Annotated in this window: 53 protein-coding genes and 1 tRNA gene (1 of these 54 running past the window's edge); 36 read left to right on the top strand and 18 right to left on the bottom strand. The window is 63.8% G+C overall.

Annotated elements, in window-relative coordinates:
- Window positions 1-639, bottom strand: partial view of an LPS export ABC transporter permease LptF gene (gene lptF, locus ACEN8I_RS20905; protein WP_413330545.1) — the 5' portion only. Its footprint begins 489 nt before the window's first position; 639 of the gene's 1,128 nt are visible here — the first part of the coding sequence; the start codon lies at window positions 637-639; its stop codon lies off the left edge, out of view.
- A 66-nt stretch (window positions 640-705) separates the two neighbouring features.
- Here lptF and ACEN8I_RS20900 point away from each other — a divergent pair, with 66 nt between their 5' ends.
- The 5 genes from ACEN8I_RS20900 to ACEN8I_RS20880 all read left to right on the top strand — a co-directional run bounded on the left by ACEN8I_RS20900 (window position 706) and on the right by ACEN8I_RS20880 (window position 5,013).
- The gene (locus ACEN8I_RS20900; protein WP_413330544.1) at window positions 706-2,226 is read left to right on the top strand and encodes a leucyl aminopeptidase; all 1,521 of its coding nucleotides are present in this window, start codon (window positions 706-708) and stop codon (window positions 2,224-2,226) included.
- A complete protein-coding gene (locus ACEN8I_RS20895; protein ID WP_413330543.1) occupies window positions 2,223-2,660 on the top strand; it encodes a DNA polymerase III subunit chi in 438 nt (145 codons plus the stop codon). Before ACEN8I_RS20900 ends, ACEN8I_RS20895 begins: the two co-directional genes overlap by 4 nt.
- Complete coding sequence (locus ACEN8I_RS20890) at window positions 2,657-3,010, top strand: hypothetical protein (RefSeq protein WP_413330542.1); 354 nt, start codon at window positions 2,657-2,659, stop codon at window positions 3,008-3,010. Before ACEN8I_RS20895 ends, ACEN8I_RS20890 begins: the two co-directional genes overlap by 4 nt.
- Window positions 3,011-3,245: 235 nt before the next feature.
- Window positions 3,246-4,376: a branched-chain amino acid ABC transporter substrate-binding protein gene (locus ACEN8I_RS20885; protein ID WP_074575116.1), complete on the top strand. Its 1,131-nt coding sequence runs from the start codon at window positions 3,246-3,248 to the stop codon at window positions 4,374-4,376.
- A 193-nt stretch (window positions 4,377-4,569) separates the two neighbouring features.
- Window positions 4,570-5,013, top strand: a complete 444-nt coding sequence (locus ACEN8I_RS20880; protein WP_413330541.1) for a hypothetical protein — start codon at window positions 4,570-4,572, stop codon at window positions 5,011-5,013.
- Window positions 5,014-5,093: 80 nt separating this feature from the next.
- Here ACEN8I_RS20880 and ACEN8I_RS20875 read toward each other — a convergent pair.
- The 4 genes from ACEN8I_RS20875 to ACEN8I_RS20860 all read right to left on the bottom strand — a co-directional run bounded on the left by ACEN8I_RS20875 (window position 5,094) and on the right by ACEN8I_RS20860 (window position 7,003).
- Window positions 5,094-5,183 (bottom strand) — tRNA-Ser (locus ACEN8I_RS20875).
- A 66-nt stretch (window positions 5,184-5,249) separates the two neighbouring features.
- Window positions 5,250-5,624: a DUF2237 family protein gene (locus ACEN8I_RS20870; protein ID WP_413330540.1), complete on the bottom strand. Its 375-nt coding sequence runs from the start codon at window positions 5,622-5,624 to the stop codon at window positions 5,250-5,252.
- Between the two features lie 25 nt (window positions 5,625-5,649).
- Window positions 5,650-6,567, bottom strand: coding sequence for an SPFH domain-containing protein (locus tag ACEN8I_RS20865; protein ID WP_413330539.1), 918 nt, complete (start codon window positions 6,565-6,567; stop codon window positions 5,650-5,652).
- Between the two features lie 10 nt (window positions 6,568-6,577).
- Window positions 6,578-7,003, bottom strand: coding sequence for an NfeD family protein (locus ACEN8I_RS20860; RefSeq protein WP_413330538.1), 426 nt, complete (start codon window positions 7,001-7,003; stop codon window positions 6,578-6,580).
- A gap of 200 nt (window positions 7,004-7,203) precedes the next feature.
- On the opposite strand from ACEN8I_RS20860, the gene ACEN8I_RS20855 reads away from it, so the two are divergent.
- Complete coding sequence (locus ACEN8I_RS20855; RefSeq protein ID WP_413330537.1) at window positions 7,204-9,492, top strand: Orn/Lys/Arg decarboxylase N-terminal domain-containing protein; 2,289 nt, start codon at window positions 7,204-7,206, stop codon at window positions 9,490-9,492.
- Window positions 9,493-9,516: 24 nt separating this feature from the next.
- On the opposite strand, the gene ACEN8I_RS20850 is transcribed toward ACEN8I_RS20855, so the two are convergent.
- Window positions 9,517-10,410, bottom strand: coding sequence for a DNA ligase (locus ACEN8I_RS20850; protein ID WP_413330536.1), 894 nt, complete (start codon window positions 10,408-10,410; stop codon window positions 9,517-9,519).
- A gap of 189 nt (window positions 10,411-10,599) precedes the next feature.
- On the opposite strand from ACEN8I_RS20850, the gene ACEN8I_RS20845 reads away from it, so the two are divergent.
- Window positions 10,600-10,947, top strand: a complete 348-nt coding sequence (locus ACEN8I_RS20845; protein ID WP_413330535.1) for a GFA family protein — start codon at window positions 10,600-10,602, stop codon at window positions 10,945-10,947.
- A gap of 73 nt (window positions 10,948-11,020) precedes the next feature.
- Window positions 11,021-11,761, top strand: a complete 741-nt coding sequence (locus ACEN8I_RS20840; RefSeq protein ID WP_413330534.1) for a GNAT family N-acetyltransferase — start codon at window positions 11,021-11,023, stop codon at window positions 11,759-11,761.
- Between the two features lies 1 nt (window position 11,762).
- Here the strand turns inward: ACEN8I_RS20840 and fabI are convergent, their stop codons facing one another.
- On the bottom strand, window positions 11,763-12,572 hold the full coding sequence (gene fabI / locus ACEN8I_RS20835; RefSeq protein WP_413330533.1) for an enoyl-ACP reductase FabI: 810 nt from the start codon (window positions 12,570-12,572) through the stop codon (window positions 11,763-11,765).
- A 96-nt stretch (window positions 12,573-12,668) separates the two neighbouring features.
- Between fabI and ACEN8I_RS20830 the strand changes: the two genes are divergently transcribed.
- From ACEN8I_RS20830 to ACEN8I_RS20775, 12 genes are all read left to right on the top strand, one after another.
- Window positions 12,669-14,495, top strand: coding sequence for an extracellular solute-binding protein (locus ACEN8I_RS20830; RefSeq protein WP_413330532.1), 1,827 nt, complete (start codon window positions 12,669-12,671; stop codon window positions 14,493-14,495).
- Between the two features lie 10 nt (window positions 14,496-14,505).
- Window positions 14,506-15,540: a microcin C ABC transporter permease YejB gene (locus tag ACEN8I_RS20825; protein ID WP_413330531.1), complete on the top strand. Its 1,035-nt coding sequence runs from the start codon at window positions 14,506-14,508 to the stop codon at window positions 15,538-15,540.
- A 2-nt stretch (window positions 15,541-15,542) separates the two neighbouring features.
- On the top strand, window positions 15,543-16,610 hold the full coding sequence (locus tag ACEN8I_RS20820; RefSeq protein ID WP_413330530.1) for an ABC transporter permease: 1,068 nt from the start codon (window positions 15,543-15,545) through the stop codon (window positions 16,608-16,610).
- Window positions 16,607-18,247 carry an ABC transporter ATP-binding protein gene (locus tag ACEN8I_RS20815; RefSeq protein WP_413330529.1) on the top strand — a complete coding sequence of 547 codons (1,641 nt, stop codon included), beginning with the start codon at window positions 16,607-16,609 and terminating at the stop codon, window positions 18,245-18,247. Before ACEN8I_RS20820 ends, ACEN8I_RS20815 begins: the two co-directional genes overlap by 4 nt.
- Before the next feature lie 376 nt (window positions 18,248-18,623).
- Window positions 18,624-19,211 carry a ribosome maturation factor RimP gene (gene rimP, locus ACEN8I_RS20810; protein WP_413330528.1) on the top strand — a complete coding sequence of 196 codons (588 nt, stop codon included), beginning with the start codon at window positions 18,624-18,626 and terminating at the stop codon, window positions 19,209-19,211.
- Window positions 19,212-19,244: 33 nt separating this feature from the next.
- The gene (gene nusA, locus ACEN8I_RS20805; RefSeq protein WP_413330527.1) at window positions 19,245-20,771 is read left to right on the top strand and encodes a transcription termination factor NusA; all 1,527 of its coding nucleotides are present in this window, start codon (window positions 19,245-19,247) and stop codon (window positions 20,769-20,771) included.
- A gap of 28 nt (window positions 20,772-20,799) precedes the next feature.
- Window positions 20,800-23,700, top strand: coding sequence for a translation initiation factor IF-2 (infB, locus tag ACEN8I_RS20800; RefSeq protein ID WP_413330526.1), 2,901 nt, complete (start codon window positions 20,800-20,802; stop codon window positions 23,698-23,700).
- A gap of 69 nt (window positions 23,701-23,769) precedes the next feature.
- Window positions 23,770-24,138 (top strand): 30S ribosome-binding factor RbfA, encoded by a 369-nt coding sequence (gene rbfA, locus ACEN8I_RS20795; protein ID WP_007865402.1) that lies wholly within the window; start codon window positions 23,770-23,772, stop codon window positions 24,136-24,138.
- A gap of 90 nt (window positions 24,139-24,228) precedes the next feature.
- Window positions 24,229-25,269, top strand: a complete 1,041-nt coding sequence (gene truB / locus ACEN8I_RS20790) for a tRNA pseudouridine(55) synthase TruB (RefSeq protein WP_413330525.1) — start codon at window positions 24,229-24,231, stop codon at window positions 25,267-25,269.
- A 47-nt stretch (window positions 25,270-25,316) separates the two neighbouring features.
- Window positions 25,317-27,143 (top strand): translational GTPase TypA, encoded by a 1,827-nt coding sequence (gene typA, locus ACEN8I_RS20785; protein WP_413330524.1) that lies wholly within the window; start codon window positions 25,317-25,319, stop codon window positions 27,141-27,143.
- Window positions 27,144-27,336: 193 nt separating this feature from the next.
- Window positions 27,337-28,212, top strand: a complete 876-nt coding sequence (locus ACEN8I_RS20780; protein WP_413330523.1) for a DMT family transporter — start codon at window positions 27,337-27,339, stop codon at window positions 28,210-28,212.
- A complete protein-coding gene (locus ACEN8I_RS20775) occupies window positions 28,209-29,336 on the top strand; it encodes an enoyl-CoA hydratase/isomerase family protein (RefSeq protein ID WP_413330522.1) in 1,128 nt (375 codons plus the stop codon). Before ACEN8I_RS20780 ends, ACEN8I_RS20775 begins: the two co-directional genes overlap by 4 nt.
- An 11-nt stretch (window positions 29,337-29,347) precedes the next feature.
- Here ACEN8I_RS20775 and ACEN8I_RS20770 read toward each other — a convergent pair whose 3' ends face one another.
- The 4 genes from ACEN8I_RS20770 to smpB all read right to left on the bottom strand — a co-directional run bounded on the left by ACEN8I_RS20770 (window position 29,348) and on the right by smpB (window position 31,825).
- Window positions 29,348-30,181, bottom strand: coding sequence for an anti-sigma factor family protein (locus ACEN8I_RS20770; RefSeq protein ID WP_413330521.1), 834 nt, complete (start codon window positions 30,179-30,181; stop codon window positions 29,348-29,350).
- 12 nt (window positions 30,182-30,193) lie between these two features.
- Complete coding sequence (locus tag ACEN8I_RS20765) at window positions 30,194-30,718, bottom strand: sigma-70 family RNA polymerase sigma factor (protein WP_413330520.1); 525 nt, start codon at window positions 30,716-30,718, stop codon at window positions 30,194-30,196.
- A 75-nt stretch (window positions 30,719-30,793) separates the two neighbouring features.
- Window positions 30,794-31,168 carry a hypothetical protein gene (locus tag ACEN8I_RS20760; protein ID WP_413330519.1) on the bottom strand — a complete coding sequence of 125 codons (375 nt, stop codon included), beginning with the start codon at window positions 31,166-31,168 and terminating at the stop codon, window positions 30,794-30,796.
- A gap of 123 nt (window positions 31,169-31,291) precedes the next feature.
- Window positions 31,292-31,825, bottom strand: a complete 534-nt coding sequence (smpB, locus tag ACEN8I_RS20755) for an SsrA-binding protein SmpB (RefSeq protein WP_413330518.1) — start codon at window positions 31,823-31,825, stop codon at window positions 31,292-31,294.
- Window positions 31,826-31,904: 79 nt separating this feature from the next.
- Here smpB and ACEN8I_RS20750 point away from each other — a divergent pair, with 79 nt between their 5' ends.
- Window positions 31,905-32,351 carry a type II toxin-antitoxin system RatA family toxin gene (locus ACEN8I_RS20750; RefSeq protein ID WP_413330517.1) on the top strand — a complete coding sequence of 149 codons (447 nt, stop codon included), beginning with the start codon at window positions 31,905-31,907 and terminating at the stop codon, window positions 32,349-32,351.
- Entirely contained in the window at window positions 32,338-32,694 is a 357-nt protein-coding gene (locus ACEN8I_RS20745; protein WP_413330516.1) for an RnfH family protein, read from the top strand. Before ACEN8I_RS20750 ends, ACEN8I_RS20745 begins: the two co-directional genes overlap by 14 nt.
- Window positions 32,695-32,762: 68 nt before the next feature.
- Here the strand turns inward: ACEN8I_RS20745 and ACEN8I_RS20740 are convergent, their stop codons facing one another.
- A complete protein-coding gene (locus tag ACEN8I_RS20740) occupies window positions 32,763-33,302 on the bottom strand; it encodes a DUF4124 domain-containing protein (protein ID WP_413330515.1) in 540 nt (179 codons plus the stop codon).
- A 189-nt stretch (window positions 33,303-33,491) separates the two neighbouring features.
- Here ACEN8I_RS20740 and guaB point away from each other — a divergent pair, with 189 nt between their 5' ends.
- The 6 genes from guaB (at window position 33,492) to tadA (ending at window position 39,624) form a co-directional block, all read left to right on the top strand.
- Window positions 33,492-34,961 (top strand): IMP dehydrogenase, encoded by a 1,470-nt coding sequence (guaB, locus tag ACEN8I_RS20735; protein ID WP_413330514.1) that lies wholly within the window; start codon window positions 33,492-33,494, stop codon window positions 34,959-34,961.
- 67 nt (window positions 34,962-35,028) lie between these two features.
- On the top strand, window positions 35,029-36,648 hold the full coding sequence (gene guaA, locus ACEN8I_RS20730) for a glutamine-hydrolyzing GMP synthase (protein ID WP_413330513.1): 1,620 nt from the start codon (window positions 35,029-35,031) through the stop codon (window positions 36,646-36,648).
- An 11-nt stretch (window positions 36,649-36,659) separates the two neighbouring features.
- On the top strand, window positions 36,660-37,244 hold the full coding sequence (locus tag ACEN8I_RS20725) for a 2'-5' RNA ligase family protein (RefSeq protein ID WP_413330512.1): 585 nt from the start codon (window positions 36,660-36,662) through the stop codon (window positions 37,242-37,244).
- A 64-nt stretch (window positions 37,245-37,308) separates the two neighbouring features.
- Window positions 37,309-37,947, top strand: a complete 639-nt coding sequence (locus ACEN8I_RS20720; RefSeq protein WP_413330511.1) for an FMN-binding negative transcriptional regulator — start codon at window positions 37,309-37,311, stop codon at window positions 37,945-37,947.
- Window position 37,948: 1 nt separating this feature from the next.
- Window positions 37,949-38,176: a hypothetical protein gene (locus ACEN8I_RS20715; protein WP_413330510.1), complete on the top strand. Its 228-nt coding sequence runs from the start codon at window positions 37,949-37,951 to the stop codon at window positions 38,174-38,176.
- Window positions 38,177-38,223: 47 nt separating this feature from the next.
- Window positions 38,224-39,624, top strand: coding sequence for a tRNA adenosine(34) deaminase TadA (gene tadA / locus ACEN8I_RS20710; RefSeq protein ID WP_413330509.1), 1,401 nt, complete (start codon window positions 38,224-38,226; stop codon window positions 39,622-39,624).
- Here tadA and ACEN8I_RS20705 read toward each other — a convergent pair.
- Window positions 39,608-40,216 (bottom strand): trimeric intracellular cation channel family protein, encoded by a 609-nt coding sequence (locus ACEN8I_RS20705; protein WP_413330508.1) that lies wholly within the window; start codon window positions 40,214-40,216, stop codon window positions 39,608-39,610. The two genes, tadA and ACEN8I_RS20705, sit on opposite strands and share 17 nt — an antisense overlap.
- Before the next feature lie 69 nt (window positions 40,217-40,285).
- On the opposite strand from ACEN8I_RS20705, the gene ACEN8I_RS20700 reads away from it, so the two are divergent.
- A complete protein-coding gene (locus tag ACEN8I_RS20700; RefSeq protein WP_413330507.1) occupies window positions 40,286-41,209 on the top strand; it encodes an LD-carboxypeptidase in 924 nt (307 codons plus the stop codon).
- Between the two features lie 141 nt (window positions 41,210-41,350).
- Here ACEN8I_RS20700 and ACEN8I_RS20695 read toward each other — a convergent pair whose 3' ends face one another.
- Window positions 41,351-41,656, bottom strand: a complete 306-nt coding sequence (locus ACEN8I_RS20695) for a hypothetical protein (RefSeq protein ID WP_007865471.1) — start codon at window positions 41,654-41,656, stop codon at window positions 41,351-41,353.
- A 354-nt stretch (window positions 41,657-42,010) separates the two neighbouring features.
- Between ACEN8I_RS20695 and ACEN8I_RS20690 the strand changes: the two genes are divergently transcribed.
- The 3 genes from ACEN8I_RS20690 (at window position 42,011) to ACEN8I_RS20680 (ending at window position 47,112) form a co-directional block, all read left to right on the top strand.
- Window positions 42,011-43,438 (top strand): aldehyde dehydrogenase family protein, encoded by a 1,428-nt coding sequence (locus ACEN8I_RS20690; protein WP_413330506.1) that lies wholly within the window; start codon window positions 42,011-42,013, stop codon window positions 43,436-43,438.
- A 125-nt stretch (window positions 43,439-43,563) separates the two neighbouring features.
- Window positions 43,564-44,499: an FHA domain-containing protein gene (locus ACEN8I_RS20685; RefSeq protein WP_413330505.1), complete on the top strand. Its 936-nt coding sequence runs from the start codon at window positions 43,564-43,566 to the stop codon at window positions 44,497-44,499.
- Window positions 44,500-44,598: 99 nt separating this feature from the next.
- Entirely contained in the window at window positions 44,599-47,112 is a 2,514-nt protein-coding gene (locus ACEN8I_RS20680) for a penicillin acylase family protein (protein ID WP_413330504.1), read from the top strand.
- 21 nt (window positions 47,113-47,133) lie between these two features.
- On the opposite strand, the gene ACEN8I_RS20675 is transcribed toward ACEN8I_RS20680, so the two are convergent.
- Both ACEN8I_RS20675 and ACEN8I_RS20670 read right to left on the bottom strand, forming a co-directional pair.
- Window positions 47,134-49,308: a catalase gene (locus tag ACEN8I_RS20675; RefSeq protein WP_413330503.1), complete on the bottom strand. Its 2,175-nt coding sequence runs from the start codon at window positions 49,306-49,308 to the stop codon at window positions 47,134-47,136.
- Window positions 49,309-49,416: 108 nt separating this feature from the next.
- Complete coding sequence (locus tag ACEN8I_RS20670) at window positions 49,417-49,719, bottom strand: hypothetical protein (RefSeq protein ID WP_413330502.1); 303 nt, start codon at window positions 49,717-49,719, stop codon at window positions 49,417-49,419.
- A 328-nt stretch (window positions 49,720-50,047) separates the two neighbouring features.
- Here ACEN8I_RS20670 and ACEN8I_RS20665 point away from each other — a divergent pair, with 328 nt between their 5' ends.
- The 3 genes from ACEN8I_RS20665 to ACEN8I_RS20655 are packed head-to-tail and all read left to right on the top strand — an operon-like array spanning window position 50,048 to window position 51,091.
- A complete protein-coding gene (locus ACEN8I_RS20665; RefSeq protein ID WP_413330501.1) occupies window positions 50,048-50,482 on the top strand; it encodes a response regulator in 435 nt (144 codons plus the stop codon).
- 31 nt (window positions 50,483-50,513) lie between these two features.
- Entirely contained in the window at window positions 50,514-50,849 is a 336-nt protein-coding gene (locus ACEN8I_RS20660; RefSeq protein WP_413330500.1) for a hypothetical protein, read from the top strand.
- 32 nt (window positions 50,850-50,881) lie between these two features.
- Window positions 50,882-51,091, top strand: coding sequence for a hypothetical protein (locus ACEN8I_RS20655; RefSeq protein WP_139200861.1), 210 nt, complete (start codon window positions 50,882-50,884; stop codon window positions 51,089-51,091).
- A gap of 22 nt (window positions 51,092-51,113) precedes the next feature.
- Here ACEN8I_RS20655 and ACEN8I_RS20650 read toward each other — a convergent pair whose 3' ends face one another.
- Window positions 51,114-52,025: a hypothetical protein gene (locus ACEN8I_RS20650; RefSeq protein WP_413330499.1), complete on the bottom strand. Its 912-nt coding sequence runs from the start codon at window positions 52,023-52,025 to the stop codon at window positions 51,114-51,116.
- Between the two features lie 90 nt (window positions 52,026-52,115).
- Window positions 52,116-52,844, bottom strand: a complete 729-nt coding sequence (locus ACEN8I_RS20645; RefSeq protein ID WP_413330498.1) for a hypothetical protein — start codon at window positions 52,842-52,844, stop codon at window positions 52,116-52,118.
- Window positions 52,845-53,139: 295 nt separating this feature from the next.
- On the opposite strand from ACEN8I_RS20645, the gene ACEN8I_RS20640 reads away from it, so the two are divergent.
- Window positions 53,140-55,670, top strand: a 2,531-nt coding sequence (locus ACEN8I_RS20640; protein WP_413330497.1) for a HAMP domain-containing protein, incomplete at its 3' end; no start/stop codon positions are given.

The following is a 55,670-nucleotide window of genomic DNA, read 5'->3' as shown; positions in this document are numbered from 1 at the left end:
GTTTTCCAGGCGCTGGCCGTTTTCGAGCATGAGGAACTGGGCGTCGTTCAATACTTCGATGCGGCCGGAACGCGCGGTGGTGATGGAGCTCTTGCCTTTTTCCGTGGCGGCGATGAACACATTGTTGCTGGCCCGCGCGCCCGCCAGCTCGCGGTCTATGAAGAACACCCGGTTGCCGCTGGAGGATTCCTGGAACTGGCCGGGGGCGATGCGGTCGATGTCGCCGCGCTGCTCATAGCGGCTTTGCATGTCCTTGGTCTGCTGGTTGGTCCAGGGCCAGACGAACAGCGCCATCAGCGTGATCACCAGCAGCACCGGCCAGGCGAAGCGAAACAGCGGCCGCAAAAAGCCGGCCAGGCCTTGGCCGCTGGTGAACCACACCACCATTTCGCTGTCGCGGTACATGCGCGACAGGGTGCTGACCATGGCAATGAAGAGCGACAGCGTGAGAATGGTCGGCAGGCGGCCCAGGGCGGAGTAGGCCATGAAGAGCATGACGTCCTGCGGATTGATGAAACCGCGCGAGGCCTGGCCCAGCGTGCGGATCAGCACAATGGTCATCACGATGGTGACCAGCACCACCAGCGTGGCCCCGAAACTGCGCGCCAGCTCTTTGCGAATCGAAGATTGGAATAACATTGACTGAAATATCTGCGTTTGTTTTATTTTTTGTTTTACTTTGGTTTACCCACCAGACCCTGAATTATGGACTTTGAACTCAAAACACTGACTCGCGCCCGCATTTGCAGTGAAAAAACCGACGCACTGCTTGTGCTGGTCCCCCAGGGCCGGGAGGCCGGCAGCGACCCGCTTTCGGCGCTCACGGCGCTGGCCATCAAGTCCGGGGACTTCGAAGCCAAGCCGGGCAAGCTGCTGGCCGCCTATCGCGCGCCCGGCATTGCCGCCACGCGCCTGGTGCTGGCGGGGGTGGGCGATGCCAGTCCCAAAAATATCCGCACGGCCGTAACCGCGGCCCTGGGCGCCGTGAAGAACGGCAACGCGCAACGCCTGGTGCTGTGCCTGGATTTGCTGGACGGGCTGCAGGCGGAGGCCGTGCGCGCCGCCGTGACGGCCTGCAGCGAGGCGGCTTACGTCTACACCACCACCAAATCCAAGGCCAGCCCTTCGAAGCTGCAGCGCGTGCTGCTGGCCGTGGGCGACGCCGCGAACGCCAAGGCGGCCAAGGCCGGGCTGGACAAGGGCGTGGCGCTGGTCAAAGGCCTGGAGTTCGCCAAGGAATGGGCCAACCGGCCTTCCAACCACGCCACGCCAACCTTGCTGGCCGGCGCCGCCAGGGAGCTGGGCAAGCTGCGCAACATCAAGGTCGAGGTGCTGGGCCCCAAAGAGGTCGCCAAACTGGGCATGGGCTCCTTCATGGCCGTGGCCCAGGGCACTGCCGAGCCGCTGCGCTTCATCGTGCTGCGCTACGACGGCGCGGCCAAGTCCGCGGCGCCTGTGGTACTGGTCGGCAAAGGCATTACTTTTGACACCGGCGGCATTTCCATCAAACCCGCCGCCGAGATGGACGAAATGAAGTTCGACATGTGCGGCGCCGCGAGCGTGCTGGGCACCTTCCGGGCACTGGCCGAATTGCAACCGGCGCTCAATGTGGTGGGCCTGATCCCGGCCTGCGAAAACATGCCGGGCGGCCGCGCCATCAAGCCGGGCGACGTGGTCACCAGCATGAGCGGCCAGACCATCGAAATCCTGAACACCGACGCCGAGGGCCGTCTGGTGCTCTGCGACGCCCTGACTTACGCCGAGCGCTTCAAGCCCAGGGCGGTAGTCGACATCGCCACGCTGACCGGCGCCTGCGTGATTGCGCTGGGCGGCGTGCGCAGCGGGTTGTTTTCCACCGACGATGCCCTGGCCGAGGCGCTGGCGCAGGCCGGTGAGTCGTCCATGGATCTGTGCTGGCGGATGCCGCTGGACGAGGACTACGCCGAAGGCCTGAAGACCAATTTTGCCGACGTCGCCAATGTGGCCGGCAGGGCCGGCGGCGCGATCACGGCCGCCAAGTTCCTCCAGCGCTTTGCGGCCAGCTTCCCCTGGGCGCACCTGGACATCGCCGGCACCGCCTGGAAAGGCGGCGCCGCGAAGGGAGCCACCGGCCGGCCGGTGCCGCTGCTGCTGGACTACCTGCTCGGCCAGGCGGCTGCGGCCAAGGCGCCCGCCAAACCCAAGGTATCGGGTAAACCCAAGGCCGCCACCAAAACACGGGCATGACCGAAATCGCTTTTCACTTCAACGTGCCCGACAAGCTGGCCTACAGCTGCCGGTTGCTACGAAAGGCTTACCTCAGCGGCGCGAGCGTGATGGTGACGGGCGAGCCTGCGATGCTGGCCGAGTTGGACCAGCTGATGTGGGGTTTTTCGCCGGCCGAGTTTGTGCCGCACTGCCGGGCCGGTTCGGCGCAAACCACCCTCGCGGCCTCGCCCGTGGTGCTGGCGGAATCGCTGCTGGACTGCCCGCATTACGGCGTGCTGGTCAACCTGGGGCAGGGCATTCCGTCCGAGTTCGAGCGCTTTGAACGTTTTATCGAAGTGGTGGCGCGTGAGGATGAAGACCGCCTCGCCGCGCGAAGCCGCTGGAAGCATTACACCGACAGGGGGTATGCGATGAAACGGCATGACCTGGCCACGGCCGGGGAGGGTGCATGAACCGTCCGCCGCCCGCGCCGCCGCGCTTTGTGCCGACGTTGACGGAAGTCGTGCGGCCCGTCGCCGCGCCCATGCCGGCTCCAGGCCCGGCCGTAGCGGCAGGCGCCTCGCCGGCACCGCCTGCCACCCTGGCGGCTTCGCCGGACCTGCAGGAACAGATGGTGCAGCGCGTGTTGCAGCGTGTGGACCTGATGCTGGATCGGCGTTTGCGCGAGGTGGTGGGCCAGCTCATCCTTGAGCAAACGCAAAGCCTGGCGCCGCGCCTTCGCGAGGAAATCGAGGACGTCGTTCGCCAGTCCGTGAGCCAGGCTTTTGCGAATGAAACCACGCCGCCGACGGCCGGCAGATAGGTCGCCCTGGTGACTGTTTGGGCCCGCGTGTTTTGTACGTGCGGCACCATCGCGGGCGCTGTTGAAACACCCTCTCACATAAGCCGGCCTGCTCCCCGGGTAAACCCCCTTATCAGAATTTAACCTAGGGACGTTGCTATGGTGCGGGCCCGGAAATTGCGTTATGTTCGGCCCCGTTGAGTAAAAAAATTCGTTCTCAACCTTTAACGGTAATTTCCTAATCGGAGTGTTTTTTATGCAAATGAAATTAAAACTGACAGTAGTGGCCGCCCTCGCTGCGGTGGCAGGTTTTGCTTCTGCCCAAGACGCAGTCGTCAAAATCGGTCACGTGGCGCCGCTGTCCGGCTCGCAGGCCCATTACGGCAAAGACAATGAGAACGGCGTGCGCATGGCCATCGAAGACCTGAACGCGCAAAACGTGGTCATCGGCGGCAAAAAGGTCAAGTTTGAAATTGTTGCTGAAGATGATGCTGCTGATCCAAAACAGGGCACCGCAGCCGCACAAAAACTGTGCGACTCCAAAGTCGCTGGCGTGGTCGGCCACCTGAATTCCGGCACGACGATTCCCGCGTCCAAGGTCTACAACGACTGCGGCATTCCCCACGTCACGGGCGCTGCAACCAACCCCAACCTGACCAAGCCAGGCTACAAAACCACCTACCGCATCATTGCCAACGACAACGCCCTGGGCGCTGGCTTGGCTTTCTATGCTGCCGACGCACTGAAACTCAAGAAAGTCGCCATCATCGACGACCGTACGGCTTACGGCCAAGGCGTTGCTGAAGTGTTCAAGAAGACGGCCCTGGCAAAAGGCATGACCGTCGTTGACGAGCAGTTCACGACCGACAAAGCCACCGACTTCATGGCCATCCTGACCGCGGTCAAGGCCAAGGCTCCTGACGCCATCTTCTTCGGCGGCATGGACCCACAAGGCGGCCCCATGCTGCGCCAGATGGAACAGCTTGGCATGAGCAACGTCAAGTACTTCGGCGGTGACGGCATCTGCACGGCCGAACTGGCCAAGCTGGCAGCCGGCGCCAAGACCATCGGCAACGTGGTCTGCGCTGAAGGCGGCGCTTCCCTGGCAAAAATGCCTGGCGGCGAAGCCTGGAAAAAGCGTTACGACGCCAAGTACCCCAACCAGTTCCAGGTTTACAGCCCGTACACCTATGACGCGACTTTCGTCCTGGTTGACGCCATGAAGCGCGCCGGTTCCTGGGATCCAAAGGTTTACACCCCTGAGCTGATCAAGACCAACTTCAAGGGCGTGACCACCACGATCTCTTTTGAACCCAATGGCGAACTGAAGAACCCCGCCATCACCCTGTACGTCTACAAGGACGGCAAGAAGTCCGCTCTGAACTGATCGTTCACCGCGAACAAAAAAAGCCACCGCAAGGTGGCTTTTTTTTGCCCATTTTCTGTGCTCCCCGCCGCTGCAGGCGGGGCGGGAATCGTCGAAACATTGTTCGCCAAAAGACAATGTCCCCAAGTTGCTTGCGCTTGCCCGCCCAGAATGTTCCCAGGCAGGTTGTTGAACTTCCGGCAGGAAAGAGCCGGTGGCGACCCGCCTGACACGCTTTCATTGGGTCAACATTCTTCCTGGAGACATAAAAATGGCTAAACCGCAAGCACACCTGGAAAACCAGGCCGCATCCAGCGTCATGGGCACCGCGGCCGACGAGGTCGTGGTACTCACCGACATCCTGGGGCGCAAACTGAAAATCAAGCCTCTCGACATCCTCTACGAGAGCCAGCTCACCCGTATGTTCGGCACCGAGGCGGCCAACCTGCCTTACATGATGGGTTTTGTGTATCCCGCCGCTTCAGTGTGCGAAATCGATGGGATGGCGTATCCGCGTCCCACCAGCCAGCAGGAAGTGGACGAGGCGATCCAGCGTCTTGGCCGTGAGGGTTTTGCCGCATTCCTGCAGCACATGCAGTCGGAAATGGAAAAGCTCAAGCAGGTTGCCGAAAGCGGCGCGGAGCCAAAACCGGAATAGACCCGGGCTCCGCGGCTGAGCCGGTATCTGGCGAAGCCAAATGAAAAACGGGGCGCAAGGCCCCGTTTTCATTGATTCACTGGCGGAAGAGGCGGGATTCGAACCCGCGGTAGGTTTAACCCTACGCACGCTTTCCAGGCGTGTGACTTAAACCACTCATCCACCCTTCCGCGAAGCCTTTGATTATAGCAGTGCCTCGGCCTGCCAGGCTGAAAAACGCGCTACAAATGCGAGTTCTAATGGACGGCACCCTGGAAGCGATGCTTTTCCAGCTGGGCCATGGTCACGAATTCCAGCGCCTTGCTGTGGGTGGATTCCAGCACGACGGGCGGCGCCTGGCCGGCCTCCAGTGCCTCCCGCCAGCGATTGGCGCACAGGCACCAGCGGTCACCCGGCTTGAGCCCGGCAAAACGATGGGCCGGCCGTGGTGTGCTCAGGTCATTGCCGCGCAAGGCAGAAAACGCCAGGAATTCGGCGGTCACCCGCACGCAGACAAGGTGGGAGCCGAGGTCCGAGGCGTCCGTGTTGCAGCAGCCGTCGCGGAAATAGCCGGTGAGCGGGTCGTAGGAGCAGGGCACCAGGTCCGTGCCCAGGACGTTTTTTTCGGTCATGGCGTGTGTCTCCGGCAGGCCTGTGTCAGGCCTTGTTGGCCTGCACCATTTTCATGGCCGAGCCGATCAGGGCGCCGACCTCGGTCATGTTGCTGGGCACGATCAGCGTGGTGGTGGCGTCCTTGGCGACCTTGGAATAGGCGTCCACCGCCTGCTGGGCGACCTTGAGCTGCACGGCCTGCTCGCCGCCGGGCTGGCGAATGGCGGCCGCCACCATCTCGATGGCCTTGGCATTGGCGTCGGCAACGGCCATGATGGCCGCCGCTTCGCCCTGGGCGTTGTTGATGGCGGCCAGTTTTTCGCCTTCGGAGCGGGCGATAAAAGCCTCGCGCTCACCGGTGGCGATGTTGATCTGTTCCTGGCGGCGGCCTTCCGACGCCGCGATCAGCGCGCGTTTTTCCCGCTCGGCGGTGATCTGCGACTGCATGGCGTGCAGGATTTCCTTGGGCGGCGTCAAGTCCTTGATTTCATAGCGCAGGACTTTCACGCCCCAGTTCAGCGCTGCTTCATCAATGGCAGCAACGACCTGCGCGTTGATGATGTCGCGCTCCTCAAAGGTTTTGTCGAGCTCCAGCTTGCCGATGACGGAGCGCAGCGAGGTCTGGGCCAGCTGCGTGACGGCCACGATGTAGTTGGACGAGCCGTAGCTGGCGCGCATCGGGTCGGTCACCTGGAAGTACAGGATGCCATCCACCTGCAGCTGGGTGTTGTCGCGCGTGATGCAGACCTGGCTGGGCACGTCCAGCGGGATTTCCTTGAGGCTGTGCTTGTAGGCGACGCGGTCGACAAAGGGAATCAGCCAGTTCAGGCCGGGGGTCAGGGTTCCCGCATATTTCCCGAGGCGCTCCTTGACCCAGGCATTTTGCTGGGGCACAACCTTGATGGCGCGGATGACAAAGATCATCGCGACGATAAAAACGACAAGTGCTACATAAGACGACATGGTGATTCCCTCAGATTTTTTCTACGACCAGTTTGCTGCCAATGACTTCCCGGATACGGTGCAGGCCCGCGGAGGGCACTGAGCCAGCCGCCTGCACGACCGCCCATTGCGCGCCGCGGTAGCGCACCAGCGCCGTGCCGTCAGCTTGCCAGTCGTCGACCTGCACGGTTTCGCCGATATCCATATTGACGTCCGGATTGGTCCCGGGCGGCAGGGCTTCGGGGCCCCGGCTCCGGACAAGATGGGCAATGCCGACGGTGGCCGAACCCACCACGGCCGCGGTGATGAGCTGCACGGACGTTGAGGCGCCCAGGTGGGCGGAAACGGCCGCGGCCGCCAGCCCTATGGCCACCATCAGCAGGTAAAACGTTCCCGTCGCCAGTTCCACCGCAACCGCAACGCCGGCCAGCAGCCACCAGATCGTCGATTCACTCATGCTTCCTCCTTTTGTCGGTCATCCGCTACATTTTGGGGCAATTAGACCCCAAGACAAGCGTAGCGCAACAATATGTCCTTACACTTCGCTGCTTGGAAAAAGCTTCCCTCCCGCCGCTCGGGCTCAACCTGTCTATGCCTTTTGAGCGTTCCCCATGCCCTCCGACAGGTTCAGGGCACCCTTGAACTGCTCTCCCCGCCATGAAATTCCGCTTTCCCATCGTCATCATTGACGAAGATTTCCGTTCCGAAAACACCTCCGGCCTGGGTATCCGCGCGCTGGCGCAGGCCATCGAGAGCGAAGGCTTCGAGGTGCTGGGCGTCACCAGTTACGGCGACCTCTCGCAGTTCGCCCAGCAGCAAAGCCGGGCCAGCGCCTTTATCCTGTCGATTGACGACGAGGAGTTCTCGCCGGGCCCCGACCTCGATCCCGCCGTGCTGAACCTGCGCACCTTCATCGAGGAGGTGCGCCGCAAGAACCTGGACGTGCCGATTTACGTCTATGGCGAGACCAAGACCTCGCGCCACATTCCCAACGACATCCTGCGCGAGCTGCACGGCTTCATCCACATGTTCGAGGACACGCCCGAGTTCGTCGCGCGCCACATCCTGCGCGAGGCCAAGAGCTACCTGGAAGGCGTGCAGCCGCCGTTTTTCAAGGCTCTGCTGGACTACGCCGAGGATGGCTCCTATTCCTGGCACTGTCCCGGCCATTCCGGGGGCGTGGCTTTCCTCAAAAGCCCGGTCGGGCAGATGTTCCACCAGTTTTTCGGCGAAAACATGCTGCGCGCCGACGTTTGCAACGCGGTGGAAGAACTCGGCCAGCTGCTGGACCACGACGGCGCGATAGGCGCCAGCGAGCGCAACGCGGCGCGCATTTTCAACGCCGACCACTGCTTCTTTGTGACCAACGGCACCTCCACCAGCAACAAAATGGTCTGGCACCACACGGTGGCGCCCGGCGACGTGGTGGTGGTCGACCGCAACTGCCACAAGTCCATCCTGCACTCCATCATCATGACCGGGGCGATCCCCGTGTTCCTGAAGCCGACGCGCAACCATTTCGGCATCATCGGCCCGATTCCGCAGAGCGAATTCGAGCCGGACGCCATACGGGCCAAGATAGACGCCAACCCGCTGCTCAAGGGCGTGGACAGCAGCAAGGTCAGGCCGCGCGTGCTGACGCTGACGCAGTCGACCTATGACGGCGTGCTCTACAACACCGAGACCATCAAGGGCATGCTGGACGGCTACATCGACAACCTGCATTTCGACGAAGCCTGGTTGCCGCACGCCGCTTTCCACCCCTTTTATGGCGCTTACCACGCCATGGGCAAAAACCGCGTGCGGCCGAAAAACGCCGTTGTGTACGCCACGCAGTCCATCCACAAGTTGCTGGCCGGCATCAGCCAGGCCAGCCACGTGCTGGTGCAGGATTCGCAGGACGTGAAGCTCGACAGGCACCTCTTCAACGAGGCCTACCTGATGCACACCTCCACCTCGCCGCAGTACAGCATCATCGCCAGCTGCGACGTGGCCGCGGCCATGATGGAGCCGCCCGGCGGCACCGCGCTGGTTGAGGAGAGCATCGCCGAGTCACTGGACTTTCGCCGTGCCATGCGCAAGATCGACGAGGAGTACGGCGACGACTGGTGGTTCAAGGTCTGGGGGCCGGACAAGCTGGTCGAAGAGGGGATCGGCGAGGCCCAAGACTGGATCATCAAGGGCGAATCCCGCAGCGCCAAGATGGCGAAAAACGGCGCCAACAACTGGCATGGCTTCGGCCAGATGGCCACCGGCTTCAACATGCTGGACCCGATCAAGTCCACCATCGTCACGCCCGGCCTGGACCTGAACGGCAAGTTCGCGAAAACCGGCATCCCGGCCAGCATCGTGACCAAGTTCCTGGCCGAACACGGCGTGATCGTCGAAAAAACCGGCCTCTACAGCTTCTTCATCATGTTCACCATCGGCATCACCAAAGGCCGCTGGAACACGCTGCTGACGGCGCTGCAGCAGTTCAAGGACGACTACGACAAGAACCAGCCGATGTGGCGCATCCTGCCCGAGTTCTGCCAGAAGTACCCCAAGTACGAGCGCATGGGCCTGGCCGACCTGTGCCAGCACATCCACACCTTGTACGCCAAGTACGACATCGCGCGGCTGACGACCGAGGTTTACCTGAGCGACCTGGCGCCCGCCATGAAGCCCAGCGACGCCTATGCCCACATCGCCCACCGCACGACGGAGCGCGTCGAGATCGACCACCTGGAAGGCCGCATCACCGTTGGCCTGGTGACGCCTTACCCTCCGGGAATTCCGCTGCTGATTCCGGGCGAGGTGTTCAACAAGCGCATCGTGGACTACCTGAAGTTCTCGCGCGAATTCAACGCGCAGTGCCCGGGTTTCGAGACCGACATCCACGGCCTGGTGGAAGAGGTCGATGCCAAGGGCAAGACCCGCTACTACGCGGACTGCGTCAAGAAGTAAACAGGCCCAGCAGCCTCGGCCGCTTTAAACGGCAGCGTCCCGTACCCGCATGAAACTGGCAAAACGCGGGATGCCGCTGTCATTCAGGCCGCGGAAACGGTAGCTTACGGTACTGCCCACGGGTGGCGGGTTCTGGCGCAGCTCGTCGCTCAAGCCGCTGCCCAGCTTGAAGCGCCGGCCGGGCTTGCCGTCCGCAGCGGGCATCTCCACCAGCAGCGCGCCCACCATGCCCGCATATTTGCCGCGGCCGGGAATGTGCGCCACCACGCGGGCTTCGTCATCCTCGTGCGGTTTGGCCTTGAGCAGGTCGTCGCTGCGCTGGCCTTTGTAGAGCGAGGCCCCGCGGTGCAGCATCAGGCCTTCGCCGCCGTGCTTGACGGTGGTGGCGAGCAGCGCCTGCAGGGCCGCATGGCTGGCGACCTTGGACTGGGCCACCGCCTGCACCCAGGGCTGGTCGATGCGGCTCACCACGCCGTTCAGGGCCGGGATGCGCTCGCTGAAGCGGCCACCCTGCGCGGGCAAGTCGAACACCATGAAACGCATGGCCCGCCAGGCCGCCGCATCCGGGCTTTGCTGGCGCACCGTGGACATCGCGCGGGCGAACTGCCCGTGGCCCGCCCACAACTCGCCGTCCAGCGGCACCTTGGGCCAGCCTGCCGTGAACCAGCTCGGCGCCGTTATGCGTTCCCCGTTGCGGGTCAGCAGTTTCTCGCCGTCCCAGTAGCCGCGTATGCCGTCGTATTTTTCGCTGACCCAGTAGTCGGCCAGCGGGATGCCCGGGCGGTAGGCTTTGGCCAGCATGAGCTGCGGCGCTTCGGGTGCAGCTGTGGCGGCAAAGGCCGCACTGGGCAGGGTGGGCGTGAGCAGGCCCGCGACGACCAGCAGGAGGTGGAGGGCTTTGAGTCGAAAAACCGACATGGAGGCTGAAGTGCGGGAAGAGGGTGTTGGTGCTTGGTGCGGTGCCATGTTTCTTTGACTTTTGGCTGTATGAATGTACAGTCTATAGTCCCATGCCGGGTGCGGCAAGCCTTGCTCGAGGAAACTGTCGAGGGCGCGCCACATGCGCCTGCTTGCCCCGCAAATCATTGAGAAAAAAGGATGCAAAACATGAGCCACCAAGGAAGTTGCCACTGTGGAAAGATTGCTTTTGAGGTTGAGGGCGAGCCCGCCAGCGCGCTGGCGTGCAACTGCTCCATGTGCTCGCGCAAAGGCTCGCTGCTCTGGTTTGTTCCGCGCGAGCAGTTGCGCCTCCTCACGCCCGACGAGAACGCCAGTACCTATTTGTTCAACAAGCACCTCATCCAGCACCGGTTTTGCCCCACCTGCGGCATCCACCCCTATGGCGAGGGCACGGCCCCGGACGGCAAGCGCATGGCCGCCGTTAACCTGCGCTGTGTGCAGGACCTGGACCTTGCCGCCATCCCCGTCCAGCATTTCAATGGGCGGGCTGCTTAGCGCCTACGATAATCACCCACTCAAAGCCGCTCATGCGCGGGCTTTGTTCCCGTGACTTTCACCCCGACCCACCATGACCTCCAGCGATATCGAATCCATAGAGCGGGCCACCCTGGCCGCGGTGTCTCCCGAAGCCGTCGAGGAATTCCAGGACTGGCTGCTGCCCTTTGACAGCGGCACGGTCAGCCGGGCCCGCAGCGCCGTGCCGCTGCGCCACGTACCGGCGGCCGAGGGCATGGTCGACCAGGTCGAGGCGCGCTACCGGGCGCGCGGCCTGCGCACGGTGTTCCGCCTGGCCAATGAAGCCTGCTTCGACGACCTGCGGCAGGAGCTGGCGCGGCGCGGCTACCAATCGGGAAAGCCGGTGCTGGTTCAGGTGGCGCCGGTGCGGGCCATGCGCGCTACCAGCACGGCAGCGCCGGCCGAGACCGCCGATGTGCCCGATGCGGCCTGGGCCGCGCTGTTCCTGGCCGAAGGTTTTGACCCGGTGGACGGCGCAAGCCGCGTCAAGGCCCTGAGCCGCGCCCGCGGGTCGGTTTATGCCAGCGTGCGCGAAAACGGCAAAACCGTGGCGGCGGGCGCCGGCGCCTTTAGCCATGGGTGGTCCAGCGTGCACGGCATGCGCACCGACCAGGCCTTCAGGGGCAGGGGACTGGCCGGGCGGGTGCTGGCCGGCATTGCCGCCGTGGCCGAACAGCGCGGCATCGCGCGGGCGTTTTTGCAGGTGGAAGACGTCAACACCTCGGCGCTGGCGCTATACCGGCGTGCGGGTTTTGAGACCGTCTGGAGCTACGACTACTGGCGCCAGCCTTGATTCAGGCCGCTTCGGCCGGTTCGGCGATGCCACCCACGACGTGGCTGAAGCCGCCGTCGACATAGGTGATCTCGGCGCTCACGCCGCCGGCCAGGTCGCTCAGCAGGAAAGCCGCCACATTGCCCACGTCTTCAATCGTCACGTTGCGGCGAATCGGGGATGCCTCGGCGACCACGCTCAGAATCTTGCCGAAGCCCTTGATGCCGCTGGCGGCCAGGGTCTTGATGGGGCCGGCGCTGATGCCGTTGACGCGCATCCCCTTGGGGCCCAGCGATTCGGCCAGGTAGCGCACCGAGGCTTCCAGGCTGGCCTTGGCCAGGCCCATGGTGTTGTAGTTGGGCACGGTGCGCACCGCGCCCAGGTAGGTCAGCGTGAGCAACGCCGATTTCGGGTTCAAGTAGGGCAGGGCGGCCTTGGCCATGGCCGGGAAGCTGTAGGCGCTGATGTCGTGGGCGATCTTGAAGCCCTCGCGCGACAGGCCGTCGAGGAAGTCGCCGGCAATCGCCTCGCGCGGCGCATAGCCTATGCTGTGCACAAAGCCGTCAAACGTCGGCCAGGTCTGCGACAGGTCGGCGAACAGCTTGGCGATCTGCGCGTCGTCGCCCACGTCACAGTCAAAAATCAGTTTCGAATCGAAGTCGGCGGCGAATTCCGTGATCCGGTCCTTGAAGCGCTCTCCGACGTAGCTGAAAGCCAGTTCGGCGCCCTGCGCGTGGCAGGCCTTGGCGATGCCGTAGGCGATGGAGCGGTTGGACAGCACGCCCGTGATCAACAGTTTTTTGCCAGTGAGGAATCCGGTGTGTGTCGCCATGCAGGTGCTCCAGTAAATGTGCGGAAGATATGCCGGCAAGGGGCGCGAGATATGCGCGCTGGAAATTTGCCGACCTAAGTAGTGCAGAATTGTCGCATGCGGGATTTGTCTTTTTTGCGGGCCTTGCTGCTTGCCCTGTTGGCGTGCGCTGCCCCTGCGTGCCGGGCGGCCCATGCCTATGCTCAGTTCGGCGACATCAAGTATCCACCGGGCTTTACCAACTTCAGCTACGTTAACCCGAATGCACCCAAGGGTGGTGAAATCCGTATGGTGCCCCCCACGCGGCCGACCAATTTCGACAAATTCAACCCTCTAACCCTTCGTGGCACCGCTCCCTACAACATCGGTGGCCTGTTGCTGGAAAGCCTGCTGACGGGCAATTCTGAAGAGCCCACCACAGCCTACGGCTTGCTGGCCGAAGATGTCGAGGTGGCGGCGGACAAGCTTTCTGCGACCTTCCGTCTGAACGAGAAAGCGCGGTTCCACAATGGCAAGCCGGTGCTGGCTGCCGACGTGGTGCATTCCTTCAAGACGCTGATCAGCAAGGAAGCCGCACCGCAGTTCAAGACCATTTACGCCGAGGTCAAGGGCGCCGTGGTTGTGTCCGAAAGGGTGGTGCGCTTTGACTTTGCCACGCCCAACCCCGAGCTGCCGCTGGTGGTTGGCGGCATGCCGGTCTTCAGCCGCGACTGGGGCGTAGTCGATGGCAAGCGCAAGCCCCTTGACCAGATCGTGTCCGAGCCGCCCATTGGCTCTGGTCCGTACAAGCTGGCCTCGCTGGCCATGGGTCGTGACATCACCTACGTGCGCGACCCGAATTACTGGGCCGTTGACTTGCCCACGCGCAAGGGATTCTTCAATTTTGACCGCGTCACCTACAAGATATACCTCGACGAGACCTCTAGATTCGAAGGCCTGAAGGCCGGTGAGTTCGATTTTTTGCGCGAATTCATTTCGCGTAACTGGGCAAGGCAGTACACCGGCAAGCAGTTCACCTCCGGCGATCTGGTCAAGCGGGCCTTTGAAAACAAGAACCCGGGTGATTTTCAGGGCTACATCTTCAATCTGCGCAGACCTCAGTTCCAGGACATTCGGGTGCGCAAGGCCATCGGCCTCGCGATGGATTTCGAGTGGATGAACCGCCAGCTGTTTTACGGCATCTACAAGCGGGTGAACGGCTATTTCCCGAACAGCGAATTCCACGCCGAGGGCCTGCCCAAGCCCGATGAACTGGCCTTGCTGGAGCCTCTGCGCAGCAAACTCCGGCCGGAGGTGTTTGGTGAGGTTCCAGTGTCGCCCAGCACAGCGCCGCCCGGCAGTCTGCGAGAAAATCTGCGCCAGGCCCAGGCCTTGCTGAAGGAGGCCGGCTGGACCTACCGCGATGGCGCCCTGCGCAACGCCAAGGGTGAGGCCTTCGTTATGGAGTTTCTCAACGACCAGCCGGGCTTGGTCCGTATTGTCGGGCCCTTTCAGAAGTCGCTGGAAAAGCTCGGAATCACCATGACCTACCGGGTGGTGGACTTCTCGCTGTCCAAGCAGAAGATGGATGCCTTTGACTTTGACATCACCACGGCTCGCTTGCCCGGTAGCACAGCCCCAGGCGGCGAGTTGCTGGACCGTTGGGGTTCTGCCGCGGCCAAAACACCGGGCTCATCCAACATCTGGGGCATTGCGGATCCGGCCGTTGATGCGCTGCTGCAAAAAGTGGTCACGGCCAGGACCCGGCCCGAACTGGGGGCGGCCATGCGTGCGCTGGACCGGGTGCTGACCCACGGTTATTACTCGGTGCCGCAGTACTATGGCGACGCATTCCTCATCGGCTACCGGCCACGCCCTTTTGTGCTGCCCCCCGTCATCCCGCCGTATTACGAAGCAGACACCTGGGCGATGAGCACCTGGTGGGCCTCGGAAGGCAATAAATAGGCGAATCAACATGGCCAGCTACATCCTCAAACGCCTGCTGTTGATGATTCCAACGCTGTTCGGCATCCTGCTGGTCACGTTTGCGATGGTGCAGTTCGTGCCCGGCGGGCCGGTCGAGCAAATGGTGGCCCAGTTGCAGGGCCGGGATTCAGGCGGCGAGAGGGCTGCCTCGTCGGGCGCCGGTTACCGCGGCAGACAAGGCGTGGATGCCAAACGCATTGAAGAAATCAAGACGCTATACGGGTTCGACAAGCCGGTGCATGAGCGCTTCTTCCAGATGTTGGGTCAATTTGCGCGCTTTGACCTTGGCAACAGTTTCTATCAGCACAAGGACGTCTGGCAGCTCATCAAGGAAAAGCTGCCGGTTTCCATCAGCCTCGGGCTCTGGACATTTTTTCTTAGCTATTTGATCGCCGTGCCGTTGGGCGTGGCCAAAGCGGTGAGGGCCGGCAGCCGTTTTGACTTCGTCACCACGTTGGTCGTGCTGGTGGGTTATGCCATCCCGGGTTTTGTGCTCGGCGTCGCGCTCCTGGTGGTCTTTGGAGGACAACTGCAGTGGTTTCCCCTGCGCGGGCTGACTTCGGCCAACTGGGCCTCCTTGAGCTGGGGGGGCAAAGTCACCGATTACTTGTGGCACATCACTTTGCCCGTGATAGCCATGGTGCTCGGCAGCTTCGCGGTGACCGCGGCGCTCACCAAGAATTCCTTTCTGGAGGAAATCCGCAAGCAGTACGTGCTGACAGCGCGTGCCAAAGGGCTCAGTGAGCGGCAAGTGCTGTGGAAGCATGTGTTTCGCAACGCGCTCATTCCGATCATCACGGGATTCCCTGCGGCCTTTGTCGGCGCTTTCTTCACCGGTTCATTGCTGATCGAAACGCTGTTTTCACTCGATGGTTTGGGCCTGCTGAGCTATGAAAGCGTGATCCGGCGGGACTACCCGGTGGTTCTGGGAACGCTTTACCTTTTCACACTGATTGGCTTGGCGACCAAACTGATCAGCGACCTCTGTTATGTGTGGGTGGACCCCCGCGTGAAGTTCGATTGAGCATGAACAGCCCCGTCCCACCCCTCGCCCCGTCTGCCAGCCCATCCTCGGTATCGCCCTCGGTTCGCGCCTGGCGCCGTTTTCGCCGTAACAAACTTGGCTACTGGAGTCTGCTGGTGTTCGGCGTGCTCGTGATTTTGAGCCTGTTTGCTGAGGTGTTGTCCAACGACAAGCCGCTGATGGTGAGCTTCAATGGGCAGTATTACTTTCCGTTGGCCAAGGATTACCCCGAGAAGACCTTCGGCGGTGACTTTGAAACCCCCACGGATTACCTTGATCCCTTTATCCGTGGCAAGCTGAACGAGGGTGGCAACTGGGCAATTTACCCGCCCAATCCCTATGGCCCGAAAACCATCAATTACTTTGCCAAAGAGCCCAACCCATCCGCCCCGTCACGTGACAACCTCCTCGGCACGGACGACCGTGGCCGTGACCTGCTGGCGCAACTGATTTACGGCTTCAGACTGAGCGTGCTGTTCGGTGTCGTCTTGACCGTGATTGGCGTTATCGCCGGTGTGCTGGCGGGCGCCATTCAGGGCTATGCGGGCGGTAAAACCGATCTCGCGTTCCAGCGCTTCATCGAGGTTTGGGGGTCGATGCCCCAGCTTTACTTGTTGATCATCTTCAGCGCCATCTTTACGCCAAGCGTCCCCCTCCTGATCGTCCTGCTCAGCCTCTTTGGCTGGATGGGGCTCTCTGCCTACATCCGGGCCGAGTTTTTTCGCAACCGCCAGCTGGACTATGTTCGAGCTGCAAAGGCGCTGGGCGTCAGCAACCTTCAGATTATGTGGCGGCACATCTTGCCTAACAGCATGACGCCCATCGTCACTTTTATGCCCTTCGAAATGGGCGCGGCTATTCTCGCGTTGACCTCCCTCGACTTTTTGGGTCTGGGTGTACCGCCTGGAACGCCGTCGTTGGGGGAATTGCTGAACCAGGGTAAAGCCAATATCGATGCCTGGTGGATATCAATCTCCACTTTTGCTGTGCTGGTTGTCACACTGCTGTTGCTGACGTTGATGGGAGACGCGCTGCGCGATGCCCTGGACCCGCGAAAGGCCGATAAATGACAGCCCCCTTGCTGAAGGTCGAAGGCCTCAAGGTCTCGTTTGGCGATAAAGCGGTCGTCCACAGCATTGATTTTTCCATCGCCCCCGGCGAAAAGCTGGCGCTGGTGGGCGAGTCCGGCTCCGGCAAGACCGTGACCGCTCTCAGCCTGCTGCGGCTGGCGCAAAACGCCACGGTGGGCGGAAAAGCCGTTTTTACCGGCGTTGATGCGGCCGAACGCGCGGCCAGCGGGGCGCCGCCCAAAGCGCCTGTCGATCTGCTGTCGCTGGCCGAGCCATCCTTGCGCGGGATTCGCGGCCGCGACATCGCGATGATCTTCCAGGAGCCCATGACGGCGCTCAATCCGCTCTATAGCGTCGGCGACCAGATTGCCGAGGTACTGGAGCTCCACAAAAACCTGTCCCGCGCCGAAGCGATGCAGGGTGCCATCCAGCTGCTGGCCGACACCGGTATTCCCGAGCCCGCGCGCCGCGCCATGGCTTTTCCGCACCAGCTCTCGGGCGGGCAGCGGCAGCGGGCCATGATCGCCATGGCGCTGGCCTGCCAGCCCCGGCTGCTGCTAGCCGACGAGCCCACCACGGCGCTGGATGTCACCTTGCGCGGCCAGATCCTGGACCTGTTGGGCGAGCTGCAGCAGCGCAACGGCATGGCCGTGCTGCTGATCACCCACGACCTCAACCTGGTGCGCAAGTTTGCCGACCGGGTGGCCGTGATGGAAAACGGCCGCATCGTGGAGCAGGGTACCGTCGCCGAGGTGTTTGCCCGGCCCCAGCACCCCTATACCCGCAAGCTGATCGACAGCAAGCCGCGGCGCGACGGGTTGGCGGCGGCCGGTGCCGCAGCGGATGCAGCGATCACGATGAAGGCCGAAGGGCTGCGCGTGAGCTACCCGGTGCCGGTTCCCGGCATACGTGGGTGGTTCAAGCGCGGTGAATTTGTCGCAGTGAAAGAGGCCAGTTTCCAGATTCCGGCCGGCAGAACCTTGGGCGTGATTGGCGAATCGGGCTCCGGCAAGTCCACCCTGGCGCTGGCCAGCCTGGGCCTGCTGCCTTTTTCGGGCCAGTTGCAGGCGGCCGGCCAGGCCTGGGGCCAAGAGGCCGCAAGTGACAAAGCCATACGGCGGGCGGTCCAGGTGGTGTTCCAGGATCCGTTTTCCTCGCTGTCGCCGCGCATGAGCGTCGAAGCCATCGTGGAGGAGGGCCTGCGCGTGCACGAGCCCAGCCTGGCTCCTCCTGCCCGGCGCGAGCGGGCCATACAGGCGCTGGCCGATGTCGGTATGACGGAGGCCCAGTTTCCGGGCTTGCTGCAGCGTTACCCGCACGAGTTCTCGGGCGGGCAGCGCCAGCGCCTGGCGATTGCCCGGGCGCTCATCATCAATCCCAGCCTGCTGGTGCTGGACGAACCGACCAGCGCGCTGGACGTGACCATCCAGAAGCAGGTGCTGGGCCTGCTGCAAAAACTCCAGCGCGAGCGCGGCCTCAGCTATTTGCTGATCACGCACGACGTGGACGTGATACGCGCCATGGCGCATGAAGTCATGGTGATGAAGGATGGGGATGTGTTGGAGTCCGGCTCGCTCAGCGAAGTGCTGGATTCGCCGCGCCATCCCTATACGCGTGTGCTTGTGACGGCCGTATAGGCCTGCAGTTTTGAGAATTTACTTTAAATAATCAAAAATTCCCAATGATTTCATTGGGAATTTTGGTATTGATCTGTGTGCGTCGTTGAAAATCAGTGCGTGGCGCCCATCTTTGTTGCTACCTGTCCCGCCACAAGCTGGCAATCAATGAATGACGGTGTGATGGCTTAACAAAAAGGCAAAAAGGGTTAAGGCGGGCTGCTCCCGCCGGAGTTTTAGCGGTGACTCTCGTTTCAGGCACGGAAATTGTTTGCATCGAGGGGCGCAGCGCGTTACAATAAGAGCTTCACGACCAAATGGGCGGGTTTTCACCGCCCATTTTTTTTGGGCGTTTGTTTTTGAACTATTGAATTAATAAGCGGGTTTTAGAGACTGAATGGCATTGCAAGAGACGATTGAGCAAACTGTGACGGGGCTGGGCTACGAGCTGGTCGAGATCGAGCGCACCGGCGGCGGTTTGCTGCGTGTCACGATCGACATGCCTTACGTCCAGGGCGCCGAGCAGTTCATCAATGCCGAAGACTGCGAAAAAGTCACCCGCCAGCTGCAGTTTGTGCTGGAAGTCGAGGGCGTCGAGTACGCCCGGCTGGAGGTCAGTTCCCCCGGCATCGACAGGCTTTTGCGCGGTGAAAAGGATTTTGAGCGTTTTGCCGGCGAGCTGGTCGACATCACGCTGAAGGCGCCTATTGGCGTGGCGGCTAGCGCCGGCTCGACAGTGACGGCCAGCCGCAAAAAATTCCGCGGCACGCTGGAGCGCGCCGAGGCCGGCTGGCAGATCGTCTGGAGTGACGAGCCTGCCGCCAAACCCGGCCAGAAGATTAGCAAAAAGAGGATTCCCGCACCGCTGCAGGCGCTGGGTTTCACGCTCGACGAGCTTCACCAGGCGCGGCTTGCGCCCGTGGTGGACTTCAAGGGCCGCAAACCCAGGTCCACCCCCGGTGTCGCTTCCTCCCCCGAGAATTGAATTTCAAGAAATGAAGAAAGGCAGGCTTGTGAAATGAATCGCGAACTGTTGATGTTGGTTGATGCCATCTCGCGTGAAAAAAATGTGGAGCGCGACGTCGTGTTCGGTGCTGTTGAGCTTGCGCTCGCCTCGGCCACGAAAAAAGAGTACGAAGGCGAAGTGGACATCCGCGTGGTGATCGACCGTGACAGCGGCAACTATGAAACCTTCCGCCGCTGGCTGGTGGTGCCGGATGAAGCCGGCCTGCAAAACCCCGAGGCTGAAGAACTGGTGAGCGACGCGCGCGACGAAATCCCCGACATCGAAGAGGGCGACTACATCGAGAAGCCGGTTGAAAGCCTTCCCATAGGCCGTATCGGCGCGCAAGCGGCCAAACAGGTCATCCTGCAAAAAATCCGCGACGCCGAACGCGAAATGCTGCTCAACGACTTCATGTCGCGCGGCGACAAGATTTTTGTCGGCACCGTCAAGCGCATGGACAAGGGCGACATCATCGTCGAGTCCGGCCGCGTCGAGGGCCGCCTGCGCCGCGGAGACATGATCCCCAAGGAAAACCTGCGCTCCGGCGACCGTGTCCGCGCCATGATCATGGAGGTCGACACCACCCTGCGAGGCGCGCCCATCATCCTCTCGCGCACCGCGCCCGAGTACATGATCGAGCTGTTCCGCCAGGAAGTGCCCGAAATCGAGCAGGGCCTGCTGGAAATCAAATCCTGCGCCCGTGACCCTGGTTCGCGCGCCAAGATCGCCGTGCTGTCGCACGACAAGCGTGTCGACCCCATAGGCACCTGCGTCGGCGTGCGCGGCACCCGCGTCAACGGCGTGACCAACGAGCTCGCCGGCGAACGCGTCGACATCGTGCTCTGGAGCGAAGACCCGGCCCAGTTCGTCATCGGTGCGCTGGCTCCGGCCAATGTGTCGTCCATCGTGGTCGACGAGGAGCGCCATGCCATGGACGTCGTCGTCGACGAGGAAAACCTGGCCATCTCCATCGGCCGCGGCGGCCAGAACGTGCGCCTTGCCGCCGAGCTGACCGGCTGGAAGATCAACATCATGACGGCCGACGAGTCCGCCCAGAAGCAGGCCAGCGAAACCGACACCAGCCGCAAGCTCTTCATGGAAAAGCTCGACGTGGACGAGGAAATCGCCGACATCCTGATCTCAGAAGGCTTCACCAGCCTTGAAGAGGTGGCCTATGTGCCCCTGCAGGAAATGCTGGAGATCGAATCCTTCGACGAAGACACTGTCAATGAGCTGCGCACCCGCGCCAAAGACGCGCTGCTGACGATGGAAATCGCCAAGGAAGAAAATGCCGAAGGCGTTTCGCAGAACCTGCGCGACGTCCAAGGCCTCACGCCAGAGCTGATCGCCAAATTAACCGAAGCGGGCATCACCACCCGCGACGACCTGGCCGACCTGGCTGTGGACGAACTCACCGATATCACCGGCCAGTCTGCGGACGAGGCCAAAGCCCTGATCATGACCGCTCGCGCGCATTGGTTTACCGATGAGCCCGCTGCCGCTGACACCCCTGCACCCGCAGCGGCCCAAGAGCAATGATCATGAAAGGCCTGCAGGAAAAAAACATATGTCCAGTACCACCACCGTCGCTGAATTCGCAGCTGAACTCAATAAATCCCCCGCCACGCTGATCGAGCAATTGACCAGCGCGGGCGTCGCCAAGGCACAGCCCAGCGACCCCCTGTCCGAGGCGGACAAGCAAAAGCTCCTGGGCTATTTGCAGGCCAGCCATGGCACCGTCACGGCCGAGCGCAAAAAAATCACGCTGGTGAAAAAATCCACCAGCGAAATCAAGCAGGCCGACGCCACTGGCAAGGCCCGCACCATCCAGGTGGAAGTCCGCAAGAAGCGCACCTTCATCAAGCGCGACGAAGGCTCGGACCAGCCCGCCGAAGAAGTGCAGCCCGAAGTGGCCGCGCCGCCGCCGGCACCCGTCGTCGATGACGCAGAATTGATCCGCCGCGAGGAAGAAGCCCGCCGCCACGCCGAGCTGCTACGCCGCCAGGAGCAGGAACTCGCCGAAAAACGCCGCCTGCGTGAAGAGCAGGACGCGAAGGACGCTGCGCGTGAGCAGGAACGCCTGGCCGCCGAGCAGACCGCCCAGGCCGTCGCTGCGGCTGCCGCCGTCGCCGACGCGAAGAAGGCCAAGCCCGCTGCAGGCAAAGCCAAGGAAGCCGCCGCGCCGACGGCCGCCGCCTCCAAGGCCGCTGAAACCGCCGCCGCCGAGCAGGCCACCAAGTCCGCTGATGCCGCTGCCGCGGCTGCGGCCGCCAAGGCCAAGGCCACCGCTGAATTCCAGGCCGACGCCGCCAAGGCGCAGGAGCTGCAGGAACGCCGCCGCAAGGCCGAGGCCGAAGCCGCAGGCATACGCGCCATGATGTCCGCGCCCAAGCGCGTGCTGGTGCCGCACGTCGATCCCAAGGCCGCCATCAAGGGCACGCTGCACAAGCCGGCCGGTGCGCCGGGCGCCGCGCCCAAGCCGGGTGCTCCCGCGGCCGCCGCCGCGCCGGGTGCCGCGGGCAAGAAGGAAGTCAAGTCGGAGAACCTGTCTTCGACCTGGAAGGACGACGCCGCCAAGAAGAAGGGCATCCCGAGTCGTGGCGCGCCCGTCGTGCCCGGACGCGGCAATTTCCGCAGCGGCCCGCGCGGCCGCCGCAGCAACGACCGCGATGCACGCCCCGAGTCCACCTTTGTGGCGCCGACCGAGTTCAAGGTCATCGAAGTGCATGTGCCTGAAACCATCACCGTGGCGGAACTGGCGCACAAGATGAGCGTCAAGTCCTCCGAGGTGATCAAGCACCTGATGAAGCTCGGCCAGATGGTCACCATCAACCAGCCGCTGGACCAGGATACCGCCATGATCGTGGTGGAAGAAATGGGCCACAAGGCGGTCACCGCCGCGCTGGACGATCCGGAAGCCTTCACCGACGACGACGTGCAGGGCCAGCAGGCAGAACTGCTGCCGCGTGCCCCCGTTGTCACCGTCATGGGCCACGTCGACCACGGCAAGACCTCGCTGCTCGATTACATCCGCCGCGCCAAAGTGGCCGCGGGTGAAGCCGGCGGCATTACGCAGCATATCGGTGCCTACCACGTGGAAACCCCGCGCGGCATGGTGTCCTTCCTGGATACCCCGGGCCACGAAGCCTTCACCGCCATGCGTGCCCGCGGCGCCCAGGCCACCGACATCGTCATCCTGGTGGTGGCGGCCGACGACGGCGTGATGCCCCAGACCAAAGAAGCCATCAAGCACGCCAAGGCGGCAGGCGTTCCCATCGTGGTGGCGATCAACAAGATCGACAAGCCCGATGCCAACCTGGACCGCGTCAAGGGAGAACTGGTCACCGAGGAAGTCGTGCCGGAAGAATTCGGCGGTGATTCTCCCTTTGTGCCGGTTTCCGCCCGCACGGGCGCCGGCATCGACCAGCTGCTCGAGCAGGTGCTGCTGCAGGCCGAAGTGCTGGAATTGCGCGCGCCTGTCGACGCCATGGCCAAGGGCCTGGTCATTGAAGCCCAGCTCGATAAGGGCCGCGGCCCGGTCGCGACCGTGCTGATCCAGTCCGGCACGCTCAAGGCCGGCGACGTGGTGCTGGCCGGCTCGACCTACGGCCGCGTGCGCGCCATGCTGGACGAAAACGGCAAGCCGATCAAATCGGCGGGCCCCTCCATCCCCGTGGAAATCCAGGGTTTGACCGAAGTGCCGCAAGCCGGTGACGAGTTCATGGTGATGACCGACGAGCGCCGCGCCCGTGAAATCGCCACCTACCGCGCCGGCAAGTTCCGCAATACCAAGCTGGCCAAGCAGCAGGCCGCCAAGCTGGAGAACATGTTCTCCGACATCTCGGCGGGCGAAGTCAAGATGCTGCCCATCATCATCAAGGCCGATGTGCAGGGTTCGCAGGAAGCGCTGGCCCAGTCGCTGCTCAAGCTCTCGACCGACGAGGTCAAGGTGCAGTTGGTGTACTCCGGTGTCGGCGGTATTTCCGAGTCCGACGTTAATCTGGCTATCGCCTCCAAGGCCGTGCTGATCGGGTTCAACACCCGCGCGGACGCCCAGGCGCGCAAGCAGGCCGAGAACAACGGCATCGACATTCGCTACTACAACATCATTTATGACGCTGTGGACGAACTCAAGGCCGCCATGTCCGGCATGCTCACGCCCGACAAGAAAGAGGAAGTCATCGGTACCGCCGAAATCCGCCAGGTGTTCAAGGTCAGCAAGATCGGCTCCATCGCCGGCTGTATGGTCACCTCCGGCCTGGTTCGCCGCAGCGCGCGCCTGCGCCTGCTGCGCGAGAACGTGGTCATCTTCACGGGTGAACTCGACTCGCTCAAACGCTTCAAGGACGACGTGCGGGAAGTCAAGGAAGGTTTCGAGTGCGGCCTGAATATCAAGAACTACAACGATATTCAAGAAGGCGACATCCTCGAGTTCTTCGAAATCAAGGAAGTGGCGCGTACCTTGTAAAGCGGACCGGCCCGCCGCCTTCCCGCGGCGGGCCTTCCAGAAAAAACAGGATTTCGCCCCATTCACCCCATGCGTAAAAAGTCATCCACCCCCAACCGCGGCTTTCGTGTCGCCGATCAGATCCAGCGCGACCTGACGGAGCTGATCGCGCGCGAGCTGAAGGACCCGCGGGTCGGGATGGTGACCATCCAGGCGGTCGAGGTGACGGCCGACTACGCGCACGCCAAAGTGTTCTTCAGCGTGCTCGTCGGCGACCCGAAGGAGTGCGAGGAAGCGCTCAACCAGGCCGCCGGCTTCCTGCGCAACGGCCTGTTCAAGCGCCTGATGACGCACACGGTGCCGACCCTGCATTTCCACTTCGACCGCACCACCGAGCGTGCGGCCGACATGAACGCCTTGATTGCCAAGGCGGTCTCTTCCCGCGCGCACGACGACTGAGTTCGCGCCGTTCCCCTTGATGACAGGTTCAGGGACAACGGCGCCAACGAAGCGCCGGGCTTGTCCCGTGCGCCGAGCCTGTCGGAACTTATGACGCAAACTTCTTCTCATCGCCAGAAAATCCAGCGACGTCCCGTGCACGGCGTGCTGCTGCTCGACAAGCCGCTGGGCCTGTCGAGCAACCAGGCTTTGCAGAAGGCCAAATGGCTGCTGCGCGCCGACAAGGCCGGCCACACCGGCACGCTGGACCCGCTGGCCACCGGCGTGCTGCCGCTGTGCTTCGGCGCGGCCACCAAGTTCAGCCAGATCCAGCTCGATGCCGACAAGACTTACGAGGCCGTCCTGCTGCTGGGCAAAAAAACCAGCACAGCCGACGCTGAGGGCGAGGTCATAGAGACCCGGCCCGTGCCCGAGATCACGCCGGCTCTGCTGCGGGAACTGACGGCGCGCTTTACCGGCCCTCTGGCGCAGGTGCCGCCCATGTATTCGGCGCTCAAGAAAGACGGCAAGGCCCTCTACGAATACGCCCGCAAGGGCCAGGAAGTCGAGCGCGAAGCCCGCCACATCACCATCTTCAAGCTGGAAATGGCCCAGGTCCACGACGAACGCGCGCCGGCCGCCATCAGGATCACCGTGACCTGCAGCAAGGGCACCTACATCCGCACGCTGGGGGAAGACATCGGCGAGGCCATAGGCTGCGGCGCCCACCTGGGCTCACTCAGGCGGCTGGAGACCGGCGGCTACACCACGCAGCAGTGCGTCAGCCTGCCGGCCCTGGAAGCCATGACCGAGCCCGAGCGCGAAGCTTGCCTGCTGCCGGCCCAGTCCCTGGTTTCAGCGTATCCGTCTGTCACATTGGACGCCGACAATGCGGGGCGGTTTTTAAGCGGCCTGCGCCGCCGGGGCGAGCCCGGCCAGTGGGGCGCCGACGCGCCACTGGTGCAGGTCTACGGTCCCGCGGCGGGGCAGGGCGGCGACGCCCCGGCCTTCCTGGGCTCGGCCCACATCACGGCGGACGAGCTGATTCCGCAGCGCCTGCTGAGCCCGATAGAGATCCAGGACATTTTGAATGCCGCGCACAGTTCCGGCGGCACCGCGCCGGCGGGTGCGGCGGCCCTTGTTCACCATTGACAGTTTTTGCCAGTTTTTGACGTTTTAAAGTTCCCAGAAAGCCAACCATGAGCCACAAACAGATCCGCAATATCGCCATCATCGCCCACGTTGACCATGGCAAAACCACCATGGTCGACCAGTTGCTGCGCCAGTCCGGCACCTTCGCCGAGCACGAAAAAGTGGTCGACACCGTGATGGACAACAACGCCATCGAAAAAGAACGCGGCATCACCATCCTGGCCAAGAACTGCGCCGTGACCTGGGAAGGCACGCACATCAACATCGTCGACACCCCGGGCCACGCCGACTTCGGCGGTGAGGTTGAGCGCGCGCTGTCCATGGTCGACGGCGTGGTGCTGCTGATCGACGCGCAGGAAGGCCCCATGCCCCAGACGCGTTTCGTGACCAAGAAGGCGCTGGCCCTGGGCTTGAAGCCCATCGTCGTGGTCAACAAGGTCGACAAGCCGGGCGCCAATCCCGACAAGGTGGTCAACGCCGCCTTCGATCTGTTCGACAAGCTGGGCGCGACCGACGAGCAGCTGGATTTTCCCGTGGTTTACGCCTCCGGCATCAACGGCTGGTCCTCGCTCGAGGAAGGCCCGCCCAACGAACAGTGGGGCCCCGACATGTCGGCCCTGTTCAACACCATCCTCAAGCACGTGCCGTCCCAGAAGGGCGACCCGGCGGCGCCGCTGCAGCTGCAGATTTCCGCGCTCGATTTTTCGACCTTCGTCGGCCGCATCGGCGTGGGCCGCATCAGCCAGGGCACCATCAAGCCCATGATGGACGTGGTTGTCATGGAAGGCCCGGACGGCAAGGCCATCAAGGGCCGCATCAACCAGGTCCTGACCTTCCAGGGCCTGGAGCGCGTGCAGGCCACTGAAGCCGGCCCCGGCGAGATCGTGCTGATCAACGGTATTGCCGACATCGGCATCGGCGTGACCATCACCGACCCGGTCAACCCCGCGCCGCTGCCCATGCTCAAGGTCGACGAACCGACCCTGACCATGAACTTCTGCGTCAACACCAGTCCGCTGGCCGGCCGCGAAGGCAAGTACGTCACCAGCCGCCAGATTTGGGACCGCCTGCAGAAAGAGCTGCAGCACAACGTGGCCCTGCGCGTCAAGGAAACCGACGAAGAAGGCATTTTTGAGGTCATGGGCCGGGGCGAGCTGCACCTGACCATCCTGCTGGAAAACATGCGCCGCGAAGGTTATGAGCTGGCCGTCTCCAAGCCGCGCGTGGTGTTCAAGGATGTCAACGGCGAGAAGCACGAGCCTATCGAGCTGGTCACCGCCGACATCGAAGACCAGCACCAGGGCGGCGTGATGCAGGCCCTGGGCGAGCGCAAGGGCGAACTGGTGAACATGGAGCCGGACGGCCGCGGCCGCGTGCGCCTTGAGTACCGCATCCCGGCGCGCGGCCTGATCGGCTTTACCAACGAGTTCCTGAACCTGACGCGCGGCTCGGGCCTGATCTCCAACATCTTCGACAGCTACGAGCCGCACAAGGGCGACATCGGCGGGCGCAAGAACGGCGTGCTGATCTCCATGGACGACGGTGAAATCTTCACCTATGCCCTGGGCAAGCTGGACGACCGCGGCCGCATGTTCGTGCGCGCCAACGACCCGGTGTACGAAGGCATGATCGTCGGCATCCACAGCCGCGACAACGACCTGGTGGTCAACGCCACGCGTACCAAGCAGCTGACCAACTTCCGCGTCAGTGGCAAGGAAGACGCGATCAAGATCACGCCGCCGATTGAATGCACGCTGGAGTATGGCGTGGAATTCATCGAGGACGACGAGCTGGTCGAAATCACGCCCAAGTCCATTCGCCTGCGCAAGCGCCACCTGAAAGAAAGCGACCGCAAGCGCGCCGGCAGATCCTGAGCCCCCACGCTTTTCACTGCGCCTTCGGCTTCGTGTAATGCGCTGCCCCCCGAGGGGGCGCTGCGCCTGCGGCCCGGCAAAGCCGGTTCCGCGGCCCCTGCTGGCAGCAGAGGAACGCTTGAAATCGGGCCGCTGCGGGCGAAAGCTCCGGTGGCCTTTATATTTGCGTAACAGCTGAATCGATTTACCACCCATGAAACTCACGCATTCCCGCGCCGTTGTCCTGATGATCTTCGTGACCATGATGTGGTCGATTGCCGGGGTCGTGACCCGCCACCTGGAGTCGGCCCGCAGCTTTGAAGTCACCTTCTGGCGCAGCTTTTTCACGGTGGTGTCGCTGCTGGTCATCCTGCCGTTTTTCCAGGGCAGGGCGGTGTTCAGCAAGATCCGCAACGGCGGCTCGGCCTTCTGGCTGTCGGGTGTCTGCTGGAGCGTGATGTTCACCGCCTTCATGGTCGCGCTCACGCTGACTACCGTGGCCAATGTGCTGGTGACCATGGCGGTCAGCCCCTTCATCACGGCCCTGCTGGCACGCGCCTTCATCGGCCACAAGATTCCGGCACGCACCTGGCTGGCCATTGCCATGGCCGGCGCCGGCATTGCCTGGATGTACGGCGGGCAGATGGACCTTTCCAGCCACATCGGTGGAACCCTGGTGGCCCTGATGGTGCCGCTGGCCAGTGCCAGCAACTGGACGGTGGTGCAGCACAGCCGCGCCCACGGCAAGAATGTCGACCTGGTGCCCGCGGTGCTGCTGGGCGCGGCGATTTCGACGCTGGCGACCTTGCCGCTGTCGCTGCCGTTTTCCGCCACCGCGCATGACGTCGGCCTGCTGGCCTTGCTGGGCCTGGTGCAACTGGCCATTCCCTGCGTGCTGTCGGTGATGTGCGCCGGCGTGCTCAAGGCGCCGGAAGTCGCCCTGTTGGCGTTGCTGGAAGTGATTTTCGGGATTCTGCTGGCCTGGTTCGGCGCGGGCGAGGTGCCCGGCGCCAGCGTGCTGACGGGGGGCGCGCTGGTGATAGGCGCGCTGGTGGTCAATGAACTGGTCGGATGGAGGCAGCGGGCATGAGCGGCATGAACACGGAGACTCGGCTCGAGGTGCTGGTCGAGCGCCGCGGCAACGCCGGGCTCATCACCCTGAACCGCCCCAAGGCGCTTAATGCGCTGTCCCTGGGCATGATCCGGGCCTTGTCCGCCGCTTTGCTGGCTTGGCGCGACGACCCGGCGGTTCACGTCGTGGCCATACGCGGCAGCAACAAAAAAGGCCAGCCCGGCACGCCTGAGAGCCTGTTCGGCGGCTTTTGCGCGGGCGGTGACATCCGCTTTTTCCACCAGGCTGTTTTCGCCGGCGATTCCGCGCTCGAGGACTTCTTCGCCGAGGAATACGCGCTCAACCACCTGATCCACACCTACCCCAAGCCCTATGTCGCTTTCATGGATGGCGTGGTCATGGGCGGCGGCATGGGAATCAGCCAAGGGGCCAAAGTGCGCATCGTGACCGAACACACCAAGATGGCCATGCCCGAGACCAACATCGGCCTGTTCCCGGATGTGGGCGGCGGTTATTTCCTGAGTCGTTGCCCCGGCCATGCGGGTGAATACCTCGCTCTGACGGGGGATGTCATTGGCGCGGAGGAGGCGCTGAACTACGGCCTGGCCGACATCCAGGTCGAGGCGGCCCGCCTGCCTGAGCTGTGGGATGCGCTGGGTCGCGAGGCCTTTGCTTCGGCCGCGGCAGCCCAGGCATGGATAGCGGCGCAATGGACGGCGAGCCGCACCCGGCCGACCAAAGCCGACAGCCGTATCGACGGCTATTTTTCCCTGCAGCGCGTGAAACATATCGTCGACGCGCTGGAGGCTTCGGTAGATTCATGGGCGGCCAAAACCGCCGCCACCTTGCGCAAACGCTCGCCGCTGATGCTGCATGTGACGCTGGAGCAGATCCGCCGCGCGCGCGGCATGGGCCTGGCTGACGACCTCCGTATGGAGCGCGACATGGTGTACCACTGCTTTCACCTGCGCCCCGGCGCGGGGAGCGAGACCGTCGAAGGCATACGCGCGCTGGCGATTGACAAGGACTACAAGCCGCAGTGGAACCCGGCCCGCATCGAAGACGTCAAGCCCGGCATGGCGGATGCGTTTTTCGCGAGCCCCTGGACGCCTGAGACACATCCCCTGCGCGGGCTGAAATAAGAGGACCCGGCTCAGAGCTGTTGGTACACCCGCTGCGCCAGCTTCATCAATTCATCGCGCGAGACGGCGCCGCTCAGCGCATAACCAAAACCCTGGTCCACCCAGTAAAACGAGGGCACGGGGCCGTCGCCGCTATAGCGGAAGGCGGTTTCCTGTGCTGCCTGGGATGGCGGCTGGGAGGCCGCATCGATGGCGCCCAGGTACAGCGTCAGGCGCAGGCCGGCCGCGTTCTGGAACATGAATTGCGCGCGGGCGCCGCCGTCACCGGACAGCAGTCTGCCGCCGACCAGATCATAGCCTTCGGCCGCCAGCACCGGCACTTTCAGCGGCCGGCCCACGCGCTTGGACAGCCACTGCACCAGGTGCTCCTGCTGCGCGGCCGTGACCTCCACAGGATGGCGCACCTCGGGCGAAAACACCGCGTGCGCCAGCGAAGCCTGGTGCACAAAGGATTGCGCCGACCGTGCGGAGGCCAGTTGCTGCAGTGCCGGCCCGCCGAGCTGCCCATGCGACAGCCAGCCCACGCCAAAGGCCAACACCACGGCGGCCGCCATGCCGCCCCAGCGCCGCCACCGGTCAATTTGCTGCTTGCCCGCCTGGCCGCGGCGCGCGGCGGCCAGCAGCGCGTCTGGAATGGCTTCGTCCAGCAGCGGACGATGCAGGGCACGCAAGGCGTCGCGCTGGGCCTTCCAGGCCCGCAGGGTCTCGCGTGCGGCGGCGTCTTCGCCCAGTTGCGCTTCGAGCTCAGCCTGCCGGCCCGGTGGCAAGCAGCCGTCGACCAGGGCGTTGATCCGGTCGTGCAGGACTTCACTTGGGGGCTGCGATGTGTCGTGGGGTTTTTCCATGGGTTGCTGCCTTTACTTCAGGCGCCTGAGCTGGGCCGGTGCGGTGGCGGCCACCGGGGCCGGGCCGTCCATCAGTTCACGCAAACGGCTGCGCGCACGCGACAGCCGGGACATGACGGTCCCGACCGGCACGCCGGTGATTCTGGCGACCTCTTCATAGCTGAGGTCTTCGAGGCTGACCAGCAGCAGCACGGCCCGCTGGTCTTCGGGCAGACGCAGCAGGCAGCGCTGCAGGTCCAGCGACTGGGCGGTACCGGCTTCCGGCGCTGCAAGCTCGTTCTCGACCTCATCGACATTGACCGTGGCGCCCGCGGCCGCCTGCCGCAGGGAGCGGCGGACCTGGTTGACGAAGATGTTGTGCATCAGCGTGAACAGCCAGGCGCGCAGGTCGCTGCCTACCACCCACAGCCGCCATTTGGAACAGGCGCGCTCCAGCGTGTCCTGCACCAGGTCGTCGGCCGTCCAGGCGTCGCCCGTCAGCGCGCGCGCATAACGTCGCAGGCTGGGGATATGGTCGGTCAGCGGAAAGTGGGTCATGCGTCAGGCAAAGCCTGCCGCCATCCTAGCGGAGCCGGCCTGAAAGGGTAGGGTCCGGCGGCAGGCATCGCGGCGTCAGGGCTTGGCGATGTGCCAGACGGTCCCCACGTTGTCGCCGGTCTTGTCACCGGGTTTGCTGTCCTTGGCCCAGTAATACAGCGGCTTGCCCTTCATGGCCCATTGTTTCTTGCCGTCGTCGCGGGTGATCACCGTGTAGTCACCGCCCGGCTTGTCGGCATCGCTGGCCATCAGGGGCGGCCAGTTGGTGGCGCAGGGGCCGTTGCAGACGGATTTCCCGCTGTTGGCGGCGTCGCGGTCGAAGACGTACAGCGTCATGCCGTTGGGGCCGACCAGCACGCCGTCGGCAACGCTGGCCGGGGCGGGGGTGGTCATGGAGGCGCAGCCGCCAAGCAGGGCAGCCGCCAAAAGGGCGGTGGACAGCAGTTTCATGGAAATCTCCGGTGTGGTGTTGTGGGCGTTTCGCTTGCGCAGCACGCATGTGCATGCGGCTGCACAGGGATAAACACCGGCCGGGGCCGGTTTATTCCATCGCCGGAGAAAAAAATACCGCCGTCAGCGGTTGCGGGACTTCATCGCGCGTTCGACCTCGCGCTTGCCTTCGCGGTCCTTGATGGTGTCGCGCTTGTCGTGTTCGCCCTTTCCCTTGGCCAGGCCGATCTCGCACTTCACCTTGCCGGCCTTCCAGTGCATGTTCAGCGGCACCAGGGTGAAGCCTTTTTGCTCGACCTTGCCGACCAGCCTGCGGATTTCTTCCTTGTGCATCAGCAGCTTTTTGGTCCGCACCGAATCGGGCCGCACATGGGTGGAGGCCGTGCCCAGCGGGTTGATCTGGCAGCCGATGATGAACAGCTCGCCGCCGCGCACCACGACGTATCCGTCGGTGAGCTGCACCTTGCCTTCGCGCAGGGACTTCACTTCCCAGCCCTCGAGCACCATGCCGGCTTCAAAGCGCTCCTCGATGTGGTAATTGAAGAGGGCTTTTTTGTTGTCGGCAATGCGCACGGCGGCGGCAGCGGCCTTGGGGGACAGCTTGGCGGAAGGCGTTGCGGCCGTTTTTTTGGAGGAAGTTGCTTCTTTGGTGGCCATGGATAAAAGGTAGGGGCGAAATTTGAAAAGTACAGAGCCTCTAAGGTGGCTAATACAATTGCGCCCAGCCTTCCATTGTATGAAAACCGTTCACAAGTCCGTTTTAATCTGGTACAGCGCCGCCGAGATGTACGCCCTGGTCACCGACGTCGCCCGCTATCCCGAGTTTTTGCCCTGGTGCGACCAAGCCTCGGTGCTGGAGGAGGACGCGCACGGGATGACGGCAAAAATCGGCCTCTCCATCGCCGGCCTCTCGCAGAGCTTCACCACACGCAACACTCACGAAAAAGACCGCAAGGTTAGCCTCAAGCTTGTCGACGGCCCGTTTTCAAAGCTGGACGGCCACTGGGATTTCACGCCGGTGGGCAAGGGCGGTGAAAGGGCCTGCAAGGTCGAGTTCAGCCTGCGCTATGACTTCGACAATGCCGCGCTAGCCGCCTTGGTCGGTCCCGTGTTCGACAAGATCGCGGGCAGCCTGGTCGATGCTTTTGTCAAAAGAGCCTCGGACGTCTATGGCGAGCCCTGAGGGCGGCGCGCCGCTGGCAATCACCCTGGTTTATTCCCCCGCGCCGCGGCAGGTGCGTGAATGGACGCTGGAGCTGGCCGCCGGTGCGACGGTGGCCCAGGCTTTGGAAGTCAGCGGAGTATTCAACGAGTTTCCCGAACTGCGGGCCACCCGCCTGGTGCTGGGCATCTGGGGCCGCAAAACCACGCCGGGGCATGTGCTCCACAGCCAGGACCGGGTGGAAATTTACCGTGGCTTGCGCGTGGACCCCAAGGTGGCACGCCGTGAAAGGTTCAACCGCCAGGGCGCCAAGCGGGCCGGGCTGTTTGCCAAAACCCGGGCCGGCGCCAAGGCCGGGTATTAAAGGGTATTAAAGAAAGCCGGGTATCGAGTCCAAGAATGCCAACGCTACCGGAGCAGTAGCGCTACAACTTATTTGCAATCAGTTTCGATAATGCCTTGAAGGCGTTTGACCTCTGCAGCTTTGGCGCTGTCATCCATGTACTCACGCTCGCCTTTGCTGTTGGTGACGGTAATTCTTTGGCCTGATTGAAAAGAGTTCACTGCTTTTTTGCTGCGATCGCAATTTTCCGCCTTTGCTTTGGCAACTTTTTCTTCGTTTGCCTGCTTTTTCGCAGCCTCTTCTTCTTCCGCCTGTTTTTTCTTGGCTTCGAGCTGCGGATCCTTGCCGGTCAGCTTGGGCGCGTTGGGATCATTTTTGGCCACCGGGGCGGAGGCGGCTGCCCCGGGAGTCGCAACTGCATCCTCTTTGGCAGTGGGCTGGGCAGCTACTTTCGCCCCGCGCGGCATTTTCAGGATGTTTTTCTCGGGGATGTCGGCGGGTGGGGAGCGGTCGCTGTAGACCTTGCGGCCGTCCTTGTCTATCCATTGCCACTGCGCCAGGGCGGTGACTGAAAATGCGCTGCCAGCGACGGCCAGGATGAGTGTTCTTGAGACGAGTTTGAAGTCCATTTCGCCAGTGTAGCGCCGTGTGGCGCGGTTTCGGCCTATTCCGGAGGCAAAGAGCCGGCAAAGAACCCGCAAAGCGGGCTTTTTACAACCCGGGCGCCACGGCGGCCAGACCGTGGCGCCCGGGGGCTAGGGGTTAGTACCGACGGGTTTTTGCGACAAGGGTACAATCGTGTTTTTGGAGCCATCCCTATGCGCCTACTCGGCAAAGCGCTCACCTTCGACGACGTATTGTTGGTGCCAGCGTTCTCCCAGGTCCTGCCCAAGGACACTTCACTTTCCACCCAATTCTCCCGAAACATCCGCCTGAACCTGCCGCTCGTGTCTGCGGCCATGGACACGGTCACCGAAGCCCGGTTGGCCATCGCCATCGCCCAGGAAGGCGGCATAGGCATCGTCCACAAGAACCTCACGGCCCAGCAGCAGGCCGCTGAAGTCGCCAAGGTCAAGCGCTACGAAAGCGGCGTTCTGCGCGACCCGGTCGTTATCACCCCCACCCACACCGTGCGCCAGGTCATGGCGCTCAGCGAGCAGCTCGGCATTTCCGGCTTCCCCGTCATCGACGGCGGCCGGGTCGTCGGCATCGTGACGGGACGCGATATGCGCTTCGAATCGCGCATGGACGTGCCTGTCAGCACCATCATGACGCCGCGCGAGCGCCTGATCACCATCTCCGAAACCGCCTCGCTGTCCGACGCCAAGGCACTGCTGAACAAGCACCGCCTGGAGCGCGTGCTGCTGGTCAACGACAACTTCGAGCTCAAGGGCCTGATCACCGTCAAGGACATCACCAAGCAGACCACCTTCCCGAACGCCGCGCGTGATTCTCACGGCCAGCTGCGCGTGGGCGCCGCCGTCGGCGTGGGCGAGGGCACCGAAGAGCGCGTTGAAGCCCTGGTCAAGGCCGGTGTCGACGCCATCGTGGTCGATACCGCCCACGGCCACAGCAAGGGCGTGCTTGACCGGGTACGCTGGGTCAAGCAAAACTATCCCCAGGTCGATGTCATCGGCGGCAACATCGCCACCGGCGCGGCGGCGCTCGCCCTGGTCGAAGCCGGCGCCGACGGCGTCAAGGTCGGCATAGGCCCCGGCAGCATCTGCACCACCCGCATCGTCGCCGGCGTCGGCGTGCCGCAGATCATGGCCATCGACAACGTCGCCACCGCGCTGCGTGGCACCGGCGTACCGCTGATCGGCGACGGCGGCATCCGCTACAGCGGCGACATCGCCAAGGCCATCGCGGCCGGTGCCAACACGGTGATGATGGGCGGCATGTTCGCCGGTACCGAGGAAGCCCCGGGCGAGGTCATCCTGTTCCAGGGCCGCAGCTATAAGAGCTACCGCGGCATGGGCAGCATAGGCGCCATGCAGCAGGGCAGCGCCGACCGCTACTTCCAGGAGTCGAGCACCGGCAACCCGAATGCCGACAAGCTGGTGCCCGAAGGCATCGAAGGCCGGGTGCCCTACAAGGGGTCCATGGTTGCCATCGTGTTCCAGATGGCCGGCGGCCTGCGGGCCAGCATGGGCTACTGCGGTTGCCCTACCATCGAGGACATGCGCGACAAGGCCGAGTTCGTCGAAATCACCTCGGCAGGCATTCGCGAAAGCCATGTCCACGACGTGCAGATCACGAAAGAAGCGCCAAACTACCGCGCCGATTGAGTTTGACCCAGCCGGCCAGGGCGTCTTGAAAGACGCCCTTTCTTTTTTTGCCTTGAAGAAGCCCCTCATGCAACACCAGAAAATCCTCATCCTCGATTTCGGCTCCCAGGTCACCCAGTTGATCGCGCGCCGCGTGCGCGACGCCCATGTGTTCTGCGAAGTCCATCCCTGCGACGTCAGCGACGACTGGGTCCGCGAGTATGCCAAGGACGGCACGCTCAAGGGCGTGATCCTCTCCGGCAGCCACGCCAGCATCTACGAAGAAACCACCGACAAGGCGCCGCAAGCCGTCTTTGAGCTGGGCCTGCCGGTACTGGGCATCTGCTACGGCATGCAGGCCATGGCGCACCAGCTGGGCGGCAAGGTCGAGGGCGGCCACAAACGCGAGTTCGGCTCTGCCGATGTGCGCGCCCGCGGCCACACCGCGCTGCTCAAGGACATCGCCGACTACACCACGCCCGAAGGCCAGGGCATGCTGGACGTCTGGATGAGCCACGGCGACAAGGTCACCGAAATGCCGCCGGGCTTCAAGCTCATGGCGTCCACCGATTCCTGCCCCATCGCCGGCATGGCCGACGAAGAGCGCCGCTTCTACGCGGTGCAGTTCCACCCCGAGGTCACGCACACCAAGCAGGGCAATGCCATTCTCAAGCGCTTCGTGCTCGACATCTGCGGCACGCGCCAGGACTGGGTCATGGGCGACTACATCAGCGAAGCCGTCGAGAAGATCCGCCAGCAGGTCGGTGACGAGGAAGTCATCCTGGGCCTGTCGGGCGGCGTCGATTCCTCGGTGGCCGCGGCCCTGATCCACCGCGCCATCGGCGACCAACTGACCTGCGTGTTCGTCGACCACGGCCTGCTGCGCCTGAACGAAGGCGACATGGTGATGGACATGTTTGTCGGCAAGCTGCACGCCAAGGTGATTCGCGTCGATGCGAGCGCGCAGTTCCTTGGCCACCTGGCCGGCGTGAGCGAGCCCGAGGCCAAACGCAAGATCATAGGCCGCGAGTTCGTCGAAGTGTTCAAGGCCGAGGCCGCCAGGCTCAAGGCCGGCGACGGCGGCCACAAGGGCGCCAAGTGGCTGGCCCAGGGCACGATTTACCCCGACGTCATCGAGTCCGGCGGCGCCAAGAGCAAAAAAGCCGTCACCATCAAAAGCCACCACAACGTGGGCGGCCTGCCCGAGCAGTTGGGTCTCAAGCTGCTGGAGCCGCTGCGCGAATTGTTCAAGGACGAAGTCCGCGAGCTCGGCGTGGCTCTGGGCCTGCCGCACGACATGGTCTATCGCCATCCCTTCCCCGGCCCCGGGCTGGGTGTGCGCATCCTGGGCGAAGTCAAAAAGGAATACGCCGACCTGCTGCGCCGCGCCGACGCGATCTTCATCGAGGAATTGCGCAACTTCAAGGATGCGACCAGCGGCAAGACCTGGTACGAACTCACCAGCCAGGCCTTCACCGTGTTCCTGCCGGTCAAAAGCGTGGGCGTGATGGGCGACGGCCGCACCTACGACTACGTCGTGGCCCTGCGCGCCGTGCAGACCAGTGACTTCATGACAGCCGACTGGGCCGAGCTGCCTTATGCGCTGCTCAAAAAGGTCTCAGGCCGCATCATTAACGAGGTGCGCGGCATCAACCGCGTGACCTACGACGTGAGCAGCAAGCCGCCGGCGACCATCGAATGGGAGTGAGGTCCTGAGCCATGCCCGGGCAATCCTCCCTATTCGGCTTTGAGGAAGACGCCAAGCCGACGGACAGGCTGTTTTTCGCGCTTTTTCCCGACGCCGAGGCCGCGGCGCGCATTGCAGAGTGCGCCCGCCAGTTGCGCGCGCAGCACGGCCTGCACGGCGCGCCACTCAAAACCGAGCGCTTTCACATCACGCTGCATCACCTGGGCGACTATCCCGGCCTGGACCAGGGTATCGTCGACATGGCGAGCCGGGCCGCGGCCGCGGTCAGGGCGGCGCCGTTTTCGGTCACCTTCGACCGGGCCGTGAGTTTTTCGAGTTCCCCGCGCAACCGGCCCTTTGTGCTGCGCGGCGATGCCGGCCTGGCCGAACTGATGCTGTTCCAGCGGGCATTGGGCCTTGAGATGGCTAAAGCTGGGCTGGGGCGCTGGGCGAAGCCGGCTTACACCCCCCACGTCACCTTGCTTTACGACGACCGCGCCGTGGCCGAACAGGCCATCGCACCCATCCGCTGGACGGCCGGCGAGTTTGTCCTGGTGCGCAGCCTCATCGGCCAGACCCTGCATATTCCATTGGCGCGCTGGCCCTTGCGGCCCTGAGCCTTTGGCTGGCCGTGGGGGCTGGCGCGGGAAATCTGCGCGGTTTTCGCCTATGCTTCAGCCCATGTATCTGCCACCCCAATTCAAAGGTGACAGCGCCCAGGCCGCGGCGCTGATCCATGAGCACCCCTTTGCCAGCCTTATCAGCGTCGACGACGCAGGCCTGCCCTATGTGACCCATTTGCCGCTGCATCTTGAAATGCGGGGCGAGCAAATGGTCTTGCTGGGCCATGTGGCCAAGCCCAACCCGCACTGGCGCTACCTGCAGGCACGGCCCCAGGCCGTCGTGACATTCCTCGGGCCGCACGCCTATATGTCGCCCAAGGTCTACCCCGACCTGGCGCGGGTGCCGACCTGGAACTACCTGGCCGTGCACTGCACCGTGCAGGCCACACTGATTGAAGACCCGCTGGCCAAGGACCGCCTGCTCAAAAAGCTCATAGGCGACCATGAGCCGCCTTTTGCCCAGCAGTGGCGTGACCAGGGCGAGGAATTTGCCCACAAGATGCTGGCCGGCATCGTGGGTTTTGAGTTGCAGGTGACCGAGTTGCAGTGCAAGCTCAAAATCAACCAGCACAGGCGCGAAGCCCATGCCGCGATGAAAACCATTTACGCCGCCGGCAATGAAAACGAGCGCGCCCTGGCCGGCTGGATGGATCGCCTGGGCATTTCGGCCGGCAACGACAACTCCAAGGAGGCTTGATATGCGCGGTATTTTCAGCATCGTGGGTCTGCTGGTCACTTTGGCCATCATCGGTTTGCTGGTCAAAAAGCAGCTCGGAACCCAGGTGGCCGTCCCGGCGACGCCCGGCGTGCCTGCCGTTTCCGCCGACGCGCCGCCGCAGGTGCGCAGCCAGCAAGCCCAGCAGCAAGTCAAACAGGCCGTCGAGGGTGCTCTGCAACAGGCCCGTCCCATGCCGGATGAGAAGTAAGCCGGGAAGAATCAGTCCCCGCCTGCACAGGCCGGGTTGAAGCGGTCATGAGCGACGAAACTTTCATGCAACAGGCGCTGGCCCAGGCGCGCATGGCTGCGGCAGCGGGCGAAGTGCCCGTGGGCGCGGTGGTGGTGCGGCGCGGCGAGGTCATTGCGACCGGCCGTAATGCGCCGGTGGACGGCCATGACCCGACGGCCCATGCCGAGATCGTGGCCCTGCGCGCCGCGGCGCAGGCGCTGGGCAACTACCGGCTCGACGACTGCGAACTCTTTGTCACGCTGGAACCTTGCGCCATGTGCAGCGGAGCCATGCTGCATGCACGGCTGCAGCGTGTGGTGTTCGGCGCGGCGGATCCAAAAACCGGCGCGGCCGGCTCGGTCGTCAACCTCTTTGACCAGCCTCAACTCAACCACCAGACCCGCTTGCAGGGTGGCGTGCTGGCCGGGGAGTGCGGTGGGCTGTTGCAAGCCTTCTTCCGCCAGCGGCGGGCCGACAAGCGCGAAGAGGCGCGCCTGGCGCATCCGCTGCGCGACGATGCGCTGCGCACGCCCGACGCTGCGTTTGAAGGGTTGCCCGATTACCCGTGGCAGCCCCGTTATGTCAGCGACCTGCCCGCGCTGGGTGGGTTGCGCATGCATTACCTGGATGAAGGCGGAGAAAGCAGGCAAGGTGAGGGCGGCCTGACCTGGCTGTGCCTGCACGGCAACCCGGCCTGGAGCTATCTGTACCGCAAGATGATCCCGGTGCTGCTGGAGGCCGGGCATCGTGTGGTTGCGCCCGACCTGGTCGGCTTCGGCAAAAGCGACAAACCCAAGAAAGACGGCTTCCACAGCTTCAGCACCCATCGCCAGATCCTGCTGGAACTGGTAGAAAGCCTGGACCTGCAAAACGTGGTGCTGGTGGTGCAGGACTGGGGCGGCCTGCTGGGCCTGACGCTGCCCATGGTGGCGCCGCAGCGCTACAAAGGCTTGCTGGTCATGAACACCACACTGGGCACCGGCGATGCGCCGCTGCCCGCGGGCTTTCTGGCCTGGCGCGAGATGTGCGCGAAAAACCCGGAGTTCGACGTGGCGCGCCTGTTCGCCCGCGGCAATCCGCAAATGAGCCCCGCCGAGTGCACGGCCTACAGCGCGCCCTTTCCCGACAAAGGTCACCGCGCGGCCTTGCGCGCATTCCCACCCATGGTGCCCGACAGCCCCGATGCCGACGGCGCCGCCATTTCACGGCAGGCACGCGACTTCTGGCAAAACGACTGGACGGGCCGCAGCCTGATGGTGGTAGGCGCGCAGGACCCGGTGCTGGGCCCGCCCGTCATGAATGACCTGCGGGCTCTGATCCGTGGTTGCGGCGAGCCCGTGGTACTGGCACAGGCCGGGCATTTTGTGCAGGAGCACGGCGAGCCGGTCGCGCGCCAGGCTCTGGCGTTTTTCAGCCCGGTAGCTTGAAGACCGGCAAGTGCAAGCCCATGAAGATGGCGCAGATCCGCAGCGCTGCCACGGCGACCAGGCCCGCCCCGAAAGCCCATGAAGGCTTGAGCCCCAGCGTCTTGAGCAGCAGGTAAAGCGTGATGCCGGCGATCGCGGCGCTGGCGTAAATGTCCTGGCGCAGCAGCAGCGGCACCTGGTTGCTGCAGATGTCGCGCATCAGGCCGCCCGCCACGCCCGTCATGGTGCCCATCACCACCACGATGATGGGCGACAGCCGCGCCGCTTCGGCCAGTTGCGCACCCGAGAGCGCGAACAGCGCCAGCCCTAGTGCGTCAGCCACCAGCAGGGCCTGCGACGGGATCGGCAGCAGTTGCACATACAGCATGGTGCCCAGGGCCGCCGCGGCAATCACCAGCAGGTAGGCGGGCCTGGCCATCCAGAACACCGGGTGGCGATTCATCAGCAGGTCTCGCAGGGTGCCGCCGCCTATGGCGGTCAGTGCCGCCAGCACCAGCACGCCCAGCAGGTCGAGCTGCAATCGCCCGGCCGCCAGCGCGCCGCTCACGGCAAAGACGGCAACGCCCAGCAGGTCCAGCACATACAGCATCATGGTGGCCCTGTTTATACCTGCTGGCTTGCAGGCGCGGAAAGTTGCGGCGGCAGTGGGATACTTGCAGCCGTGAAAAAACATATCTACATCTATTCCCCCTCCAGCGCCGTGCGCGACAAAGCCGCTTTCAAGCGCGGCGTGCAGCGCCTCACCGCCCTGGGCCATGAAGTCGAGGTCGACACCGACGCGCTCGCGCGCCACCAGCGTTTTGCCGGCGACGACGAGACCCGGCTGGCGGCCATACACCGCGCGGCCGCAAGCGGTGCCGACGTTGCCCTGATCTCACGCGGCGGCTACGGCCTTTCGCGCATCCTGCCGGGCATCCCCTACAAAGCCGTCGCCAAGGCCATCGCGGGCGGCACCCGTTTTGTGGGCCTGAGCGACTTCACGGCCTTCCAGATGGCGGTGATGGCCAAGACCGGCGCGGTGACCTGGGCTGGCCCCGCTCTGGGCGAGGATTTCGGCGCCCAGGCACCGGACGAGATCACCGAGGCCTGTTTCGACGACCTGATCACGGGGCAGGGCGAGGGTACGGGCTGGCAATTGCCCAAACCTACGGCCGATGCCAAGCCGGCCGCCGATTTCATGGTCAAGGACGCGGTGCTCTGGGGCGGCAACCTGGCCATGCTGTCTTCACTGGTGGGCACGCCTTACCTGCCGGCCGTCAAGGGCGGCATCCTGTTCATCGAGGACGTTGCCGAGCATCCCTATCGCGTGGAACGCATGCTCACCCAGCTGCTGCACGCCGGCGTGCTGGGGCAGCAAAAAGCCATCATCTTCGGACAGTTCACAAATTACGCGCTGGTGCCGCACGACAAGGGCTTCAAGCTGGCGACGGTGATCGCCTGGCTGCAAAGCAAGGTCAAGGCGCGCGTGTTGACGGGACTGCCTTTCGGCCACGTGCCGACCAAGGTGGTGCTGCCGGTGGGCCTGAAAACCACCCTGGCGGTGGAGGGGCGCGACGCCTTTGTGCTCTGGGGCCACTTGCACTGAGCGGGCACCGGCGCGCGGGGCGCCGGCTGCGGGCGGACAAAAATAAACCAGCTAGAAGCTGGTTTAAAAAGTTGCCTTGGAGGCCAGGAAGAAACTGGAGAAACTGAAAAAGAACTAACGAAGGAAAAAAAGAAAAGGGGTTCAGGTGGTGAGCGGGCTGGACCGCGAACTCAGTCCGCGAGGCAGCATGCCCTTGAATTTGTCGCTGATGCGGCTGACTTTCTCACGGGCGATGGTCTCACCGTGCATGGCCGCCAGCACCGCCATCACGTCGCCGCGGGTGTACCACAGGCTCTGCACGTCCTGGGCATAGCGCACGCGACGGGTAATCTTGGGATAGTGTTTTTCGCCGAATTCACCGAGTTCATCGAGAATGAACTGGCGGATGTCCTCGGTGCGGTCTTCCAGCACCGACGGCGTGACTTCTCCAGAGCCCAGCAGGGCCATGAAGCTGCTTTTCAGATTAGGTTTTAACCAGCGCATTTGCCACACAACTTTCTACCGAAACATCCCTGGAATATATTTAGCTGCATCACCTCGAACGGCGTCTTCTGTTAGATTAAGACGACATCTAAGGATATGCAAGGTGTTTTGTGTGAAATGGTTAACGCAAAACAACAAATGAATCAAGGAGTTAGTAACCAGATGTCAAGTTGATTCTGGTTTTGAACACTGTTTAAATCTTTAGGCCTACAGAGGGATTTTCCCTGTGAGTCAAAAGTCACCCCCTCTTTTTTTGGGCATTATTCACCATTTTTGGGGCCTTCTCCCGGCCCTTTCCGGACCGCCATGAGCACACAAATGACCGTATATCCCGCGCATTACATCAACGGCCAGTGGGTCAAGGCCCAGTCTCCCGAAACCCTGCCCGTTCATGATTCCAGCACCGAGGCGTTGATGGCTACGGTGCCCGCCGGCACTGCGGCGGAGGCCGAAGCCGCCGTGCTGGCGGCCCGCGCGGCCTTTGAGGGCTGGGCGGCCCTGCCGGTCGAGACGCGGGCCGCCTACTTGGACAAGGTGGCGGCCGGCGTCAAGGCCCGCACCGAGGACCTGGCCCTGGCGATTGCCCGCGAAGTCGGCATGCCCCTGAAAATGGCCCGCGCCGTCCAGGTGGGCGGCCCGGCGTGGCACTGGGGCAATTTTGCCAAGGTGGCGCGCCAGTTTGAATGGGAAAAGACCGTCGGCAACTCGCTGGTGGTGCGCGAGCCCATAGGCGTGGTGGGTTGCATCACGCCCTGGAATTTCCCGCTGAGCCAGATCACGCTGAAGATCGCGCCGGCTATGGTGGCGGGTTGTACCGTGGTGCTCAAGCCCAGCGAAATCGCACCCGTCAATGCCATGATCCTGGCCGAGATCATCCACGAGGCGGGCCTGCCGCCCGGCGTCTTTAACCTGGTCAACGGCATGGGCCCGGTGGTGGGCGAGGTGCTGGCCACGCACCCCGAAGTCGACATGGTGAGCTTTACCGGCTCCACCCGCGCCGGCAAGCGCGTGGGTGAACTGGCCAGCCAGACCATCAAGCGTGTGGCGCTGGAGCTGGGCGGCAAGTCGGCCAGCGTGGTGCTCGATGACGCCAATTTCGAGGCCGCCGTCAAGGGCACGGTCTCGGCCTGCATGCTCAACAGCGGGCAGACCTGCTCGGCCCACACCCGCCTGCTGGTGCCGGCCGGGCGTTACGAAGAAGTCAAGGCCCTGGCCCAGGCCGCCGTCGCCAAATTCAGCATAGGCCCCAGCCTGGAGGAGGGCAGCAAGCTCGGCCCCCTGGTCAGCGCCGGCCAGCGCGACCGTGTGCTCGGATTCATCCGCACCGGCATCAAAGAGGGCGCGGACGTGATCGCCGGCGGCGCCGAGGCGCCCGCCTTCGACAAGGGCTATTTTGTCCAGCCCACCATTTTGGGTATCAAGGCGACGGACACCCTGGCCCAGGAGGAAATCTTCGGCCCGGTGCTGGTGGTCATTCCCTACAAGGATGAAGAGGACGCCGTGGCGATCGCCAACAGCACCATTTACGGCCTGGGCGGTGCGGTCTGGAGCGGCACCGACGAGCACGCCATGAAAGTCGCGCGCCGCCTGCGCACCGGCCAGGTCGACATCAACGGCGGGCCTTTCAACGGCCAGGCACCCTTCGGCGGTTACAAGCAGTCAGGAAACGGCCGTGAAAACGGCATTTATGGCTTTGAGGAATTCCTGGAATTCAAGGCCATGCAGCTCAAGCCCAGCGCGAGCTGAGTCTTTGCGCTCCCGCCCCCGGCCAGGCAAGTGGCCGGGGCATCTCGTCGGCGCGCCTGTGTCATAAGTTCTATGTGCTACTTATGTTTTAATGGCGTTAAAACTACAAGCAGTTACATCGATTTATGGCAGAAGTTACCGTCGTTTTTGCCGATCTCACAGGAAGCACCGGGGTTTTTGAATCGCTGGGCAATGCCAAGGCCACACAGGCCATCACGCGACTGACCCAGTGGATAGGCAAGGTCTGCCATGCCTACCGCGGCCACGTCGTCAAATACCTCGGCGACGGCGTGCTGGCGGTGTTTCCCGACAATGCGGACGCCGTCGACGCAGTGACCGAACTGCAGCGGGTTCACCGTGATCGCATCCGCAACTGGCCCGAGCAACTCAAGATGCGCCTGCAGGTGGGCGTGGCGCGCGGTGAAATCGTCGAGCAGGACGGCGACTGTTTCGGCGACGCCGTCAACCTCGCCTCGCGCCTGAGCGACCTGTCGGGCCCCGACCAAATCCTGGCCACCGATGTAGTCATCCGGCACTTACCATCTGACACACTCGTGCGCTCCCGAAGCCTCGGCGCGCTGGAAATCCGCGGCCGCAGCGAGGCCTGCCTGGTGCACAGAATCGAATGGCAGTCCGAGGTCATGTCGGAGTCCTTCACGGTGCCGGCCAGCCTGACGGTGCCGCCGGCGACGCCGCCGGCCGCCGCCCTGGCGCTGATCGAGCTTTGCTGGCTGGACATCAACACCGCCTTCGCCTCGACCGAGTTGCCCATCTTCCTGGGCCGCGACCAGGATGCGCATTTTGTGGTGCAGGATCCGCGCGTGTCCCGCCGGCATGCCCGGATTGAATACCGCGCCGGCAAGTTTTTCCTCGAAGACGTCAGCAGCTACGGCACCTGGGTGCGCTTTTCCGACAACGCCGCGGTGGTGGCGTTGCGCCGGCAGGAGTGCGTGCTGCTGCTCGAAGGCGAGATCGCGCTGGGCGCTCCCTTTGAGGATTTCACCGTTCCCACCGTCAGTTTCAAGTTTGCCGACGGCAAAATGCACTTGCAGAAAAAGTAGGCCGGGGCCATCCTGCCGGGTGCGGGATGGCAAAAAAGGCCCGCCACGCACCGTGGTGCTGCCGCCGGGTGACCTCCATCCGGCGAACTTACAGGGAACATGATCTTGGTCTGGTTCAAACGGATTTTTGCCGCCTTGGCCGCCTTGCTGCTGCTTGCCGCGGCGGCCTTGGGCATTTATGTGTACCGGGCCAGTCCCGCGCTGGACGGTGAGCTGCGGGCCGCCGGCCTGCGGGATCGCGTGACCCTGGCGCGCGATCCGTCCGACATCACCCACATCAAGGCCCAATCGCCGCGCGACGCCTGGTTTGCCCTCGGCTATGTGCATGCCCAGGAACGCGGCTGGCAGCTGGAATTCAACCGGCGCGCGATGCACGGTGAACTCTCCGAGGTGTTCGGGCCGGCCACGCTGGACACCGACAAGCTGCTGCGCACCCTGGGCGTGGTGCGCGCCGCCGAGCGCCAATGGCAGGGCCTGCCCGCCGAGGGACGCGAGGCCATGCAGGCCTACAGCGAGGGCATCAACGCCTTTTATGCCGGTTCGCCGCAGGCCTTGTCCCCCGAGTTCCACATCCTGGGCGTCAAGCCCGGCGGCAATTCCGGCACGGCCTGGTCGCCCACCGACAGCCTGGCCTGGTCGCTGATGATGGCACTGGACCTGGGCGGCAACTGGGGCACTGAATTCGCGCGCCTGTCGGCGGCCCGCGTGCTCAAGACCCCCGAACTCTGGCAGCTGTTCCCGCCTTATCCCGGCGAGGAGCCCGCGTCCAAGGTGGACTTCAGCAAGCTCTACGCCGAGCTCGGCGTGTATCGGGCTGAGGTTCCCGCTACCCAAAAGGTCTCCCGCGGCCCGGACGCCGGCGCGGTCGCCATGGCGCAAGGCATCAACCGCTGGGCCGACGCGCTGGGCGAAGTCGATGGCAAGGGTTCCAACAACTGGGTGGTGGCGGGCGCGCGCAGCACGAGCGGCAAACCCCTGCTGGCCAACGATCCCCACCTGGGCCTGTCGGCGCCGGCCATCTGGTACTTCGCGCGCCTGCAGGCGCCTGCCGGCGGGGGCGGCGATGCAGACCGCGGGCTGGACGTCATAGGCGCGACCTTGCCCGGCTTGCCTTTTGTGGTCCTGGGCCGCACCCAAAAAATGGCCTGGGGATTCACCAACACCGCGCCCGACGTGCAGGACCTGTACCTGGAGCAGATCAATCCCGCCAACCCCGGGCAATACCGCATCCCGGCCGCCGCAGGCACCGCCTGGGCCGACTTCCAGACCCGCCGCGAAACCATCAAGGTCAAGGGCCAGCCCGACGTGCTGCTGGATGTGCGCGAAACCCGCCACGGCCCGGTGCTCAGCGACGTGCAGAAATCGCACGCCGAACTGCTGGATACCCGCAAATACGTCATCGCGCTGCGCTGGAGTGCGCTCGACGCCGACAACCAGACGGTGCTCGCGGGCCTGCGCATCAATCGCGCACAGTCCGTGCAGGAACTGGTGGACGCCTTCGCGGCGCACCACTCGCCCATGCAAAACGTCGTGGCGGCGGACGTCGCGGGCGGCCTGGCCTTCAAGGCCGCCGGCAAGGTGCCGCTGCGCAAACCTGACAACGACATTCGCGGCATCGCGCCATCGCCGGGTTGGGATGCCCGTTACGACTGGGCCGGCTGGCTGCCGTACGCGCAAACGCCCGAGGCCGGCCGTGCCGCCATTGAAGCCAAAGGCTGGTGGGCAACGGCCAACCAGCGCATCACGCCGCCGGCTTATCCCTTCTTCATGGGCCAGGACTGGACCGTGCCTTACCGCTACGACCGGATCGAGCAGTTGCTGGCGGCCGCGCCAAAGCACGATGTGGCTTCCATGCAAAAAATCCAGGCCGACCTGCTGTCGCCCGCGACGGTCAAGCTGCTGCCTTTCCTGCAGAAAACGCTGGCGCAGCCGGTGAAGCACCCGCTGGCCGAAGCCGCGCGCAAAGCCCTGGCCGGCTTTGACGGCAGCATGCGTGCCGACCAGGCAGCGCCGCTGGTGTTTGCCGCCTGGGCTGACGAGCTCACGCGCGGCATCCTGGGTGGCAAACTGGGCGAGGCGACTTTCAGGCCGCTTTACGGCAAGCGCCATTTCAGAAGCGCGCTGGAGGACATCCTGGAGCGCCAGGACCTCAACTGGTGCGGCGCGGCCGGTTGCCAGGCGCAGTCCGCAGCGGCGCTGGCCCGGGCGCTGGATCGCCTGCAGGCAGCTTACGGCGCCGACGTCGCCGGCTGGACCTGGGGCAGGGCGCATCCGGCCTTGTCGGCCCACAAGCCCTTCGGCAATGTTGCCTGGCTGGCGCCCTGGTTTGACGTGCGTGTGCCTACGGGCGGCGACCCGTTCACGGTCAACGTGGGCCAGTACTGGGCCACGGGCGATGCCACGCCTTTTGCCAACCGGCAGGCCGCGTCCCTGCGCGCGGTGTACGACATGGGCGACCCTGAAAAATCCCTCTTTATCTACCAGACCGGGCAGAGCGGCCTGGTGTTTTCCAGCCGCTACCGCGACATGCGTGACAGCTGGGCCGCCGTGCAATACCGGCCCCTGCAGATGAACCCGCCGGCCTTCGCGCACCAGCTCACGCTGGTGCCCTGAAGGTCCTCTCCGCCCCGAGGCTCACGCCGGGATCGCGTCCACGTTGAGCCGGTCCCAGTGGCGGTGCTGCGCGATCGCCGCCAGCAAATCCTGCGACACCTGGCCGTCCGTCACCTTGCGCGCATCGGCAATGATGACGCCCGGCGTGGGCTCGCTGACGGCTTCCGGGTCTTTGCCCAGGCTGAAACCCAGAGTCGACAGCAGCTGCGCGCCGTCGTTCACCGCGCAAATCGTCTTGCAGTGCTTGTAGGCTTCCAGCACAAAGTGCACTGCCTCGCCCATGGCGCCCAGCGTGGCGGCGCTCTCGCTGCCGCCGGGTATCAGCACCGCGTCGAACATCACCGAGGGCATGTTGGTGAACGTGTGGTCCACCGCCAGTTGCCGGCCCGATGAGGTGCTCACGGTGCCCAGGTGCGGCGCCACCAGCTTGCACTGGGCGCCGGCGTCCAGCAGGTCCTGCTGCAGGCGCTTGAGCGGCGCGGCTTCCACTCCGTCGGCCACCAGGATGGCCACCTTGCGCGTTTTGGCGCTGCCGCCGGGGCGGCCCACCATGCGCAGGGCCGGGTCTTCCTCCACCTTGCTGGTGATGCGGTGCTCGCGAAAACCCAGCCGGCCGGCCGCGGCCTTGGGGTCGGGCGGCTTGATGCCCAGGGGCGCGGCCACGCGCGTGGCCAGCTTCAGGTCCACATGGGCCAGGTTGTCCACCATGCGCTGGCGGATCTCGGGCACCTCCACCTTGGAAAGCTCAAAGCGAAAGGCCGCCACGATATGGTCTTTCTCCGGCAGGCTCTGGCTGTTCCAGAACAGCGCGGCCTGGGAAAAATGGTCGTCAAACGATGGGCTGCGGCGACGGATTTTCGGCGGCTCCAGTTGCTCCGGGTATGACTGGAAGCCCTGCGCGCCGCCGTCCACCCTGAACTCGGTGCCGTTGCCCAGCGTATTGGGCTCGTAGGCGACCCGGCCCTTGGCGATGGCCTGGCGGTGCATGCCGTCGCGCTGGAAGTTGTGCATGGGGCAGACCGCCCGGTTGATCGGGATTTCATGGAAGTTGGCGCCGCCCAGGCGCGACAGCTGGGTGTCGGTGTACGAGAACAGCCGGCCCTGCAGCAGCGGGTCGTTGGAAAAATCAATGCCCGGCACCAAGTGGCCCGGGTGGAAAGCCACCTGCTCGGTTTCGGCGAAAAAATTGTCCGGGTTGCGGTTCAGCACCATCTTGCCTATGGGCTGCACCGGCACCTGCGCCTCGGGGATCAGCTTGGTCGGGTCGAGGATGTCAAAGCCCAGCTCAGCCTCCTTGCCTTCGTCGACGATCTGCACGCCCAGTTCCCACTCCGGGAAGTTGCCGCTTTCGATCGCTTCCCACAGGTCGCGCCTGTGGAAGTCGGGGTCCTTGCCGGCGATCTTTTGCGCCTCGTCCCAGGCCAGGCCGTGCACGCCCAGCTTGGGTTTCCAGTGGAATTTCACAAAAAAGGCGCCGCCCCGGGCATTGATGAAGCGAAAGGCGTGCACCCCGAAGCCCTCCATCATGCGAAAGCTGCGCGGCAGGGCGCGGTCCGACATGGCCCACATCAGCATGTGGGTGGATTCGGGCATCAGCGAGGCGAAGTCCCAAAAGGTGTCGTGGGCGCTGGCCGCTTGCGGCATTTCGTTGTGCGGTTCCGGCTTGACCGCATGGACCAGGTCCGGGAACTTGATCGCGTCCTGGATGAAGAACACCGGGATGTTGTTGCCCACCAGGTCGTAATTGCCCTCGGCGGTGTAGAACTTCACCGCGAAGCCGCGCACGTCGCGCACCGTGTCGGCCGAGCCCCGTGAGCCGGCCACGGTGGAAAAGCGCACGAAGACCGGTGTTTCCACATCCGGGTCCTGCAAAAAACCGGCGCTGGTGTACTGCACCATGGACTTGTAGGGCTTGAAATAGCCGTGCGCGCCCGCGCCCCGGGCATGCACCGCGCGCTCCGGAATGCGCTCGTGGTCGAAGTGGGTGATTTTTTCGCGGAGTATGAAGTCCTCCAGCAGGGTCGGGCCGCGCACGCCCGCTCTCAGCGAGTTGTGGTTGTCCGGGATCTGCAGGCCCTGGTTGGTCGTCAGCACCGGGGCGCTGCCCGCGGTGAAGCTTTCCAGCTGGGTCTTCTTGTCTTTGGCGCCATCCGTGGTCCGATGGGGGCTGGCAGTGTTGCGCTTGGAGGGCGGCATGAACATCCTTGTGTCAAAAAAGGGACTCCGCCTGGGGCTGGTGGCCTACAGGCGGATGCGGGAGGGAAGGTGCGCAAACATCGGCCAAGCGCGGGCGCCGTGTGGCGGTCAGTTGTCGAGCAGGCCTTCCAGTACTTTGACTGTGGCCAGCAGGCCCAGCGCGGCGACTGTGCCCGCCAGGCACCAGGCCATGAATTCCTGCAGGACTTGCGCAATGCTGTCCGGCAGGGCCATGGACACCAGGAACAGGCCTGCCGCGCAGACCAGCACCGTCAGGAAAGCGTGGAGCAGGTCGATATCGCGAGGGTCGGCATGGACCCGCCAGGCGGTCAGCAGCCCCGCGGCCATGCCTGTCAAAAGTCCGGCCATCAGCTTCATGGTGGTGGTTTCCTGTGCTTGGGTGATCGTCACTGGGTGGTGCATGGACATTACGGGTTCGCGGCCAGCCGGGTGGTAGCCCGACATCGGCGTGCCATGTAAGGGCTTTCTGCTCCTCGCGTAAGACATGGCTTACCGGTGCCGCCAAGGGGGCGCCAAGGAGGGGCGTGGCGCGCTTCCTTCCCCGGTCCCATGGTTTTTGAAGAAGCCCACGGCGCCGCGTGGCCTTTTCTCCTACAAGGCCATGCTCGCCCCTCCGGCACAAAGCCGCAAACGCCGCGCGTAAATTCAAGGGCATGAAAACCGGCACGAGCCCACCCCACCACCCTTGTTTGCCTTTGTTGCGGATCGGCACCCCACCATGAAAATGCGAACCTACCTTGTGGAAGACAACCCGACCATCCGCGACAACCTGATCAGCACGCTGGAAGAGCTGGCGCCCGTGCAGTCGGTCGGCAGCTGCGAAACCGAGGACGAGGGCACCCAATGGCTGACGCAGCATGAAAGCCAGTGGGACCTGGCCATCGTCGACCTGTTCCTCAAGCAGGGCAGCGGCCTCAGGATCCTGCAAGCCTGCCGCGAGCGCAGCCCCTCGCAGAAGATCGTGGTCTTCAGCAACTACGCCACGCGCGAAATGCGCATGCGCTGCGCCGAGCTGGGCGTGGATGCGGTGTTCGACAAATCCACCGAAATCGATTGCCTGCTGGCCTACTGCCTCACGCAGAGCCGCAAGCTGGAAAACGCCGCCAACGACGACTCCAGAAATTCGCTGGATGCAAGGTTGCAGTCCGCCTGAACCCGAACCCGCAGTAAAGCCAGCCCGGACCATGAGCACACCTGCGGCTTCACTCGCCGATATGCCCCTCGAGCTGCCGCCCTACAGCGGGCCCAGGCGGCTGGACGACGATGTGTTCCAGACGGCCGAAGAGGCCGTGCTGGTCGAAGGGCAGGGCAGTGCCGCCGCGTTGCCGTTGCCGCCATCCGGTTCCGCCGCCACAGGCCGCCGTGGTTTGCCGTTCACACAGGCCATTCGCGCGCATGTCGCGGCCCGGCCCTGCCAATCAGCCCTGCTGGCCGCCGCGGCGGGCGCACTGGCCATGCTGGCCTTGCGTTCGCAACTGCGCGGCCGCCTGCAGTTGCCGCGCCGGTCCCGCTTGCGATGAGGCCGGACGCGTCCCTGAATCAAGGAAATTCCATGCCCCTGCATCTTCATGTTCCCCAGCCGCCGCCCGGCACACCGGGCATCCACATCCCCGAGGAAGTCCCGCCGCTGATCGTGCCGCCCGAACCGGGCATGCCGCCCGAGATCACCGACCCACCGCCGCCCGAGCCCACGCTGCCGATCCGCGAGCCGGGCACCAACGTGCCGCCCCAGGCCAGGCCGGCCAGGACTTCCGACTTCTAGCCTTTGGCCTTTCGCTTGCGGCTCAGGAAGCCTGCTGGCGCTGGTATTCGGCGCGCTTCATGCTGAGGTAGCTTTCCTTGTCCACCTCATGCAGCTGCCGGGCGTACTGCTCGGTTGCGTCGAACCAGTGTTGCAGCCGCGCCTCCAGCTGCTGGGCCGGCGGCTTGTCCAGCGAGGCCAGGTAGGCCTCTATCGCCAGGTAGTAGCGCATGGTGTTGCGCTCTACCGTGCCGCGCATGCCGTCCACAAAGGCGGTGGTGCCGCCGCGTTGTACCCGCGTGAAGCCGACCTTGCCGCTGCCGGCCGTGGCCAGGTAGCCTTGCATGGCCAGGCGGCCGGCGACGCCGTAGCCGTAGGAGTAGCGCAGGTGCATAAAGGTCTTGCCGCCGGGAAGCGGCACCGCCTGCAGCTCGATGCGGTAGTTGTTTGTGCCCAGGGGGCCTTTGTCCGACCTCAGGTTCGCCGCCAGGTAATCGGGTGAGCTGGTGGCCAGCCGGTAGCTGAATTGCAGCGCAAAAGCATCTTCCAGTTGCTGCTCGGTCTTTTTGCCGATATGCATGTTCAACACGCTCGGGCTTTCGTTCGCGCTCGCATGGCAGTACTTGGTGTTGATGTGCAGTATCAGCATCTCGCACCAGCGGCTGGGGCTTTTGAAAGCGCCGCTGACCGTGGCGAACGGCGAATTGAGCACCGCGTAAGCGCTGCCGGTCACCTCGTTGGGGCTTTCGGCCGATTCCAGAAACAACGGCCTGCGGTAGGCATTCTGCGCAAGCTGCCCGGCCAGTTCCGCGTGCTTTTCGAGCAGGGCCGGCGCACCGGATTCCGCGCTCGCGGCGGCGACTTGCGGCGCTTGTGCAGCGGCCGGGAAATGGACGGCGCAAAGCAACCAGCCACACAGCAGGGCATGACGCCCCAGACGTCGAAGAGGATTCATGGCTTCAGTGTGCCAGCGCGAACGGGGCCTGTTGCGCATACGCTCCCTCGTCCTACATGGGGTCGCCGCCAGCGTGAAGGCCGCGGCCGGTCAGGCTTGCACCGTCTCCGCGCGCGCATGCGAATCCGCCGCGGCAGCGGCTTCGAACTGCAGCGTGAACCGGTTCTTCCCGTGAAGCAGCTGCACGGATTCCTGCTGGGCCAGTGCCTGCACATCGCGCCAGTCCAGCAGACGGTAGGGCGGCTTGTCCGCCGCGCGCACGGGCTCGGCAGTATCGTGCGGCTTGAGATCGATGTGAAGGGAAAGAACGTCCTGCGCGAACTCCGCTCCTATGAGCACCTTGCCGGGCGCGTCGGCCGCGTCGGTCAGCGCGATGAGGGCGGAGGTCAGCACATTGCGAAGCGCGGACTGGGGCAACTGCACAACGGGGCCACCGGTGTTGTCGACCACCGAAAAGCCCTTGAACGAAAGCTGTGTTGTCACCATGCCCAGGCATTCCGCGATGCCCGCATCGGCTGTGATCAGTCGCTTTTCCTTGGGCGCCAGCCAGCTCATCAGATCCACGCAGGACGCCGCAGCTTCCTTGGTCAGCGCCACGATATCGCGCGCGTTTCTCAACAAGGCCTCCGGGTCCGTGTCGGCTTTTTGCAGGCGCCGCTCCAGCATCGCCGCCACCATCGCAATCGGCTGCAGCGTCCCCGCCATGTTATGGCGTATCACCGGAGCCAGCCGGCGAAGCAGCGCGTAGTGCGCCGCTTCGGCCTCGCACCTTTGCAATCCGCTTGTCTGTGTTGCCGTACTGCTGGGTTGAACGCTCATGGTGCTGCCGCCGATGGTGGTTTCACGAAAACTGCAGGCGAATCTGCAGGGCCCACGCCGTGCAGCGACACCCATCCGGCCGCGATATTTTTCAAGGCGTAACTACAAAATGTACAGCGGTCAAATCGAAGTTTGTGTAAGCCAAAACCTACAGTTTGCCCACTGTGACAAGCTCGCCGCACATTGTTTTCCCCCTTACGAAAATAGTGTGCGATTTGATTGTCATTCTGTATCTTCGCGAGTAATCTCGGCACCCGTTTCTACAAAAAGTTACCCTCAATACAGGATGAACAACATGGAAGCTTTGACCAAGCTTTCGGTGGTGGAGCGCGACACCGAATTGAAGTCCATTCTCAAATCCCTGAGCGCGCTCAGGCGTGGAGAGGCCGGCGTCACACTTCCAACCGAGTGGGACGGCATCTATGGAAAGATCGCCGCCGAATTCAACCAGCTGTCGGCCATGACCACCGCGACCACCAGCCGCTGCAAAGGCCTGGCGTCCAAATCCCGTCTGGCAACACGTGCCAGCCGGCGCCTGCCCGAGGACAAACTCTCGGGCTTCTGGTTGCAGAATGCGATGGCCATCAACACTGTGCTTGATGAAGCCGAGACAGTGACGGAGCAGACCAAGGTGGTGCTGACTGCCTTGACCGACCTCAAAAAAGGCGATGCGCGCGCTTCGCTGCCGCAAGACTGGACCGGCGTGCCCGGCAAGGTCGCCGATGCCTTTAACGATGTGGTCTCCGAAAACGTGCGCATGGCCCGCGAACTCGAACGCCTGAGCCGCGTGGTCGGCAAGCAGGGACGCCTCAAGGAACGGGCTTTTGTGCCTGACGCCTCGGGTTTCTGGCGCGACTCCGCCGAGTCCATCAACTCGCTGATCGCCGACCTGGTCCATCCGACCAGTGAGGTGGCGCGCGTGATAGGTGCCGTGGCCCAAGGCGACCTGTCCAAGAGCATGGCACTGGAGGCCGAGGGCAGGGCACTCGAAGGCGAGTTCCTGCGCACCGCCATGATCATCAACAAGATGGTGGAGCAGCTCGGCACTTTCTCGGCCGAGGTGACGCGCGTCGCACGCGAGGTGGGTACCGAGGGCAAGCTGGGCGGGCAGGCCGATGTGCAAGGTGTGGCCGGTACCTGGAAGGACTTGACCGACTCGGTCAACTCCATGGGCTCCAATCTCACGGCGCAGGTGCGCAATATCGCCGAGGTGACGACCGCCGTGGCGGCCGGTGACCTGTCCAAAAAGATCACGGTGGACGTGAAGGGCGAGATCCTGGAACTCAAGAACACCATCAACACCATGGTGGATCAGTTGCGGTCCTTCGCGTCCGAAGTGACGCGGGTGGCGCGCGAGGTGGGCACCGAGGGCAAGCTTGGTGGCCAGGCCGACGTGCAGGGTGTGGCCGGCACCTGGAAGGACTTGACCGACAACGTGAACTTCATGGCCGGTAACCTGACCAGCCAGGTGCGCAATATCGCCGACGTGACCAAGGCTGTGGCGGCCGGCGACCTGTCCAAAAAGATCACGGTGGATGTGAAGGGCGAGATCCTGGAACTCAAGAACACCATCAACACCATGGTGGACCAGCTTTCTTCGTTCGCCTCTGAAGTGACGCGTGTGGCGCGCGAGGTGGGCACCGAAGGCAAGCTGGGCGGCCAGGCCGATGTGCAAGGCGTGGCCGGCACCTGGAAGGACTTGACGGATTCTGTGAACTCCATGGGTTCCAACCTCACGGGCCAGGTGCGCAACATCGCCGAGGTGACGACCGCCGTGGCGGCCGGCGACCTGTCCAAAAAAATCACGGTGGACGTCAAGGGCGAGATCCTGGAGCTGAAAAACACCATCAACACCATGGTGGACCAGCTCTCTTCATTCGCCTCCGAAGTGACGCGCGTGGCGCGCGAAGTGGGTACCGAAGGCAAGCTGGGTGGCCAGGCCGATGTGCAGGGGGTGGCGGGTACCTGGAAGGACTTGACCGACTCGGTCAACTCCATGGGTTCCAACCTCACGGGCCAGGTGCGCAACATCGCCGAGGTGACCAAGGCCGTGGCGGCCGGTGACCTGTCCAAAAAGATCACGGTGGACGTCAAGGGCGAAATCCTGGAACTCAAGGCCACCATCAATACCATGGTGGACCAGTTGCGGTCTTTCGCCTCTGAAGTGACGCGGGTGGCGCGCGAGGTGGGTACCGAGGGCAAGCTGGGCGGGCAGGCCGACGTACAGGGCGTGGCCGGCACCTGGAAGGACTTGACCGACTCGGTCAACTCCATGGGTTCCAACCTGACCGGCCAGGTGCGCAACATCGCCGAGGTGACGACCGCCGTGGCGGCCGGCGACCTGTCCAAAAAGATCACGGTGGATGTGAAGGGCGAGATCCTGGAACTCAAGAACACCATCAACACCATGGTGGACCAGCTGCGATCCTTTGCCTCTGAAGTGACACGGGTTGCACGCGAGGTGGGCACCGAAGGCAAGCTGGGCGGCCAGGCCGATGTGCAGGGTGTGGCCGGTACCTGGAAGGACTTGACCGACTCGGTCAACTCCATGGGTTCCAACCTCACGGCGCAGGTGCGCAACATCGCCGAGGTGACGACCGCCGTGGCGGCCGGCGACCTGTCGAAAAAGATCACGGTGGACGTGAAGGGCGAGATCCTGGAACTCAAGAACACCATCAACACCATGGTGGACCAGTTGCGGTCTTTTGCCTCTGAAGTGACGCGTGTGGCGCGCGAGGTGGGTACCGAGGGCAAGCTGGGCGGCCAGGCTGATGTGCAGGGCGTGGCCGGCACCTGGAAGGACTTGACCGACAACGTGAACTTCAT

It is taken from the genome of Polaromonas sp. CT11-55 (assembly GCF_047303325.1).
Taxonomy (GTDB): Bacteria; Pseudomonadota; Gammaproteobacteria; order Burkholderiales; family Burkholderiaceae_C; genus Polaromonas.
Note: the sequence above shows the minus strand (reverse complement) of the source record. Positions and strands in the feature narration are given on the sequence as shown.

Bases quoted from the DNA above. Each gene is read 5' to 3' on its own strand.
- rimP (WP_413330528.1), top strand. From the start codon at position 18,624: ATGGCATTGCAAGAGACGATTGAGCAAACTGTGACGGGGCTGGGCTAC.
- rbfA (WP_007865402.1), top strand. From the start codon at position 23,770: ATGCGTAAAAAGTCATCCACCCCCAACCGCGGCTTTCGTGTCGCCGAT.
- ACEN8I_RS20850 (WP_413330536.1), bottom strand. From the start codon at position 10,410: ATGTCGGTTTTTCGACTCAAAGCCCTCCACCTCCTGCTGGTCGTCGCG.
- tadA (WP_413330509.1), top strand. From the start codon at position 38,224: ATGAGCGACGAAACTTTCATGCAACAGGCGCTGGCCCAGGCGCGCATG.
- ACEN8I_RS20685 (WP_413330505.1), top strand. From the start codon at position 43,564: ATGGCAGAAGTTACCGTCGTTTTTGCCGATCTCACAGGAAGCACCGGG.
- ACEN8I_RS20715 (WP_413330510.1), top strand. From the start codon at position 37,949: ATGCGCGGTATTTTCAGCATCGTGGGTCTGCTGGTCACTTTGGCCATC.
- truB (WP_413330525.1), top strand. From the start codon at position 24,229: ATGACGCAAACTTCTTCTCATCGCCAGAAAATCCAGCGACGTCCCGTG.
- ACEN8I_RS20825 (WP_413330531.1), top strand. From the start codon at position 14,506: ATGGCCAGCTACATCCTCAAACGCCTGCTGTTGATGATTCCAACGCTG.
- ACEN8I_RS20865 (WP_413330539.1), bottom strand. From the start codon at position 6,567: ATGTCGTCTTATGTAGCACTTGTCGTTTTTATCGTCGCGATGATCTTT.
- ACEN8I_RS20820 (WP_413330530.1), top strand. From the start codon at position 15,543: ATGAACAGCCCCGTCCCACCCCTCGCCCCGTCTGCCAGCCCATCCTCG.
- ACEN8I_RS20815 (WP_413330529.1), top strand. From the start codon at position 16,607: ATGACAGCCCCCTTGCTGAAGGTCGAAGGCCTCAAGGTCTCGTTTGGC.
- ACEN8I_RS20775 (WP_413330522.1), top strand. From the start codon at position 28,209: ATGAGCGGCATGAACACGGAGACTCGGCTCGAGGTGCTGGTCGAGCGC.
- ACEN8I_RS20665 (WP_413330501.1), top strand. From the start codon at position 50,048: ATGAAAATGCGAACCTACCTTGTGGAAGACAACCCGACCATCCGCGAC.
- typA (WP_413330524.1), top strand. From the start codon at position 25,317: ATGAGCCACAAACAGATCCGCAATATCGCCATCATCGCCCACGTTGAC.
- ACEN8I_RS20860 (WP_413330538.1), bottom strand. From the start codon at position 7,003: ATGAGTGAATCGACGATCTGGTGGCTGCTGGCCGGCGTTGCGGTTGCG.
- ACEN8I_RS20655 (WP_139200861.1), top strand. From the start codon at position 50,882: ATGCCCCTGCATCTTCATGTTCCCCAGCCGCCGCCCGGCACACCGGGC.
- ACEN8I_RS20645 (WP_413330498.1), bottom strand. From the start codon at position 52,844: ATGAGCGTTCAACCCAGCAGTACGGCAACACAGACAAGCGGATTGCAA.
- ACEN8I_RS20845 (WP_413330535.1), top strand. From the start codon at position 10,600: ATGAGCCACCAAGGAAGTTGCCACTGTGGAAAGATTGCTTTTGAGGTT.
- ACEN8I_RS20695 (WP_007865471.1), bottom strand. From the start codon at position 41,656: ATGGCCCTGCTGGGCTCTGGAGAAGTCACGCCGTCGGTGCTGGAAGAC.
- guaB (WP_413330514.1), top strand. From the start codon at position 33,492: ATGCGCCTACTCGGCAAAGCGCTCACCTTCGACGACGTATTGTTGGTG.
- ACEN8I_RS20720 (WP_413330511.1), top strand. From the start codon at position 37,309: ATGTATCTGCCACCCCAATTCAAAGGTGACAGCGCCCAGGCCGCGGCG.
- ACEN8I_RS20760 (WP_413330519.1), bottom strand. From the start codon at position 31,168: ATGAAACTGCTGTCCACCGCCCTTTTGGCGGCTGCCCTGCTTGGCGGC.
- ACEN8I_RS20855 (WP_413330537.1), top strand. From the start codon at position 7,204: ATGAAATTCCGCTTTCCCATCGTCATCATTGACGAAGATTTCCGTTCC.
- infB (WP_413330526.1), top strand. From the start codon at position 20,800: ATGTCCAGTACCACCACCGTCGCTGAATTCGCAGCTGAACTCAATAAA.
- ACEN8I_RS20840 (WP_413330534.1), top strand. From the start codon at position 11,021: ATGACCTCCAGCGATATCGAATCCATAGAGCGGGCCACCCTGGCCGCG.
- smpB (WP_413330518.1), bottom strand. From the start codon at position 31,825: ATGGCCACCAAAGAAGCAACTTCCTCCAAAAAAACGGCCGCAACGCCT.
- ACEN8I_RS20830 (WP_413330532.1), top strand. From the start codon at position 12,669: ATGCGGGATTTGTCTTTTTTGCGGGCCTTGCTGCTTGCCCTGTTGGCG.
- ACEN8I_RS20725 (WP_413330512.1), top strand. From the start codon at position 36,660: ATGCCCGGGCAATCCTCCCTATTCGGCTTTGAGGAAGACGCCAAGCCG.
- ACEN8I_RS20770 (WP_413330521.1), bottom strand. From the start codon at position 30,181: ATGGAAAAACCCCACGACACATCGCAGCCCCCAAGTGAAGTCCTGCAC.
- ACEN8I_RS20750 (WP_413330517.1), top strand. From the start codon at position 31,905: ATGAAAACCGTTCACAAGTCCGTTTTAATCTGGTACAGCGCCGCCGAG.
- guaA (WP_413330513.1), top strand. From the start codon at position 35,029: ATGCAACACCAGAAAATCCTCATCCTCGATTTCGGCTCCCAGGTCACC.
- ACEN8I_RS20690 (WP_413330506.1), top strand. From the start codon at position 42,011: ATGACCGTATATCCCGCGCATTACATCAACGGCCAGTGGGTCAAGGCC.
- ACEN8I_RS20890 (WP_413330542.1), top strand. From the start codon at position 2,657: ATGAACCGTCCGCCGCCCGCGCCGCCGCGCTTTGTGCCGACGTTGACG.
- ACEN8I_RS20740 (WP_413330515.1), bottom strand. From the start codon at position 33,302: ATGGACTTCAAACTCGTCTCAAGAACACTCATCCTGGCCGTCGCTGGC.
- ACEN8I_RS20895 (WP_413330543.1), top strand. From the start codon at position 2,223: ATGACCGAAATCGCTTTTCACTTCAACGTGCCCGACAAGCTGGCCTAC.
- ACEN8I_RS20675 (WP_413330503.1), bottom strand. From the start codon at position 49,308: ATGCCGCCCTCCAAGCGCAACACTGCCAGCCCCCATCGGACCACGGAT.
- ACEN8I_RS20650 (WP_413330499.1), bottom strand. From the start codon at position 52,025: ATGAATCCTCTTCGACGTCTGGGGCGTCATGCCCTGCTGTGTGGCTGG.
- fabI (WP_413330533.1), bottom strand. From the start codon at position 12,572: ATGGCGACACACACCGGATTCCTCACTGGCAAAAAACTGTTGATCACG.
- ACEN8I_RS20745 (WP_413330516.1), top strand. From the start codon at position 32,338: ATGGCGAGCCCTGAGGGCGGCGCGCCGCTGGCAATCACCCTGGTTTAT.
- ACEN8I_RS20870 (WP_413330540.1), bottom strand. From the start codon at position 5,624: ATGACCGAAAAAAACGTCCTGGGCACGGACCTGGTGCCCTGCTCCTAC.
- ACEN8I_RS20765 (WP_413330520.1), bottom strand. From the start codon at position 30,718: ATGACCCACTTTCCGCTGACCGACCATATCCCCAGCCTGCGACGTTAT.
- ACEN8I_RS20900 (WP_413330544.1), top strand. From the start codon at position 706: ATGGACTTTGAACTCAAAACACTGACTCGCGCCCGCATTTGCAGTGAA.
- nusA (WP_413330527.1), top strand. From the start codon at position 19,245: ATGAATCGCGAACTGTTGATGTTGGTTGATGCCATCTCGCGTGAAAAA.
- ACEN8I_RS20780 (WP_413330523.1), top strand. From the start codon at position 27,337: ATGAAACTCACGCATTCCCGCGCCGTTGTCCTGATGATCTTCGTGACC.
- ACEN8I_RS20705 (WP_413330508.1), bottom strand. From the start codon at position 40,216: ATGATGCTGTATGTGCTGGACCTGCTGGGCGTTGCCGTCTTTGCCGTG.
- ACEN8I_RS20660 (WP_413330500.1), top strand. From the start codon at position 50,514: ATGAGCACACCTGCGGCTTCACTCGCCGATATGCCCCTCGAGCTGCCG.
- ACEN8I_RS20680 (WP_413330504.1), top strand. From the start codon at position 44,599: ATGATCTTGGTCTGGTTCAAACGGATTTTTGCCGCCTTGGCCGCCTTG.
- ACEN8I_RS20885 (WP_074575116.1), top strand. From the start codon at position 3,246: ATGCAAATGAAATTAAAACTGACAGTAGTGGCCGCCCTCGCTGCGGTG.